Genomic DNA, 55,665 nt, shown 5'->3' on the forward strand with positions numbered 1-55,665 from the left:
GCCTCAGCGGCGATAACCACGCCGACGTCAAGATGGTGCTGCTCGACCGGGCGCTGGCCATCGGCCGGGCGCCGGGCACGCCCTTCCTCGCCGACGAGGTGACGATGGCGGGCAAGATGAAGGATGCCCGCCGGCTGTGGCTGCAGGCCGAGCTGCTGAAAGCCTATCTGGTGACCGGCCGGCGCCGGGACGCCGGGGCGCTGGCGACGGCCATCGCCGACGACTATCTCACGCCGAGCGACGACGGCCCCTGGCGCGACTGCTTCGATCTTGCCGGCCGCTTCAACGCGCCGTCGGTGCCGGGCAGCTCGATCTATCATCTGTGGACGGCGGTGGCAGAAATCGCCGCGCCGCGCTGACGGCCTCAGCCGGCGAAGACGTGGCAAGCCTCGGCTGGAAAGCGGCAGGTCACCGGCTCGCCGGCGTGGATGTCCGCGAGATCGCGCGGCTGGCGCATGACCAGCGTGTTGCCGGCAACGTCGATGTGCAACAGCGTGTCGCAGCCGAGGCGCTCGACGACCTGAACGGTGCCGGTGACGCGGTTGTCGGCCGCCATGCCGTCGCCGAACTCGACATGCTCCGGCCGGATGCCGAGCGTGACGCGGCCCCCGGCGACCGAGGTGACGGCCCGGCGTGAGACGATGTCGCCGCCGCCGGCGAGGCGCAGCAGCAGTTCGCCGTTGGCTCGGCCACGCACCTCGGCGTCGAAGAAGTTCATCGACGGCGAGCCGATGAAGCCGGCGACGAAGCGGTTGGCGGGGTTGTGGTAGAGGTCCATCGGCGCGCCGATCTGCTCGATGCGGCCCTTGTTCATCACCACGATGCGGTCGGCCAGCGTCATCGCCTCCACCTGATCGTGCGTCACGTAGATCATGGTGGCGTCAAGGCTCTGGCGCAGGCGGGCGATCTCGACGCGCATGCCGCCGCGCAGCGCCGCGTCGAGATTGCTGAGCGGCTCGTCGAGCAGGAAGATCCTGGGGTCGCGGGTGATCGCCCGGCCGATGGCGACGCGCTGCCGCTGGCCGCCGGAGAGTTCGCGTGGCATGCGCGACAGCAGCGCGTCGAGCCGCAGCTTGTCGGCAGCGGCATCCACCTTCTGCCTGATCTCCTCGGCAGCGCGGCGGGCGATCTTCAGCCCGAAGCCGATGTTCGAGGCGACATTCATGTGCGGGTAGAGGGCATATGACTGGAAGACCATGGCGACGCCGCGCTCGGGCGGCTCGGCGCCGGTGACGTCCTCGCCGTCGACCAGCACCCGGCCGGACGTTGCCGGTTCGAGGCCAGCGATGATCCTGAGCAGCGTCGACTTGCCGCATCCCGAGGGACCGACCAGGGCACAGAACTCGCCGTGCTCGATGGTGAGATCGAGCGGCGGGATGATTTCGAGGGCACCAAACGACTTGGAGACGGCGTCGAGCGCGAGCTTGGACATGCTTCAGCCCTTCCGGTGGCAATGGCCGCCCGCCAGCGCGGCCTCGCGGGCGCGGCGCCAGTCGTCGCGAAGGACGAGCGATCGGGCGCGGGGAACCTCCGCCGTACCGAGGCAGAGGCGGTTGGCCGGTTGGAGGTGATCGAGCGCGGCGAGCGCCGCGCCGACGGCGCTGGCCTCGGCGGCCTCGACCAGGCGGCAGTCGGCCGGCAGGAAGGCGGCGAGCGTGGCGACGAGGCCGGGAAGGCGGGTGGCGCCGCCGGACAGCAGGATCGTTTCGGTCGGGGCGCCGATCGCCGCCGCCTCGCCGGCGATCGCCGCCAGTTCCTGCGCCAGACCATCGTAGACGGCCCGGGCGATTTCGGCGGGGCCGCTGTCGACGGTGAGGCCGGCGAGGAGGCCGGACAGACCGTGATCGGGATGCGGTGCGCCGGCGCCGGCCAGATAGGGCACGAACAGCGCCCGGCCCTCGCCGATCGGTTGATTGGCGGCGGCGGCGTCCAGCTCGGCCGCCGAGCGGCCGGTGAGGGTCTGGAGCCAGCGCAGCGTGGCGCCGAAGGCCGGTACCGTGCCGATCACCTGGTAATTGGTGTCGAAACCGGTCGGGAACAGGTGGAAGGCGCCGTCCCAGCTCGCCGGCAGCGCCGTCTTCGGCAGCGGAATCGACAGCACGCCGGATGTGCCGAGCGACAGCGAGGCGACGCCGGGGCTGAGGGCGCCGATGGCGCGGGCCGCCGCTGCCTGGTCGCCGACGCCGACCACCAGCGGGATGCCGCGCCAGTGTCCAGCCGCTTCGCTGGCCGCCACCGGTTTCGGCAGGGCCGCCGCCGGCAGGCCGGCCTGAGCGAGGATGTCCTGATGCCAGCGATCGGCGAAGGGATCGAACACCTGCAGGCCGGTCGCCTCGTTGCGATCGATGACGAAGGGTGCCGACGGATCGAGCGCGGCGCGGACATAGTCCTTGGCACAATAGAGGCGGGCCGTTCGCGACGCGAGACCCGGATCAAGCCGCCGCGCCCACAGCCACTTGGCCAGCGTGAAATCGGGCAGCGGGATATTGCCGCTGTCCGCGGCGAAGCGGCCGGGATAGGCGGCGACGAAGGCGTCGAGGTCGGGCGCGCCGTCCATGTCGAGCCAGAGCCGGACGGGAGCGGCCAGGGCACCGTCGGCGGCGACGGCGACCAGCGCGTGCATCTGCCCGGTGAAGCCGATGGCGGCGATGGTCTCGCCCTCTGCGAGTTCGGCGAGCGCGTCCTCGGCGAGTCGCGCCCACAGCTTGGGATCGCGGGTCGGTGCCCCGTCCCCGGCATAGGGCTTCGAGACCGCCGCCTCGACCGCGACGCTCTGGTCCGCCCGCAGGCGCACCGCCTTCACCGAGGATGTTCCGATGTCGATGCCGATCAGTTTCATCGCGGGGCTCATCCTTTCACGGCGCCGGCCAGCAGGCCGCGGACGAAGGCGCGCTGCACCACCACGTAGAGCAGGATCAGCGGCAGGGCGATCAGGGTCAGCACCGCGAACAGGGCGCCGGGGTTGGCCATGTAGAGGCCGGAATACTGCATCGGTACGATGGTCAGCGTCTTCACCTCGTCGCGGGTCAGGATGATCAGCGCCAGGAAGAACTCATTCCAGGTGGTGATGAACTGCCAGATGCCGACGAACACCAGCGCCGGGCGGACCAGCGGTAGGGCGACGTGCCAGTAGGTCTGCCAGGCGTTGCAGCCGTCGACCCGCGCCGCCTCGAACAGTTCCTTGGGCGAATCCTCCATGAAGGCCTTCAGCACGACCACCGCGAACGGCACCCCGAGCGCCGCGTAAGGGAAGATCAGGCCGGCGTAGGTGTTCACCCAGCCGAAGGTCTTGAGCAGGATGGCGAGCGGCAGCACCAGCGAGGCGAGCGGTACCATCAGCGTGGTGAGCAGCGTTGCGTAGAGCGTCAGCGAGCCGCGCAGGTTCAGCACGGCGCAGGCGAAGGCGAACAGCGAGGAGAAGGCGACCACCAGCGCCACCGTCGACAGCGTGACGATCAGGCTGTTGAGGAAGAAACTGGTCAGCGGGTTGTCGCGGATGACGGTGACGAAGTTGTCGAAGGTCAGCGGCCAGACGAACAGCGTGGCGTCGAAGGCCTGGGCGGGCGTCCGGAGGCCGATCGACAGCATGTAGACCTCGGGGATCATCCAGATGGCCAGCAGCAGGAACAGCGCGGCGTGGATGACGATGCGGCTGACGGCGGGACGGCGGCGCATCAGGCGTCCTCCCTCTTGCGCCCCGATGGGGAGAGGTCGGCGCCGAGATAGATGATCTGGACGATCGACAGGACCAGCGCCAGCAGCAGCACGATCACCGAGATGGTGGCGCCGCGACCGGTGTCGCCGAGTACGAAGGAGGTGCGGAACACATAGGTGCCGAACACTTCCGAGGCGTGGTTGGGGCCGCCGCCGGTCATCAGCTGGACGATCGGGAAGGTCTGCAGGGTGCCGATGATGCCGAGCATCAGCAGGGATTTGGTCACCGGCGTCAGCATCGGCACGATGACGCTCCAGGCGAGGCGCAGGCCGCGCGCGCCGTCGACGCGCGCGGCGTCGAGAACCTCGGTCGGCAGGTTGGCGATGCCGGCGACGTACATCAGCATGGAGAAGCCGGTCCATTGCCAGATGTTGACGATGATCAGCGCGTAGATTGCCGTCGACGGATCGCCGATCGGCGACGACGCCATCTCGATGCCGAACAGCCCGAGATATTCCTGGGCGATGCCGTAGTAGGGCGCATAGATCTGCACCCAGACCAGGCTGATGACCGACACCGAGGTCACCACGGGCAGGAAGAACATGGTGCGGAAGAAGCCGCGCCAGGCATCGGTGTGGCGCTCGATGAAATAGGCGACGGTGCCGCCGATGATCATCTGCACGGGAATGGTGATCAGCGCCCAGACGGTCATGTTGCGAACGACGATCCAGAACACCGGATCGGCCAGCACCGAGAGATAGGTGTCGAGCCCGACAAAGGTGTTGGCGCCGCCGCGGTCCTCGCTGAACAGGCTTTCGCCCAGCACCCAGACGATCGGGTAGGCGATGAAGACGACGAACAGCGCGACGGCCGGCAGCAGGAACAGGTAGGTCGAGGGGCCGGCGAAGCGGCGGTAGTGCCGCGCCGCCGGTCCTGACGATCCCGAAACGCTCCCCGATGCGGTCACTGACATGGCTTCCCCCAACAGGGCTCGATATCCGGGGCGGGCAGGCGGACTGCGAAAGAAGATACTATGCCGGCCAAGGATTGTCCGCGCCGGCACGGATGGCTTTCGATCGGCCGGGTGCGGCTCCCGATTCCGAGGCACCCGCTTTGGCCGGGCCTGAACGCCCGGCCGCGGCAAGCGCCCCGGAGCGGGGAGGAGGCCCGTTACTTGCCGAGCGCCTTGTCGGTCGCCGCCTGGACGGCCTGCAACGCCGCCTCCGGCTCGACGCTGCCGGCGGCAACGCCGGCCAGCGCGTTGTCGAGCGCCTCGGCGATGGCCGGGATGGCGAAGCGCTGGTTCTCGGCCTTGGGCAGATCTTCCATGAAGCGCTTGTAGAGGTCCTTGACGTGATCGGACACGTCGCCCTGCGGTTCATGGCCGGCGAAGGCCGGCAGATCGTTGAGGTCGTTCAGCGCTTCCTGCAGCGCCTCGCCGTTGGTGAGCGAGGCGAGGAAGGTCCAGGCTTCCGGGTTCTTGGCGCCGTTCTTGGTCAGGCCGTAGCCGATGTCGACGCCGCCGACCGGCGGACTGGCCGTCTTGGCGCCGGGAACCGGCGGCAGGTAGAAGAAGTCGAAGCCGTCCATGTTCTGGACATACTCCGACAGCGGCGGCGGGAACTTGCTTTCCTGCATCCACCAGGAGCCGAGCGCCATCATGCCGACCTTGCCTTGCGCGAACAACTGGGCGCCGGTCGGATAGGCGTGGGCGCCAAGCGCGCCCTTCTGGAAGATGCCGTCGTCGAACAGCGCCTTCCAGGCCTTCATCGCCGAGACGAGTTCGGGCGAGGTCCACGGCGCCTCGCCGGCCTGGGCCTTGTCGGTGAGGCCGGGCGCGAACTGGCCGGCCAGCATCAGGAAGACATTCTCGTTCTGCCAGCCGTCGGCGGCGCCCTGGAACAGCGGCAGGTAGCCTTCGTCGCTGAGCTTCTTGGCTGCGGCCTTCAGTTCGTCATAGGTCTTGGGCGCGGCGATGCCCAGTTTCTCGAAGGCCTTGCGGTTGTACCAGATGCAGAGGACCTGCGATTCCTGGGGGATGATGTAGTAGTTGGTGTCGCCCGCCGGGTTGCCCATCAGCATCTGCCGGCGGTTGACGGGAAACACCTTCTCGGCCCAGTCGGCGCCCCACTCCTTGGCCGCCAGTTCGTTGACCGGCGTCAGATCGTTGCGATACTGCTGGGTCAGCGAGCCGGGTTGCAGGCCGATGACGTCCGGCAGGCTGTCGGAGGCGGCGGCGGCCTTCAGCGCGGTAATGTATTCCGGCGAGTAGTTGTAATAGGTGTAGGTCACCTTGACGCCGGGATGCGCCTTCTCGAAGGCGGCGATCGACTTCTGCATGGTGCTCTGGATGAACCAGGACCAGACCGTCACCTGTTTGTCGGCGGCCAGCGTGGCAGTCGACAGGATGCTGGCGCTCAAAAGCGTCGCGCCCAATACCAGCACTTTTTTCATGGTCTTGCTCCTCCCAAGATGCGCGGAATCGTCGGCCGCGCGCCGGTTTCTTCATCAGGCGATGTGACGTCTCTCCTCTGACGTGGAACAGGCCGGCCTCGGGGTGCTCCTCTCACCCCCTGGCGGCGGCCCTCAGCCTTTCCCGAAGCGGTGCACCGGCGAGGCCGAAGGCTTCGAGCAGGGCGTCGGGGTGACCGGACTCGCCGAAGCGGTCGGGAACGCCGATGCGTTCGATGCGATGGGCGATGCCGGCGCCGTCGAGCAGGGCCGACAGGCCGTCCGCAAGACCGCCGTGGATCGAGTGCTCCTCGACGACGGCGATCGGCTTGCCGGCGAGCTTCCTCGCCTCGTCGGCGATTTCCGCGCCGAGCGGCTTCAGCCGGGTGATGCCGAGGAGGCGGATGCCGATGCCCTCATCCTTCAGGGCGGCGGCGGCCTCGACCACCTTGGCGGCCAGCGTCGAGGTGGTGAGGACCAGGAGGTCATCGCCCTCGGCGAGCACCCGGCAGGCGGCGGCGCGCTCGGTTGCCGAGGCGACCGGCGGCGTCAGCAGCGGCGAGGGGAAGCGCGACAGGCGGACGTAGGTCGGGCCCTCGATGTCGGCCACCTCGTTCATGACGCGGGCAAGGTCGTTGCCGTCGATCGGCGCGTAGCAGCGGATGCCGGGGATCGCCTGCATGATGCCGAGATCCTCGACCGCCTGCTGTGTCGCCCCGTCCTCGCCGAGGTTGATGCCGCCGTGGAAGCCGAAGAACTTGACGTTGAGCTGCGGGTAGGCGACCGAGATGGCGATCTGGTCGCAGGCCCGGCGCGTCAGGAAGGACGCGAAGGTGTTGACGAACGGGATGTAGCCGGCGATCGCGAAGCCGGCGGCGGCGCCGACCATGTTCTGCTCGGCGATGCCGAAGTTGTAGTGGCGATCCGGATAGGTCTTGCCGAACTTCATCGTCCGGGTGGAGCTGGCGAGATCGGCGTCCAGCATGACGATGCGGGGATCGCGGGCGCCGAGCGCCATGATGGCATCGCCGAAGACGTCGCGCAGCGAGACGTACCCTTCGGGAGCGCTGGTAGGGGTCGCAGCCATCAGCCCATAACCTCCTCAAGACCGGCCTTCAGTTGCTCGTTGCTGATCGTGTGGCTGTGCCAGTCCGCCCGATCAGCCATGAAGGAGACGCCCGCGCCCTTGGTGGTGCGGGCGATCAGGAAGCGCGGCCGGTCGCCCGGCGCCTCCGACGATGCCCAGTCGACGGCGTCGACCACTTCGGCCATGCTCTGGCCGTCGAACTCGCGGACCGCCCAGCCGAAGGCCTCGAGCTTCGGCGCATAGGGGCGAAGCTCCAGCACCTCCTCGATGCGGCCGTCGTTCTGAATGCCGTTGGCGTCGAGGACGGCCACCAGCCGGTCGACCTTGTGGGCGCCGGCATAGGCGATGGCTTCCCAGATCTGGCCGGAGTTGAGTTCGCCGTCGCCGAGGATGGCGTAGGAATAGAAGGGCTCGCTGCGGAGCTTCAGGGCAAGCGCGATGCCGAGGCTGACCGAGAGGCCCTGCCCGAGCGAGCCGGTGGACATCTCGACCTCCGGCAGCCGGGTGCGGTCCGGATGGCCCTGCAAACGGCTGCCGAGCTGGCGCAGCGTGCGAAGCTCGGCCTCGGGGATCATGCCGACTTCGGCGAAGGTGGCGTAGAGGGCGGGGGCGGCATGGCCCTTGGACAGGATCACGTGGTCGCGGGCATTGCGGCCGAACCAGCCGGCGCCGGCGCCGGCGCGGTGGGCGAACAGCGCCGCCAGGATCTCGACGCAGGACAGACTACCGCCGGGATGGCCGGAACCGGCCGCGTTGATCTCGGTCAGGATATGCGCCCTTATGCGTCGCGCCGACGCTTCAAGTTTCTCGATGTCCTTCGGATCGATCACGATCGTCGCTCCCTGCTGGCCGGCGACGGAAATCGCCGGCTCCGATTTTCTCGCTGTTGAGCACTGCGTCGATGCGCCTGACGTTTTCGAGCAGGCCGACATCCTTCACCGCCAGGCAGTGAAAGAGCACTTCGTTGAGCATCATCTGCAGGATGCGCGTCATCGACGCATCCGTGCCGAACAGCCCGACGCCGGGCGGCGTCAGTACCTTGAGGTCGGCGATGTCGCCGAGCGGCGACTGCGACCGGGCGAGGATCGCCGCCACGCGGGCGCCGCGCGCCCGAGCGGTCGCGGCGGCTTCCACCGTGGTGCGGGTCATGCCGGAGAAGGATATGGCGACGGCGAGATCGCCATCCCCCATCAGCGCCGCCTGGGCGATCTGGGTGTGGGCGTCCTGCGCCATGCCGATCCTGAGACCGAGCCGGACCAGGCGCTGGTGCATGTCGAGGGCGACCACCGCCGAGGCGCCGGCGCCGAACAGCTGGATGGAGCGCGCGTCGTGCATCGCCGCGACGAGGCGCGGCAGCACGTCGGTCTGGGCCAGGAGTTCGGCGAACTTCAGCGCCCTCACCGAAGCGTTGTTGAACACCTTGTAGGCAATTTCCAGCGGCCCGTCGCCGAGCGCGATCTGTGGCGACGGGGTCATCACCTCATCGACGCCGGCCCGCATCGCCCGGCTCTCCCGGAGGAGGGCGTGCCGCATCTCCTTCTGCCCGGCGTAACCGAACCGGCGGGCCAGGCGGTCGACCGTCGCCCGCGAGGCGCCGGCCCGCTCGGCCAGCGCCGCCGAGGTCAGCGTGGCAAGCTCGTAGTCGGCGAGCGAGAACAGCGTCTCGATCAGCCGCTTCTCGGCCGAGCTGAGATCCGCTTGCGACAGCCTGGTCATCAGGGATGCGGAATCGTCCGCCCCCGTCACGACGTCGGTCATCACGCCATCCTCCCGTCGAGGCGCCTTCGACGTGTTCGTCGCGGCGGCTTCCGTGGTCTTTCTTCGGGTCATAATACCTCACATTTTGCTAGTTGCAATAGTTTTTGAGACATTTTGTCGCGTAAGCGTTGGCGCCCCGCTGCAGGTATATCCTGCGGCCGCCGCCCGTGCTGAGAGCCATGAGGATGAAGCGTCGGGGGGGGCGGCGTATTTGCCGCGTGTCTTCGGCCGGGATCAAATCCCTCCCGCCGCGCCGATCGGCGGCTTGACGCGCCGTCCATCTCATATTATTCGTATCAGTAATACGTATAATAAAACAACGCGACAAAACACGACGGGCGGAAACCAACCAATGAAGCGTCCAACGCAGAAGGACGTCGCCAAGCTGGCGGGCGTCTCGCAGGCGGCCGTGTCCATGGTGCTGAGCGGCGCCGGCGTGCCCACGGTGTCGACCGACACCTGGACGCGCATCACCGAGGCGGCCAAGACGCTCGGCTACGCGCCCAACCGCTTCGCCCAGGCGCTGAAGACGCAGCGGACGATGACCATCGCCTGCATCGTGCCGGACATCACCAACCCGTTCTACCCGGTGCTGATCCGCGGCGTGCAGAAGGTGGCGCAGGACGGCGCCTACGACGTCATCACCGTCAACACCGACGGCGATCCGGCCCGCGAGCGGCATTTCCTCGACTGGGCGCACCAGGGCCGGGTCGACGGCGTCGTCGGCGTATTCTTCACGCTGCGGGCCGCCGACTTCCGCTCGCTGGTCGAGGCCGGCGTGCCGGTGGTGCGCATCGAATCGGCGCGCAAGAAGGGCGGCGGCATCGCCATCGACGACATCTTCGTCGACAGCCGCGCCGCCGCCCGCGCCGTCGTCGACTATCTCGTCGGACGCGGCCACCGGAAGATCGCCATGCTGGCCGGCAGCGGCGGGCCGCAATGCGTGCGCGTCGACGGCTACCGCGAGGCGATGGCCGCCGCCGGCGCCGAGCCGTCCGTCACCATCACCGATGCCTTCAGCGAGGAGGCGGGCTTTGCCGCCGCCCAGACCATTCTGTCGAACGGCTACGCGCCGACCGCCGTCTTCGCCGCCAACGACCTGATGGCGATCGGCGTCATGCGCGCCCTGCGCGAACGGCAATTGCGGATTCCCGACGATGTCGCCGTGGTCGGCTTCGACGACATCTCGCCGGCCAGCCTGGTGTCGCCGCCGCTCACCACCGTCAGCCAGTTCCAGGCGCGGATGGGCGAGCGGGCGGCCGAGGTGCTGCTCGAACGGCTGCGCGGCCAGAGGCCGCCGCACGGCACCACCGAGGAAATGCGCTTCCAACTGGTCGAGCGCGTCTCGACCTGAGGAGAGGTCCGCCGCCGGCAGGAGAACCGGCGGCCGGCCGGGAGAAGATCCGGATCGCGCGATCGACGAGATCGAGCCAGCAAGCGGCGAGCCGGAAACAACCAAACGTGGAGGAAACCATGGACAGACGGACATTTCTCGTCGGGGGGCTCGGCGCCTCCCTCGTTCCCCTGATGAACCGCTTCGCCTTCGCCGCCGGCCAGCCGGTGAGCTGGTGGTATGAAAGCGCCGCGCCGGCCCAGCAGGCGGCCATCGCCGACGTGCTGGTCGGCGGCTTCAACGCCGCCCATCCCGAGTACAGCCTCGCGGTCGACTACCGCGGCTCCGAACTCGACAAGCAGATGCGCGTGGCGCTGCTGTCCGGCAACGGCCCCGACGTCGTCTACACGGCCGGCCCCAGTTACGTGGCGCCGATGGCCCGCGCCGGCCAGTTGCTCGCCCTCGACGACTACGCCAAGAAATACGGCTGGAACGAGCGCATCCTGCCGGTGTTCCTGGAGATGGGCCGATACGACGGCAAGCTCTATGCCGTGCCGAAGACCTATGAGACGCTCGGCCTGTTCTACAACAAGGCGGTGCTCGCCAAGAACGGCTGGAAGGTGCCCGCCACCCTCGCCGAGCTGGAGGCGCTGGCCGACGAGGCGCTGAAGGCCAAGCTGGTGCCGTTTGCCTCCGGCAACGCCGGCTGGCGCGGCAACAACGAGCACTATGTCACCATCGTCTTCAACTCGATCGCCGGACCGGACAACGTCTACAAAGCGCTGAAGGGCGAGCTGCCGTGGACGGCCGAGCCCTTCGTCACGGCCATCGACAGGCTGAACAGCTGGTGGCAGAAGGGCTATTTCGGCCCCGACTACTTCTCGCTGGAGACCGAGCAGTTCTTCGCCCAGATGGCGGCCGGCCGGTCGCCGATGCTGCCGAGCGGCACCTGGCATTTCCAGTACATCCAGTCCTATTTCAAGGACAACGCCGACGATTGCGGCTTCGTCGGCTTCCCGAGCGCCGACGGCCTCGGCGATCCGGTCTACGCGCTCGGCGTCGGCTCGACCCTGTCGATCGCCGCCGCCTCGCAGAACCCGGACGGCGCCGCCGCCGCCATCGACTACGTCTTCTCGCCGGAGTTCTACAGCAAGATGAACTCGGTCTGGCAGGGCGAGTGGAACACGCCGCTCGAAGACCTCAGCATGGTCAAGATCAGCAGCGAGGTGCCGGCCCTCTATGCCGAGAGCATGAAGGCGCTGGCCGACGCGGTGGGCGACAACAAGTACGGCTACACCTCCTGGACCTTCCTGCCGCCGGCCACCAACACCCAGCTCATCAACGGCATCGAGGAAGTCTGGCTCGGCCGGGCGACGGTGGCCGACTATCTCGGCCAGATCGACGCCGCCTTCCGCGAGGAACTCGCCGACGGCAAGGTGCCGGCCGTGCCGAACCGCTGACGCCCGCAACAGGGAGGCGGCTCTGCCGCCTCCGCCTGCCGGAGACCCGCGCATGCACCGCCTCTATCTGGTGCCGACGCTGCTGATCAACGTCGTCATCATCTTCATCCCCGCCATGCTGACCATCGCGCTGGCCTTCTGCCGCTGGGACGGCATCGGCGTGCCGACCTACGTCGGCCTCGCCAATTTCCGGGCGCTGGCCACCGACCGCGTCTTCTGGATGGCGCTCGGCAACAACGTCATCTGGACGGCCATCTTCCTGACCATCCCCATCGCCATGGGGCTGCTCGCCGCCACCATGATGCTGGTCGCCCGCCGCGGCAGTGCCTTCTTCCAGGTGGTCTATTTCCTGCCGGTGGTCATCGCCACGGCAATCACCGCCCGCGTCTGGCAGGGCATGATCTATTCGCCGCTGACCGGCGTCGCCGGTCTGATCACCCGCGCCGGCTTTCCCGTTCCCAACCCGCTGACGCTGCCCTCGACCGCTCTCTACGGCATCGCCGCCGTCGACCTCTGGCACTGGTGGGGCTTCCTCTGCGTCATCTTCTTCGCCGCGTTGCGCCAGGTGCCGCAGGAGCAGATCGAGGCGGCCCGCATCGAGGGTGCGAGCTTCTGGCAGATGCTGCGCTACGTGCTGATTCCCGGCATCCGGCCGACCATCACGCTGATGATGATCATGACCATCATCTGGTCGTTCCTGGTTTTCGACTTCGTCTACATCCTGACCCAGGGCGGGCCGGCCTTCTCCAGCGAGGTGTTGTCGACGCTCGCCTACCGCAGTGCCTTCTACGACCTCGCGGTCGGCAAGGCAGCGGCCGTCGCCGTGGTGATCAGCCTGTTCGGCCTCGCCACCACCGCCGTCTACATCCGCCTGCAGGCGAAGGAGCTTGATCAATGAGGCTCGTCGAAAGCCGGACCACCTTCGTCCTCACCTACGCGGCGCTCGGCATCCTGCTGCTGATCACCCTGTTCCCGATCGCCCTCCTGGTGCTCAACTCGCTGAAGCCGGCCACCCAGATCGTCCAGAATCCGCTTGCCTGGCCGGAGATCTACCGCTGGGACAATTTTACGCGCGCCTGGAATGATGCCCGCTTCGGCACCACCATGCTCAACTCGGCGCTGCTCGCCGCGCTGACCATCGTCCTGGTCTGCTCCACCGGCTCGCTCACCGCCTACGTGCTGGCGCGCCGCAAGATCAAGAGCTGGAAGATCGTCACCTTCTACCTGCTCGCCACCACCACGGCGCCGATCCAGCTGTTCCTGTTCCCGCTGTATTTCGGCTTCGCCAAGCTCGGGCTGATCAACAACGTGTTCGCCGTGTCGCTGATCTACACGGCGATCTACTCGCCCTTCGCGGTGATGCTGCTGCGCACCTATTTCCTCGCCGTGCCCAAGGAGCTGGAGGAAGCGGCGCTGATCGACGGCGCCACGCCGTGGCAGGTGTTTTCCAAGGTGATGCTGCCGATCGTCTCGCCGGGCATCCTCACCGTGGCGCTGATCATCGGCCTCTATTCGTGGAACGAGTTCCTGATCGCCACCACCTTCCTGCAACGCACCGACCGGCTGACCGCCGTCGTCTCCTTCTTCCTGCTGTCCGGCCAGTACACCTCCGACTGGGGGGAGATCATGGCCGCCGCCCTCATCATTGTGCTGCCGGTGATCGTGCTGTTCGTCGCGCTGCAACGCCGCTTCATCGAAGGCATGGCCGGCGGCTCGGTCAAGGGCTGAGCCCGCCCCCCTTTTTCCCCGGAGAGTTCCGATGTCCCTTCCCGCAGACTATCTCGACCGCGTCTACGCCGGCGTTCTCGGCAAGCTGATCGGCGTCTATCTCGGCCGCCCCTTCGAGGGCTGGACGCACGCCCGGATCATGGAGAAGCTTGGTCCGATCGACTATTACGTCCATGAGCGGCTCGGCCAGCAGCTGGTGGTCACCGACGACGACGTCGCCGGCACCTTCACCTTCCTGCGCGCGCTGGAAGACTACGGCGTCACGCCCGACCTCTCCGCCGAGGACATCGGCAAGGCCTGGCTCAACTACCTGATCGAGCACCGCTCGATCCTCTGGTGGGGCGGCAACGGCAATTCCACCGAGCACACCGCCTGGCTCAACCTGAAGCGCGGCATCCCGGCGCCGGCCTCCGGCTCGATCGCCGTCAACGGTACGACGGTGGCCGAACAGATCGGCGCCCAGATCTTCATCGACGGCTGGGCCATGGTGGCGCCCGGCCGGCCGGAGCTGGCCGCCCGCCTCGCCCGCGCCGCCGGCCGGGTCAGCCACGACGGCGAGGCGGTGCATGCCGCCGCCCTCTGGGCCGCCATGGAGGCGGAGGCCTTCGTCAGCTCCGACATCGATCATCTGATCGACACCGGCCTGTCGGTCATCCCTGGGGACTGCCTGATCGCCCGGCTGATCGCCGACGTCCGCCGCTGGCACACTGAGAACTCCGACTGGCTGGCGACGCGGCAACTGATCCAGGACCATTACGGCTACGACAAGTTTCCCGGCAACTGCCACGTGGTGCCCAACCATGCGCTGATGATCATGGCCGTCCTCTATGCCCCGCACGACTTCCAGGCGGCGCAGCGCATCGTCAACACCTCCGGCTGGGACACCGACTGCAACGCCGGCAACGTCGGCTGCCTCTCCGGCCTGATGCTCGGCCTCGACGGGCTGGAGGCCGGCCCCGACTGGCGCGGCCCGATCGCCGACCGGCTGCTGATCTCGGCGGCCGAAGGCGGCAACAGCATCAACGACGCGGTGAGCATCGCTTACTATGTCGCCAACCTCGGCCGGCGGCTGGCCGGCGAGGCGCCGCTGGCGCCGCCCAAGGACGGCGCCCGCTTCCACTTCTCGCTGCCCGGCAGCGTGCAGGGCTTCCGACCCGACCGCCGCGTCACCGCCAATCCGTCGGTGCGCGTCGGCAATGCGGCGCTCGGCGGCGGCCGCGCCCTCGAAATCGCCTATGCCGCGCTGGCGCCCGGCCAGACCGCCGCCGCGACGACGCCGACCTTCGCGCCGCCCGCCGTCACCGAGATGCGCACCTACGAATTGATGGCGACGCCGACCGTTTATCCCGGCCAGACGGTGCGCGCCCGCCTCGTGGCGCCGCCGGACAACGTCGGCGCCGTCGAGGTGCGGCTGACGCTGAAGGTGTTCGGCGACAAGGACCGGCTCCACGACGTCGACGGCGCGCCGGCGACGCTGGCGCCGGGCGCCGAGACCGTGCTCGAATGGCGCCTGCCGGACTTCGACGGCCAGCCGATCGGCGAGATCGGCTTCGTCGTCGCCACCGCGGCGCAGCGGGCCGACGGCCGGCTGCTGGTCGACTGGCTGCGCTGGGACGGCGCGCCGGAGGTGACGCTGCGCCGGCCCAAGGCGGACGGCGACTTCTGGCGCATGGCCTGGGTCAACGGCGTCAGCTTCTTCTCCCGGCTGTTCCCGCCGAGCTTCCGCATTTCCCAGGCGGTCGGCGAGGGCATGGTGAGCCATGGCACGCGCGAGTGGACCGACTATGCGGTGAAAAGCGACGTCACCATCCACCTCGGCAGCTACGGCGGCCTGGCCGTGCGCGTGCAGGGCCTCCGCCGCTACTACGGCATCCGCCTTGTGCGCGACGGCCGCTTGCAGATCGTCAAGCAGCGCGACGCGGAGATGACGGTGCTGGCCGAGGCGCCGTTCGCCTTCGCCTTCGAGACGGCGGTGCCGATGCGCGTCAGCGTCAAGGGCGATACCATTTCCGCCGTGGCCGGCGACGTCGCGCTGACGGCGCGCGATTCCGGCGACGCGGCCTATCGCGACGGCGGCATCGGCCTCGTCATCCACGAGGGCGCGCTGTCGACCGACAGCGTCGCCGTGTCGGCCGCCTGAGGCCGGGGAGGGAGGACGACATGGCTTCGGTTTCGATCCGCGACGTCGGCAAGACCTTCGGCGCGATGCGGGTGATCCACGGCATCTCCGTCGACATCGCCGACGGCGAGTTCGTGGTGCTGGTCGGCCCGTCCGGCTGCGGCAAGTCGACGCTGCTCAGGATGATCGCCGGCCTCGAGGACATCTCGGACGGCGAGATCGCCATCGGCGGCACGGTGGTCAACCACCTGCCGCCCAAGGCGCGCGACATCTCCATGGTGTTCCAGAACTACGCGCTCTATCCGCACATGACGGTGGCCGAGAACATGGCCTTCTCGCTGACGCTGGCCAAGGCGCCGGCCGCCGAGAAGGCGGCCAAGGTGGCGGCCGCCGCCGACATCCTCGGCCTCACCCCGCTGCTTGACCGCTATCCGCGCCAGCTGTCCGGCGGCCAGCGCCAGCGGGTGGCCATGGGCCGGTCGATCGTCCGCAATCCGCAGGTGTTCCTGTTCGACGAGCCGCTCTCCAACCTCGACGCCAAGCTGCGCGTCTCCATGCGCGCCGAGATCAAGGCGCTGCACCGGCGGCTCGGCACCACCATCGTCTACGTGACGCACGACCAGGTGGAGGCGATGACGCTGGCCGACCGCATCGTCGTCATGCAGGCCGGCCGCGTCGAGCAGGTCGGCTCGCCGCTCGACCTCTACGACCGGCCGGACAACACCTTCGTCGCCGGCTTCATCGGCTCGCCGTCGATGAACCTTCTGCCGGGCCGGCGGCAGGGCGACGGCATCGTGCTCGATAACGGCGGCACGATCGTTGCCGCCCTGCCTGTCGGGATCGACGAGGGCCGGCCCGTCCTCATCGGCAAGCGGCCGGAGAACATCCGCATCACCGGGACGGGCGGCGTCGCCGCCACGGTCAAGGTGGTCGAGCCGACGGGATCGGAGACCTACGCGCTGTTCGAGGCCGGCGGCGGCGAGGTGGTCGGCCTGTTCCGCGAGCGCGTCGAGTTGCGCGAAGGCGAGGCGGTACATCTGTCGCTCGACGATGGGCCGCTGCACCTGTTCGACGCCGAGACCCGGCGCCGCCTCGGGTGACGGGCTGCGCGGCTAGAGCATTTCCGGTGAAATCCGGTTCACCGGAAAGGCTCTATCTCATTGTTGAGACGCAATTCCGGACGCAAGACCGGGTCCCACGTTTGCTGGAATTGCTCTAGTCGATCTCGCCGACCGGCGACGGTCGACCGCGCAGCATGCGCGTCAGCGTGCCCTCGCGCCAGACGTAGGTGTGGGTCAGTGCCATGGCGGTGTGGCCGAGGATCAGCAGCAGCAGCGTCCAGCCGAAGAGGCCGTGCAGCATGTTGGCCGGCGCCATCAGCGCCGGGATGCGCTCGCCGCCGCCGGCGAACACCTCGATGCCGAACACCTCAAGGCCGCGACCGCTGCCGTAGGCACGCAGCACGGCCAGCGTCGGCACCGCCAGCATCAGCAGATAGAGCACGAGATGACCGATACGGGCGGCGGTGCCGAGCAGACCCGCGGCGTAGACCGGACGGTTGCGGAGATTGATCAGCGCCCAGGCGCCGCGCAGGAAGATCGCCAGGAACAGCAGGAAGCCGACCGAGAAGTGCCAGGACCAGAAGAAGCGCGCCACCGGCATGTCGCGGTCGACGGCGTGCAGGATGGCCGACGTGAACTGCCAGGCGAACAGCGCGGCCATCAGCCAGTGCAGGGTGCGACTGACGAGGCCGTAGCCATCGGGGTGGTCGAACAGCGTCGAATGATCCTTGGTCAAGGGAACCTCCTGTCGCCCGGCAAGGGAATAGCCGGAGTTTACGCAATTATGCGTGCGGAAGGCGGAAAAGCCAGCCGGAATTGACCGGCTGCCGGCTGTCACCGGCAGGCGGCGGCTCAAAATCGCGTGAAACGGCCGGGCGGCGCGGCGCCCGGATCGGGGCAGGTCCCAAGGTTGCCTCGCCGGGAGGCTTCCTCTAGAGTTTTGGGGAAAGTAACGGAAACGGGCGCCGGCCCGGGTGCCGGTCGTCATCGGGAAGGCCGGCGGAGGAGGACGGATGAAGCGCGTATCCGACATCGGCCATCCCTTCTATCGCCCGCTGTGGCGGCGCGTGGTGCTGGTCGGCGTCACCGGGCTCTGGGCATCGTACGAGAATTTCGTGGTCAAGGACCCGATGTGGATGGTGCTGACGGCCGGCGTGTTCGTCTATGCCGCCTGGGTGTTCCTGATCAAGTGGACCGATCCGGAGGACAAGCCGGCGGAGATCATCGATGCCGCCGATCGCCAGCCGCTGGACGCGCCTTCCGAGACGGAGGCGAACGACGAGGCCGAGCGGCGCTGACTTGCCATCGCAGCGAGGGATTCCCACGTAACAGACGGCATTCCAGCCGACACCGTTTCCGGGAGCCCGCCATGACCGCCGAGACTTTCCCGATCACCCGCAGCGACGAGGAATGGCGCCGGCTGCTGACGCCCGAGCAATATCGTGTCATGCGCGGCCACGGCACCGAGCCGCCGGGCAGTTGCGCGCTGCTTCAGGAGAAGCGGCCCGGCGTGTTCCATTGCGCCGGCTGCGACGCGCCGCTGTTCGGCGCGCGCGACAAGTTCGAGAGCGGCACCGGCTGGCCGAGCTTCAACGAGCCGGAGCCGGGCGCCGTCGAGACCTCGACCGACCGCAGTCATTTCATGGTGCGCACCGAGGTGCATTGCGCCCGCTGCGGCTCGCACCTCGGCCATGTGTTCGACGACGGCCCGCCGCCAAGCGGCCTGCGCTACTGCATCAACGGCGTGGCGCTGGTGTTCCGGCCGGCGGCCTGAGCCGCCGGACGTGCTGGCGAATTCAGGCGCCGTCGGTCTTGCCGGCGGCGATCGCCGCGACGATCAGTTCCGCCGCTTCCTCGACGCCGCCCCAGCCGATCACCTTCACCCACTTGCCGGGCTCGAGATCCTTGTAGTGCTCGAAGAAGTGCTCGATCTGGTGGACGGTGATCTCCGGCAGATCGTCGATGGTCTTGATCTTGGAATAGCGGGTGGTCAGCTTGTTGGAGGGAACGGCGATGATCTTCTCGTCGTGGCCGCTCTCGTCCTGCATCTTCAGCACGCCGATCGGCCGGCAGTTCATGATGGCGCCCGGCACGATGGCGCGGGTGTTGACCACCATGACGTCGATCGGGTCGCCGTCGTCGGACAGCGTGTGCGGCACGAAGCCGTAGTTTCCGGGGTAGTGCATCGCCGTGTAGAGGAAGCGGTCGACGTACATGGCGCCGGCCGCCTTGTCCATCTCGTACTTGATGGGCTCGCCGCCGAGCGGCACCTCGATGATGACGTTGATGTCCTCGGGCGGGTTGTTGCCGATGGGAACGGCGTCGATGCGCATGATTGATCCTTGAAAAGCGAGAAGCTCGCGGGCACGTGTTTATCCGTAAGCGTGCGGCGAAAGCAAGGCGCCGCAAGGGCCAATCGCTCAGCCGCGCCCGACCGGCGGCCAGGCGTAGACGGTGACCGGTACCAGGCGGCCGGCGATCTCCTCGCTGGAGCCGACCACCTCCTGGCCGCCCAGCCGCCGATAGAAGCCGACACCGACATCGTTGGCGGAGAGCACGCGCACGACGAGGCCGTCGAGGTGCATGTCGGCCAGCGCCGCCCGCGCCTCCTCGAACAGCCGCCGGCCGAGGCCGACGCCGTGCATGTCGGGATTGAGATAGAGTTCGTAGATCTCGCCGCGAAAGGGCAGGGCGCGCATGCGACTGGGGCCGAGCGTCGCATAGCCGGCGACGCGGCCCTCGACCTTGACCACCAGCACGGCGACGTTGCGGGCGATGGCCTTCGCCCACCAGCGCGGCCCCCGCCGCTCGATCATCCGTTCGAGTTCGATGCCGTCGAGAATCCCCCGGTAGGCGTAGCGCCAGGCGGCGTCGTGGACGGCCGCGATCGCCGCGGCATCCTCGACGATGGCGCGCTGGACGTCGATCGAGAGGGTACTCATGGCGGCAAGCTTAACCCGGACCCTCAAGGAGCGGAAGACAAAAACGCCGGCCGCGAGCGGCCGGCGATCTCCGCTCAGAACCAGCTGCCGATCCGGTCGAGGATGCTCTTGTCCTTGGCGCTCGCCTGGGCGTTCTCGGGTGCCGGTGCCACGACGGGCGGACAGGGCGGCGTGCCGGGCGGTACCACCACGCCGGGCGCGGCGCAGGCGGCGGCCGGCTGCGCAACAGCGGCGGTGGCGGGCATCGCCGGGTTGGGCAGCGGGATCGGCGCGGCGGCCGGGATCACCGGCGCGGCGACCGTCGCGGCCGGCAGCGCCAATGCGGCGGCAACCGGGGCCGACGCGGCCGCCGGAACTGCCGTAGCCGTCGGGACCGAGGCGGCAACGGCAACCGGCGCGGGCGTCTCGGGGCGGTCGCCGCCGGTCATGAAGGAGAACAGCCGGGAGATGGCGCCGGCCCGCTCCTGCTCGACCGGTTCGGCCATGGCGACGGCGTGGATCGCGGCCCCACGCGGATCGGCGACCGGCACCGGCGCGCCGGTCGGCGGCACGATCACCGGTCCCACGGTGATGCCGGCATCCGGATTGGGCTCGGCGCCGAACAGGCGGGCGATGGCGCCCGGATTGCGCTCGGCCTCGATGCGGGCCAGCTCGGCGTCGGCCTTGGCCTTCTCCGCATCGGCCTTGCGGCGCTCGGTGGCCAGTGCGATCTGAATGCGCTTGTCTTCCTCGGCCTTGCGGTTCTCCTCCAGCTTGGCGAACAGCACCTCGGCCTGGGCGTAGTCGGTCTTGGCCCTGGTCTGGAGCGAGGCGAGCAGTTCGCGCGGCTGGCCGAGATCGGTCGGGCAGGCCTCGGCCGCGTTGAGCGGCTGGGCGGGATTGGCGTTGAACACGTATTTGCGGCCGCAGACGTCCACCTTCGGCTCGAGCTTGGTCATCTCGAAGGTGTCGTAGCCCTCCTTCAGCATCTTCCAGAAGGCCATGTTGGGATCGTTCCAGTGCTTGGCCATGTTCTTGCCGTCGAGGCGGAACGGGTAGGCCTGGAGCTGGAAAGCCCTCTGGCCGCCACGGAACGCCTCGCGGGCCAGCGCGTAGATCTCCTGGATCTGCGAGTCGCTCATGGCGTAGCAGCCGCGCGACGAGCAGGAGCCGTGCACCATCAGCGCCGAACCGCTGCGGCCGTTGGCGCGGTCATAGGCATTGGGGAAGCCGGTGTTGAAGGCGAGATACCAATCGGACTTGGGATTCATCAGGCCGGGGGTGATGGCGTAGAAGCCCTCCGGCGCCTGCCGGTCGCCCTCCTTGACCTTGGGGCCGAGATTGCCCGACCAGCGACAGATGTCGTAGCTCTTCAGCAGCGCGTAGCGGCCGCTGGCCGTCATCTTCCAGACCTCGAACTTGTTCTCCTCCTTGAAGATGCGCATCAGCACCGGCGAGGACAGCTTCATGTCGAGCTTCTGCATCAGCGCCAGCGTCTTCGGCGACACCGGCCGCTGATCCTTGGGGCCGTAGCCGTAGCCGATCTCGTCGGCCTGACAGGCGGCGAGCAGCGCCGCGACGCCGAGGGCGCCGACAAGACGCGCGAGGCGGCCGGCGGTCGGAGCGGCGAAGAGGGGCGGATTCGGACGGGTCATGCTCTCCGTTTCACTGCTGGGCGCCATTTCCGGGCGCTGGCGGGGCCGGCCAGCGGCCCCCCGGCGCCGGACAGCATATCACGAAGCAATCCTCGGCGGCGATGGTTAGCGAACCGTTACCGCCGGCACACGTATGCTACACCTTCAGGTCGCGACCGATGGCCAGGAACTTGCGGCGGCGGTCGTCGCGGATGTCGTCGCGGCTCTTGCCGTCGAAGGTGGAGAGCGCCGCCTCGATGACGCCGCCCACCGCCTCGATCACCTGGTCGGGCGCCCGGTGGGCGCCGCCGACCGGCTCGTCGATGATGCCGTCGATGATGCCGTAACGGGTGAGGTCCTGGGCGGTGATGCGCATGTTCATCGCCGCGTCCTGCGCCTTGGCCGAATCCTTCCACAGGATGGAGGCGGCGCCTTCGGGCGAGATCACCGAATAGATGGAATGCTCCAGCATGAAGACGCGGTTGGCGGTGGCGATGGCGATGGCGCCGCCGGAGCCGCCCTCGCCGATCACCACCGAGACGATCGGCACGCCGAGGCGCAGGCAGGCCTGCGTCGAGCGGGCGATGGCCTCGGCCTGGCCGCGCTCCTCGGCGCCGATGCCGGGATAGGCGCCGGCCGTGTCGACCAGCGAGATCAGCGGCAGGTCGAAGCGATCGGCCAGCTCCATGATGCGGATGGCCTTGCGGTAGCCTTCCGGCCGGGCCATGCCGAAGTTGTGGCGGATGCGGGTCTGGGTGTCGTGGCCCTTCTCCTGGCCGATCACCGCCACCGGACGGCCGCGGAAGCTGCCGAGGCCGGCGATGATCGCCGCGTCCTCGCCGAAGTTGCGATCGCCGGCCAGCGGCGTCCAGTCGGCGATCAGGCGCTCGATGTAGTGGACGGCGTGCGGCCGGTCGGGATGGCGGGCGACCTGCGCCTTCTGCCAGGGGGTGAGGCGGGTGTAGATGTCGGCAAGCGCCTGGGCGGCACTCGTCTCGAGCTTGGCGATGTCATCGTCGATGGCGAGGGTGTTGCCGCCCTCGGCGAGGGCCTTCAGCTCCTGAACCTTGCCCTCAAGGTCGGCGATGGGTTTCTCAAAGTCGAGATAGCTTCTCATCCGGCTCTCTTCATGGTGCCCCGGCCGCCGTCTCGTCCCTCGGTGTCTCCGAGAGAGCGGAGGCCGCGCACACTTGGCTTCCGAACCGCCGCCTTGTCAACGCCCATCGCCGCAAATGCCGGCAATTGTGTGGCCATCTCCGTGCCAATACCAAGGAAATCAACGCTCGGACAGCGGATGGTGGTCGGCGACCAGGGCGGCGAGGCGATGCTCGAGAACGTGGGTGTAGATCTCCGTCGTGCCGATGTCGGCGTGGCCGAGCAGCTCCTGAACGACGCGGAGATCGGCGCCGTTCTGGAGGAGATGGCTGGCAAAGGCATGGCGGAGCACGTGCGGCGACAGCTTGTCCGGCGCGATGCCGAGCCGGGCGGCGGCGTCCTTCAACTGGCGGGCAAAGCTCTGGCGGGTGACGTGGCCGGTCTCCGAGGCGGCGGGGAACAGGAAGGGGCTGCCGGCGTGGCGACCGCTCGCCTTGAGCAGCCGCCGATAGGCGAGGACGGCGGCGCGCGCCGTGTCGCCGACCGGCACCAGGCGGTCTTTTGCGCCCTTGCCGCGCACCGTGATGGCGGCCGTGCCCTCGCGGATGGCGCCGGCCGGCAGGGCGACCAGTTCGGAGACGCGCAGGCCGGAGGCATAGAGCGTCTCCAGCATGGCCGAGAAGCGGGCACGGCGCAGCGCCTCGGCCGCATCCTCGACGGGCTCGGCGGCCGCCGCGGCGACGGCGTCCATCAGCCGGCCGACCTCCTCCACCGACAGCACCTTGGGCAACGGCCGGCGGGTGCGCGGCCGGTCGACGCGGGCGGTGGGATCGTCGGGCCGGCGGCCCTCGGCGTAGAGGAACTTGTGGAGCTGGCGGACCGCCGACAGGCGGCGGGCCTGCGTCGCCGCCGCGAAGCCCTCGGCGGCGAGGCCGGCCAGGAAAGCCTCGACGTCGCCGGTCGCGGCGTCGAGCAGGCCGCGACCGCGGCCGGCCAGGAAGGAGAGATAGAGCGCGAGGTCGGCGCGGTAGGCGACAAGGGTGTTGTCGGCGGCTGCGTCCTCGATGCTCGCCGCCTCGAGATAGGCTTCGACGAGGGCGGCGTCGCTCATCGCTGGCCGCCCGCGGCTTCGTCCGGGGTCTCGTCGGGCGCCTCGTCGGACAGCGCGGCGTCGGCCGGCTCGACGGCGGCCGGCGGCGGCGTCAGCGGCCGGGCGCCGGCCAGCACCGACGGATCGATCGGCACGCTGAAGGTGCGCGTTTCCGGCTGCACAAGATGGGCGAGTGCCAGCACGGCCGCCATGGCGAGGGCGGCGAGGGCGAGCAGGAAACCGAGGAAACGGGTGATGGTGGGCATGGGTCCGCTTGGGGGTGTCCGCTCTGTCGCGACGGCGGCCGCTCGGCGGCGCTAACTGCTTGACAGACGCGCCTCCTCAACCCATGAGACTTCTCATGGCCGACGTCAAGACAAACCGCCGCCGCGATCCCGACGCCGCCGCCCGGCGCGGCGGAGCCGGCGCGCGCATCGTCGATCTGCTGGGCAGCCGCTCGGTGGTGCTGGTCGGCATGATGGGGGCGGGCAAGACGTCGGTGGGCAAGCGCCTGGCCGGCCGTCTCGGCCTGACCTTCGTCGATGCCGACACGGCGATCGAGGAGGCGGCCAAGAAGACGGTGACGGAGATCTTCGCCGAGCACGGCGAGGACTATTTCCGGCAGGGCGAGCGGCGGGTGATCGCCCGCCTGCTGCGCGAGCCGCGCCAGATCATCGCCACCGGCGGCGGCGCCTTCATGAACGCCGAGACGCGGGCGGCGATCCGCGCCGCCGGCCTGTCGATCTGGCTGAAGGCCGACTGGGAGCTGCTGTTCGAGCGGGTGCGGCGGCGGCCGACGCGGCCGCTGCTGCAGAACGCCGATCCCGAGGGCACGCTGAAGGCGCTCGTCGACCTGCGCTATCCGGTTTATGCCGAGGCCGATCTCACCGTGCAGTCGGTGGACGTGCCGCACGAGGCGATGGTCGACGCGGTGATGGCGGCGCTGGAAGCGTGGCTGATCGACGAGGCGGAACAACGGGCACGGATGCCGTGATGGCACGGGACGGGGGAAGACATGACGGCAGAAGATGAAACGGACGGCATCGTCAAGGTGCCGGTGTCGCTCGGCGACCGGTCCTACGACATCCTGATCGGCGAGGGGCTGGCCACCGACGCCGGCCGCTGGTTCCGCGCCGTGCTGCCCAAGGCGCGCGCCTGCATCATCACCGATTCCAACGTCTCCGGCCGCCATCTCGTCGCCTTCGAGAAGTCGCTGCGGCGGGCCGGCGTCACGGCCAGCGCCGTGGTCATCCCGGCCGGCGAAGCGTCCAAGTGCTTCGACGTGTTCGAGCAGGTGGTCGACCAGGTGGTCGGCGGCCGCTACGAGCGCGGCGACGCGGTGGTGGCGCTGGGCGGCGGCGTGGTCGGCGACCTCTCCGGCTTCGTCGCCGGCGTGGTGCGGCGCGGCATGCGCTTCGTGCAGGTGCCGACGACGCTGCTCAGCCAGGTGGATTCCTCGGTCGGCGGCAAGACCGGCATCAACAGCCGCCACGGCAAGAATCTGGTCGGCGTGTTCCACCAGCCCGATCTGGTGCTGATCGACACCAAGGTGCTCGACACGCTGTCCGAGCGCGAGTTCCGCGCCGGCTATGCCGAGGTGGTCAAATACGGCCTGATCGACAATGCCGGCTTCTTCGCCTGGCTCGAAGGCAACTGGCGCGATGTGTTCGCCGGCGGCCCGGCCCGCACCGAGGCGATCGCCGTCTCCTGCCGCTCCAAGGCGGCCATCGTCAGCCGCGACGAGCGCGAAACCGGCGACCGCGCGCTCCTCAACCTCGGCCACACCTTCGGCCATGCCATCGAGACGGCGGCCGGCTACGACGGTTCGGTGGTGCACGGCGAGGCGGTGGCGCTCGGCATGGTGCTCGCCCACGATTTCTCGGTGCGGCTCAACCAGATGTCGCAGGACGACGCTGACCGCATTCGCGCCCATCTTCAGGCCGTCGGCCTGCCGACCCGGCTTGCCGAGCTGCCCGGCGGCGCGCCGAGCGTCGCCACCTTCATGGAGCTGATCGGTCAGGACAAGAAGGTGCAGAACGGCGCGCTGACCTTCATCCTCAGCCGCGGCATCGGCGAGGCGTTCATCGCCCGCGACGTGCCGGCCGAGGCGGTGCGCGCCTTCCTCACCGACAAGCTCAGCGAGGGGCAGGCCTGATGGACGACGGGGGCGGAGCGGTCGTCGATCTCTTCGCCGCCGGCGTGCCGGTCGCCCTGTTCGTCGTCGTCACGGTGGTCCTGTCGGCGGCCGGCTCGGCGCTGCTCGCCTGCAACCGCACCAAGCTGCATCACATGGAGCGGCTTGGCGACCGCCGCATCAGCCGCCTCGTCGAGCTGACCGCCGACCGGGCGCGGGCGGTGTCGGCCATCCGCCTCGCCCGGCAGGTGTCGACGGTGGCGCTGACCATCTTCGCGACGCGCGCCGTGCTGGCCTTCGAGCCCGACCCCTGGCGGCGCGCCGGCTGGGCGGTCGGCGGCATGCTGATCGCCATCCTGCTCGACGCGGTGCCGCGCGTCCTGGTGTCGCTGCGGCCCGAGCGGTCGGCGCTGGCGCTGTTGCCGGCCATCGAGGCGCCGGCGCGGCTCTTGGAGCCGCTGATCGCCGGCATCGAGAAGGCGGTGATCGCCCCGCTCCGCCTCGCCGCCAAGGCGCCGCGCGACAGCGCCTGGACGGCGCACGAGGAGATCCGCGAGGCGGTCGACCTGATGCACCGCGAGGGCGACGTGGTGAAGGACGACCGCGACATGGTCGGCGGCGTGCTCGACCTCAGCGAGCTGCCGCTCTCCGACATCATGGTCCACCGCACCAAGATGCGCACCTTCGACGTGGACATGCCGGTCGGCGACCTCCTGAAGGCGGTGATCGCCAGCCCGTTCACCCGCCATCCGCTCTGGCGCGAGGAGGCCGACGACATCGTCGGCGTGCTGCATTCCAAGGAGCTGCTGCGGGCCGTCGACCGGGCCGGCGGCGACGCCGGCAAGGTGTGCGTCGAGACGCTGATGACGCCGCCCTGGTTCGTGCCGGACACCACGCTGGCCGCCGACCAGCTCAGGGCCTTCCTGAAGCGCAAGATCCACCTGGCGCTGGTGGTCGACGAATACGGCGAGGTGCAGGGCCTCGTCACGCTCGAGGACATCCTGGAGGAGATCGTCGGCGACATCGCCGACGAGCAGGACGTGGTGGTGGAGGGCGTCCGCCCCTATCCCGACGGTTCGGCCTCTGTGGACGGCGCCGTGCCGATCCGCGACCTCAACCGCATGATGGACTGGCGCCTGCCCGACGACGAGGCGACCACCATCGCCGGCCTGGTCATCCACGAGGCGCGGATGATCCCCGATCCCGGCCAGTCCTTCACCTTCCACGGCTTCCGCTTCCGCGTGCTCAGGCGCCAGAGGAACCGCATCACCGCGCTGAAGGTCGGCCCGGTGGAGCCGCCGGGCGCCCCCGTCATTCCCCCGGCGCGCGGGCGGTGACGGAGAGGGCGTGCAGGCCGCTCTCGAACTCGGCCTTCAGCGCGTCCATCACCAGCCGCTGGCGGGCGAGGCGGCTCTTGCCCTCGAAGGCCGCCGACACCATTTCAACGGCGTAATGGGTCTCCCCTCCCTCGCGCCAGCCGGCATGGCCGCGGTGGCGTTCGCTGAGGTCGGTCACCGTGAGCAGGGTGGGCGACAGCGCGGCGAGCGCCGCCTCGATGCGGCTCTTGCGGTCGGGGGCGGGCGGGATCATCGAAGCCATCGGACATCCTTCTCGGCTCGAGCAACAGGCATCCTGACGGATGCGCTCTGTTGCTCAATCTATCGACTGACGCATCGGGCCGAAAAGTGCCGGCACCTTTCGGCCCGATGCGACCCAACGAAGCAACCCGGCATCTGGCGACCGCGCGAGCCGATTGTCAACGCCTTGCGGGCGCGCGTCCCAATGCCCATAATCGGCGAACCATGGACTCCACTTCCAAGCTCTTCGAGAAAATCCGGATCAAGCCGGACAAGGAAAGCGTCGCCCGCGACCAGTTCCCGCCCTGCGAGTGGGAGGGTTGCAGCGGCGCCGGCGCCTATCGCGCCCCGAAGGGCCGCGGCCGCGAGGGGCAGTATCACCACTTCTGCCTCGAGCACGTGCAGCTCTACAACAAGTCCTACAACTACTTCTCGGGCATGGGCGACGATGCCGTCATCGCCTTCCAGAAGGACGCCATCACCGGCCACCGGCCGACCTGGACGGTGTCGGTCAACCGCTGGGGCCAGACCGATCCCAATGCCGGCCGTCGCGGCCGGCCGGCCGAGCCGACCTACAACGACCCGTTCGGCGTGTTCCACGGCTCGCGGGCCGGCGGCATGCGGGCCGAGCCGGAAGAGCCGCGCCGCCACCTGTCGCCGATGACCCAGCGGGCCTTCGAGACGCTGCATCTCGAAGCCGGCGTCTCCCGCGAGGAGATCAAGGCGCAGTACAAGACGATGGTCAAACGCCATCACCCGGACGCCAACGGCGGCGATCGTTCCTCAGAGGAACGGTTGCGGGAGATCATCCAAGCCTATAATTACCTGAAGACCGCCGGTTTCTGTTGACCGGCCGCATATTCCCGTTTTGACGGAGCGACTTCCTCCCTCCGCTTGGTCGCTCCAGGAGGTCTCATGGTTCAGCAGACGTATGCCGCGCCGCTGCCCGATATCCGGGTCTCGGTCCGCGAGGTGTTCGGTATCGACACCGACATCGAGGTTCCCGCCTATTCCCAAGCCGACGAGCACGTGCCCGATCTCGACCCGGACTACCTGTTCGACCGGGCGACGACGCTGGCCATCCTGGCCGGCTTCTCGCACAACCGCCGCGTCATGGTGTCCGGCTATCACGGCACCGGCAAGTCGACGCATATCGAGCAGGTGGCCGCCCGCCTCAACTGGCCGCTCGTCCGCGTCAACCTCGACAGCCACATCAGCCGCATCGACCTGATCGGCAAGGACGCCATCGTGCTGCGCGACGGCAAGCAGGTCACCGAGTTCCGCGACGGCATCCTGCCCTGGGCCTTGCAGAACAACGTGGCGCTGGTGTTCGACGAATACGACGCCGGCCGTCCCGACGTGATGTTCGTCATCCAGCGCGTGCTGGAAGTGGCCGGCAAGCTGACGCTGCTCGACCAGAACCGGGTCATCCGGCCGCATCCGGCCTTCCGCCTGTTCGCCACCGCCAACACCGTCGGCCTCGGCGACACCTCGGGCCTCTACCACGGCACGCAGCAGATCAACCAGGGTCAGATGGACCGCTGGTCGATCGTCACCACGCTCAACTACCTGCCGCACGACCACGAGGTGGGCATCATCCTGGCCAAGGCCAAGAGCTTCACCGGGCCGGAGGGTCGCGACGCCATCTCCAAGATGGTGCGCGTCGCCGACATGACGCGCTCGGCCTTCGTCAACGGCGACATCTCCACGGTGATGAGCCCGCGCACGGTGCTGACCTGGGCCGAGAACGCCGCGATCTTCGGCGACGTCGGCTTCGCCTTCCGCCTGACCTTCCTCAACAAGTGCGACGAGACCGAGCGGATGCAGGTGGCCGAGTTCTACCAGCGCTGCTTCGGCAGGGAACTGCCGGAGAGCGCCGCCAACATCCTGCTCGGCTGACCGGCGCGGAGACGGCGACATGGCGCATCCCGACACGCAGAAGGGCGGCCCGCCGGCCGTCGAGCCGTTCAGAAAAGCGGTGACGACGGCGATGCGGGCGATTTCCGGCGACGGCGAACTGGAGGTGGTGTTCGCCGCCGACCGGCCGTCGCTCAACGGCCACAAGGCGCGCGTGCCCGATCCGCCGCGCCGGCCCACCGCCTTCGACGTCGCCGTGACGCGCGGCGCCGGCGACGCGCTGGCGCTCAGGCTCGCCTGCCATAACGAGGCGGTGCACCGCACCTACCTGCCGGAGGGGGCGAAGGCCAAGGCGGTGTTCGACGCCGTCGAGCAGGCCCGCTGCGAGGCGCTCGGCGCCCGTGCCATGCCCGGCGTCGCCGGCAATCTCGCCGCCATGCTGGAGGAGCGCTATCTCCGGCCCAATCTGCAGCACATCGAGAGCCGCGACGACGCGCCGCTATCGGAGGCGGTGGCGCTCTTGGTGCGCGAGAAGCTGACCGGCGCGCCGCCGCCGAAAAGCGCCCAAGGGGTGGTGGAGGCCTGGCGCGAGTTCATCGAGGCGCGGGCCGGCTCCGATCTCGACGGCCTCGCCGACGCCATCTCCAGCCAGCAAGCCTTCGCCCGCGCCACGCGCAACCTGCTCGCCAGCCTGGAGATGGGCGACGAACTCGGCGGCGACCCCGACGAGGACCAGAACCAGGAGGGCGAGCGGCAGGAGGCCGAGGACGCCGAAGCCTCGGCCGAGCCGAGCGAGGACGCCGAGGCCGACCAGACGGCGGCCCGCGAGCGCGAGGTGGCCGGCGACGACGAGGAGTCCACCGACGGCGACGCCGAATCGGAGATGTCGGACGATCCCGGCGACTTCGACGAGGAGGACGATTCGCGCGATCCCGGCGAGGCCAAGCGGCCGGAGCTGCCGTTTTCCAACCAGCCGCCCGCCAGCGACTACAAGGTGTTCACCCAGAAGTTCGACGAGGTGACGCGGCCGGAGGACGTCTGCGACGGCGCCGAACTCGACCGGCTGCGCGGCCTTCTCGACAAGCAGCTCGCCAATCTGGCCGGCGTGGTGGCGCGGCTCGCCAACCGCCTGCAGCGCCGCCTGATGGCCCAGCAGAACCGCGCCTGGGATTTCGATATCGAGGAAGGCATCCTCGATACCGCCCGCATCACCCGCGTCGTCACCGATCCCCTGGCGCCGCTGGCCTTCAAGATGGAGCGCGACACCGATTTCCGCGACACGGTGGTGACGCTGTTGATCGACAATTCCGGCTCGATGCGCGGCCGGCCGATCACCGTCGCCGCCGCCTGCGCCGACATCCTCGCCCGTACGCTCGAACGCTGCGGCGTCAAGGTGGAGATCCTCGGCTTCACCACCAAGGCCTGGAAGGGCGGGCAGTCGCGCGAGACCTGGCTCGCCGCCGGCAAGCCGGCCGGCCCCGGCCGGCTCAACGACCTGCGCCACATCGTCTACAAGCCGGCCGACGCGCCCTGGCGGCGGGCGCGGCGCAATCTCGGCCTGATGATGCGCGAGGGGCTCCTGAAAGAGAACATCGACGGCGAGGCGCTCGACTGGGCGCATCAGCGCCTGCTCGCCCGGCCGGAGAACCGCCGCATCCTGATGATGATCTCCGACGGCGCGCCGGTCGACGATTCGACGCTGTCGGTCAATCCCGGCAACTATCTCGAACGCCACCTGCGCTACGTCATCGAGGAGATCGAGGAGCGCTCGCCGGTGGAACTGATCGCCATCGGCATCGGCCACGACGTGACGCGCTTCTACAAGCGCGCCGTCACCATCGTCGACGTCGAGGAACTGGCCGGCGCCATGACCGACCAGCTCGCTTCGCTGTTCGAGGAGCAGCCGACGCAGAAGGCGATCCGCGCCGGCGGCAAGCCGAAGCGCCGCCGCGTCTCGTCGCTGGGCCTTGCATGAGGGGCGGCCGGGCGCTTCTCGCCGCCCTTCTCCTCCTCGCCCCGGCGGCGGCCGCCGCCGCCGATCTTGCCGCGAAGATCATTGCCCGGCCGCTGGCCGGCTTCTCGGTGACCGAGCCGGGCCGAACGCGCTTCGGCCGCCTCGACTTCGTCGGCGGCTTCGAGGTCCGCTCCGACCGGCGCGAGGTCGGCGGCCTCTCCGGCCTGGTGGTGTCGGAGGCCGGCCGGCGCCTCCTGTCGCTCAGCGACGACGGCCTGATGCTGGTGGCCGCCATCGACCGCGACGCGGCCGGCCGGCCGGTCGGGCTGTCGGAGGCGCGCATTCGCCGCCTCGCCACCACAAAGGGGCCGCTGCCGCGCAGCAAGGTCCAGTCCGACACCGAGGGGTTGGATCTCTACGTCGGTCCGGACGGCCGGCCGTCCGGCGTCGTCTCGTTCGAGCAGCGGCCGGCGGTGATGGTCGGGCCGGTTGACGCCGACGGCTTCATCGGCGCCGTCTCGGCGATCGACCTGCCGAGGGAGGTCCGCCTCCTCCAGCCCAACCGCGGCCTCGAATCGGTGGCGGCGCTGCCGGCCGGCAGCGGCCTTGCCGGCCGCTTCGTCATCCTCGGCGAGGAGGCGGAACGGGGAGCGGGCACCGAAAACCCGCCCGGCTGGGTGATCGGCGGCAAGGCGCCGCTGGCCTTCCGCGTCCGCCGCACCGGCGGCTACGACCTCACCGACGCCAAGGTCGGGCCGGATGGCCGGCTCTACGTGCTCGAACGCAAGTTCTCGTTCGTCGGTGGCTTCGGGGCGCGCATCCGCGTCTTCCGCCTCGCCGACATCCGGCAGGGTGCCGTCATCGACGGTGAGGTCGTCATGGAGGCCAGCATGACCGAACAGATCGACAACATGGAGGGGCTGTCGATCTGGCGGACCGACAGCGGCGAGACGCGGCTGTCGCTGATCTCCGACGACAACCGGCTGTTTCTGCAGCGGACGCTCTACCTCGAATTCCGCCTCAGGGCGCCATGAGCGATCGCCGCCTGCCCCCGGCGCTGGCCGCCGCGGTGGCCGAGCGGGCGCAGCCGTCCGACCTCGGAGCCGCGGCCGCCCTGTTGTCGGCCGGCTATCGCGCCAACCGGCCGTCGCGACAGGCGGTGCCCGACGCCGCCGGCGTTGCCGCCTATGCGGCGAGCCGCATGCCGGCCACCTATGCGGCGGTGACCGCCGCCCTCGATCGTCTCGATGCGGCACGGCCGGATTTCGCGCCGCAAAGCCTGCTCGACCTCGGCGCCGGACCGGGCACGGCGAGCTGGGCGGCGGCAAGCCGGTGGCCATCGGTCGCCGCGGTGACCATGGTGGAAGGCAGCGCCGACTTCCGGGCTCTCGCCGTCGAACTTGCCAGCGCCGGGCCGCCGGCCATCCGCGATGCCGATATCCGCTCCGGCGACATCAGCCGGTCTTCCGGCCTACCGGACGGGCGGTTCGACCTGGCGGTCGTCGCCTATGCGCTGACCGAGCTGGATCTTGCGGCCGCTGAAAGCCTGGTGGCGGCGCTGGTCGGCCGGGCCGATCGCATCGTCATCGTCGAGCCGGGAACGCCGCGCGACCACGGCCGGCTGATGGCGGTGCGGCAGGCGGCACTCGCCAGGGGAGCCCGCATCCTGGCGCCCTGTCCGCACGCCGGTCCCTGTCCGCTCTCCGATGGCGACTGGTGCCACACCTCGGTGCGCGTCGAGCGGAGCCGCGTCCACAAGCGCCTCAAGGGTGGCACGGTGCCGTTCGAGGACGAGCGCTACGCCTATCTGGTGCTGGAATCGCCGGGAGCGGTGGTGGCCGGACATGGCGACGGCGGCCGCATCCTGCGGCCGCCGCGCGCCTTCAAGCACGAGATCGTCTTCGCCCTCTGCCGGCCCGATGGCTCGCTCGGCGAGGCGCGCGTGCCGAGCCGCGACCGGGCCGCCTTCAAGGCGGCCGGCAAGCTCGGCTGGGGTGATCTTTTACCGGAAGACCTCAGTTCCTGAGCGGCTGATAAGGCTTCACCCAGTTCATCAGGCTGGCGTAGGGCAACAGCGAGGCGATCGCCACGGCCATCTTCACCGAGAAGTCGCCGAGCGCCCAGGTGGTCCAGGGCAGGCCGGAGCCGGCGAAGGCAATCGAGAAGAAGATCGCCGTGTCGAGCGCCGAGCCGATCGACGAGGAGACGAGCGGCGCCCGCCACCAGGAGCCGGAGCGCAGCCGGTTGAAGACGGTGACGTCGAGCAGTTGCGCGCACAGGAAGGCGGTGCCGGAGGCCAGCGCGATGCGCGGCTCGGACAGCCAGACCGACAGCAGCACGGCGATGGCGAAGCCGACGTAGACGACGCGGCGGGTCTTCGCCGGTCCGAACCAGCGGTTGGTCAGGTCGGTCACCAGGAAGGCGAAGGGGTAGGTGAAGGCGCCCCAGGTGAGGAGGTCGCCGAGCCCGAAGGGCGTGAAGGGATACTGGACGAGGATGTTGGAGGCGACGACGGTGGCAACCATCGCCAGCACCGACGGGATGAGGCGTCTATCGAACATGTCCGAAAGTCTCCGGCAGAACAGACCAGGCTTTGGCATCAGGAAACGGAGGCAGGGCCGCGAGGCCGGGCTCCGCGCGAGGTGTACCATCATAGGCACACATAGACAAAGCCGCGATACCGTTCCCGGCATCGCGGCTCCGAATGGGCTGGCGTCGTCGGCCGATCAGGCAGCGGCGGCGGCTTCGGCGGCCTTCTTCTCGATCTGCTTCTTGATCAGGCGGGCGCGCGGCGACAGCTCGTCGTCGCCGGCCTTGGCCAGGAAGGCATCGAGGCCGCCGCGGTGCTCGACCGAGCGCAGGGCGTTGGCGGAGATGCGCAGGCGCACCGACTGGCCGAGCGTGTCGGACAGGAGCGTCACCGCCAGGAGGTTCGGCAGGAAGCGCCGCTTGGTCCTGTTGTTGGCGTGGCTGACGTTGTTGCCCGTCAGAACGGCCTTGCCGGTAAGTTCGCAGCGCCGGGCCATCATACCCTCTTTTTCTGTTGGCGCGGGATCAAGGCCTTCAGGCCGCTCCTCGCGACGAAATAAACCAAGGCACCGCTTGCATGCTGCCGGCGGCGCCGTTTCAAGTCGCGTTCCTATAGTCGCTCGCGGTCGGCTCCGTCAACCCCCGGAAGCGGCGCGGCGCCGGCAAAAATGCCGCCCGGCGGCGGGAGCGGGCGGCCGGAGCCGGTCACATTTCGCGCCTGGGGAACATCGAGGCTTCCGTCACGTTAACCATCCGGTTACCATGACGACCGATCATCGGCGACGAGGCGGCTGGCGGATCGGCCGCCGCTCTGCGAAAAGCGGGCGGGAGCGCCCGCCAGAAATGGTCTTCAGAAACGTCGTTCCGGCCGTCCGACGGCGGCCGAGGGGTGAGGACGGTGCGCCGTCCGCAAACGGAGGTTCCGTGGTGGCTCGTGTCGAAACTCTCCCGCGTCGCTCGAAAGGCGCCCTGGCAACGGCGGCCTTCGCCGCCGCGCTCACCGCCGCGGTGCCGTCCGGCTCGGCGTCGGCGCGCGACGGCGAGGTGCAGGCCCTCTACGCCGCCTCCTTCATGGGCATAGGCATTGCCAAGGGCTCGCTGTCGGTGAAGGTGGAGCGCGGCGCCTATGCCGCCAAGCTGCACATCTCGACCGCCGGCCTCGCCCGTATCGTCAGCTCCGAGGAGAGCTACATCGACGCCAAGGGCTATGTCGGCCGGTCCCTGGTGCCCGCCACCTACGAGCTGATGAGCCGCGGCGACAGCGTGACGCAGGTGTCGATGGCGCTCGGCGGCGGCAACGTCCGCAGCCTCCGGGCCATTCCCGAACTGATCGAGCGCGAGGACCGGGTTCCGGTGACCTCGGCGGCCAAGCGCCACGTCGTCGATCCGCTGTCGGCGGCCATCCTGCCGATCGTCCGCGACGACAAGGACGTCTGCGACCGCACGCTGCCGATCTTCGACGGCTGGACGCGCTACGACATCAAGCTCAGCTATACCGGCACCGAGCCGGTCAACGTTCCCGGCTACAAGGGCGACGCCATCCGCTGCTCGGCCCGCTGGGTGCCGGTGGCCGGCCACCGCGAGGGCACCAAGTCCACCGAATACATGCGCGACAACCGCGACCTCGACGTCTGGTTCGTGCCGATGGCCGAGGGCAAGGTGATGCTGCCCTCGAAGATCTCGGTGAAGACCATGCGCGGGCTGCTGCTAGTGGTGGCCACCCAGTTCGGCGATCCGGCCAAGCTCGACAAGCTGGAGCAGGCCGCCAACTGAACGCCGGCAACCGGCCGTGATGAAAGCGCCCTCCGGGGCGCTTTTTTTGTTGCTGCTTCTGCCGTCCTTGCCGCCGTCTGTGCCGATCCGGGACAGAAGCGTTAACGCTTCGGTGACCGTGGCAGGCGATAAGAACCGCGGCCGGCCGATATCTTGTGCCGGCCTCAGTGGCGTCCGGCATATCTCGTCGGGGCAAAGCGGGAACATTGCCGTGTCGGCGATTCGGACCGCCTTCGTTCCCGCTCCGTCGAAGGGGTTAACGGCCGTGTCGTTCTACTTCCACGGTATAGTATAATTGGTTAACCATGATTTCGCTTTCGAGTCTTGGTCCTGTTCGGGGCTTGACATCGATTCCGATGCCGAATCGATCGACTCCCGCGCCAGAGTCGCGCGATTCAAGATGGTGCATCGAAGACTCCGGTGGGCGCGATATCTTGTGGGGAACGAATGCGGAATCTCTTGAAAATTGCGATTCGCCCCGCATTCGTTCCTGTTTGATTCCTTTCCGGTTCGATCGCCATGCTTCCGCCGGTTTTTTCTGGCCTCTCGGCGGCGCTTTCGTATAGGGAAGACCACGCCCTCGCCGATCAACCGAACGGGACGCCATGAACATCGTCCGAGAGGCCCCTCTTTCCTCGCCCGCGCGCGCCCGGATGGTGACGGCGGTGCTGGGGCCGACCAACACCGGCAAGACCCATCTCGCCATCGAGAAGATGCTGTCGCACGGCTCGGGCGCCATCGGCCTGCCGCTGCGCCTCCTGGCGCGCGAGGTCTACGGCCGTGTCGTCGCGCGGGTCGGCGCCAATGCCGTGGCGCTGGTCACCGGCGAGGAGAAGATCGTGCCGCGCGGCGCCCGCTACTGGGTGGCGACGGTGGAGGCCATGCCGCGCGACCTCGACGTCGCCTTCGTCGCCATCGACGAGGTGCAACTGGCCGGCGACCTCGAACGCGGCCACGTGTTCACCGACCGCATCCTCAACGTGCGCGGCCGGCAGGAGACCATGCTGCTCGGTTCGGCCACCGCCCGGCCGCTGATCGAGCGCCTGCTGCCCGGCGTCGCCGTCACCTCGCGGCCGCGCCTCAGCCATCTCGCCTATAGCGGGCCGAAGAAGATCACCCGCCTGCCGGAGCGCTCGGCCATCGTCGCCTTCTCGTCCGACGAGGTCTATGCCGTCGCCGAACTGATCCGCCGCCAGCGCGGCGGCGCGGCGGTGGTGATGGGTGCCCTTTCGCCGCGCACCCGCAACGCCCAGGTGGCGCTGTTCCAGAACGGCGACGTCGATTTCCTGGTGGCCACCGACGCCATCGGCATGGGCCTCAACCTCGACGTCGGCCACGTCGCCTTCGCCCAGGCGCGCAAGTTCGACGGCTACCAGTATCGCGGCCTCACCGCCGCCGAACTCGGCCAGATCGCCGGCCGGGCCGGCCGCTATCTCAACGACGGCACCTTCGGCGTCACCGGCCAGGTGATGCCCTTCGACGAGGACATCGTCCGGGCGATCGAGGGGCACGACTTCGAGCCGGTGCGTATCTTCCAGTGGCGCAACGGCAACCTGGATTTCGCCTCCGTCGAGGCGCTCAGGGCGTCGCTCGAGGCGACGCCCGGCGTCGAGGGGCTGACGCGGGCGCTGCCGTCGGACGACCAGCGGGCGCTCGACTTCGCGCTGAGGTCCGAGGACGTGGCGGCGGCGGCCGTCGGCGCCACGCGGGTGGCGCTCTTGTGGGATGTCTGCCAGGTTCCCGACTTCCGGAAGATTTCGCCGGCCCAGCACGGTGATCTCATCGTCGCACTTTACCGATTCCTCATTGCAAAAGGCGTGATTCCGGATGATTGGTTTGCACGGCAGGTCGGGTTGTCTGACAGGACGGATGGCGATATCGATACGCTGTCGCGGCGTCTGGCGGACATCAGGACCTGGACCTTCGTCGCCAACCGGCCGGACTGGCTGTTCGCGCCCGGCCATTGGCGGGACAGGACGCGCGCCATCGAGGATCGGTTGTCGGATGCGCTGCATGACCGGTTGACCCAGCGTTTCGTGGATCGCCGGACGTCGGTATTGTTGAAGAGATTGAGAGAGAACACCATGCTCGAAGCTGAAATCACCGGTACCGGCGGCGTGCTCGTCGAGGGGCAGGCGGTCGGCGAACTGCACGGCTTCCGCTTCGTGCCCGATCCCGGGGTGGGCGGCGACGGTTCCGAGGCCAAGGCGCTGAAGGCCGCCGCCCAGCAGGCGCTCTCCGGCGAGTTCGACAAGCGCGCCGAGCGCATCTCCAAGGCACCCAACGAGGAAATCGTGCTGTCCACCGACGGCAGCTTGCGCTGGCTCGGCCAGCCGGTCGGCCGGATCGTCGCCGGCGACGACACGCTCAGCCCGAAGGTGATGCTGCTGGCCGACGATCTGCTGGCCGGCGCCGCCCGCGACAAGGCGCAGGACCGGCTCGACCTCTGGGTCGGCGCGCATATCCAGACGCTCTTGAAGCCGCTGTTCGACCTGCGCACCGCCGCCGATCTCGAAGGCATCGCCCGCGGCGTCGCCTTCCGGATGGTCGAGGCGCTCGGCACCGTCGAGCGGCACGACATCGCCGACGACGTCAAGGCGCTCGACCAGACGCAGCGCGCCGTGATGCGCAAATACGGCGTCCGCTTCGGCGCCTACCATATCTACGTGCCGGCCCTGCTGAAGCCGGCGCCGGCCGCCCTGGTCGCCCAGCTCTGGGCATTGAAGCACGGCGCGCTCGACATGCCGGGCCTTGCCGAGCTGCCGCAACTGTCGGCTTCCGGCCGCACGTCGATCAAGGTCGATCCGGCCTTCGACAAGACGCTCTACCGCCTGGTCGGCTTCCGCGTCGCCGGCGAGCGGGCGGTGCGGCTCGACATCCTCGAACGGCTGGCCGACATCATCCGGCCGCTGATCGCCTTCAAGTCGGTCGACGGAGCGCCGCCGCCGGACGGCGCGCTGCCGCAGGGCGGCGGCTTCATGGTGACGGTGGCGATGACCTCGCTGCTCGGCTGCTCGGGCGAGGACTTTGCCTCGATTCTGCGCGGGCTCGGCTACCGCTCGGAGAAGCGGACGATCAAGGTGCCGGTCAAGCCGCAGAAGGCCGAGACGCCTGCGGCCGCCGAGGAAGCTGCGACCGAGGCGCCTGCCGTGGAAGTGCCGGCCGAGGCTGCTGCCGTCGAGACGCCTGCCGCCGAGGAGACGCCGGCTGAGGCGCCGGCCGTCGAAGCGGCTCCGGTTGAGGTGCCGGCCGGCGATGCGCCGGTCGAGACACCCGTTGCCGAGATAGCGGCCGAGACGCCCGCCGCCGAGGCGCCTGCCGAGCCGGCCGCTGCCGACGAATCCGCCGTTGAGGCTCCTGCCGTCGAAGCCGCCGCCGAGCCGGCTGCCGATGCGCCGGCCGAGGCGGCCGAGGCCGCCGCTGTCGAGGAGCGCGAGGTTGACGTCTGGCGGCCCGGTCGCGGCGACCGTCCCCGGCATGGCGAGCACCGGAACGACCATCGCGGCGAGCGTCGCGGTCCGCCCCGTGGAGCGGCGCGTCCGGCCGAGGCCGGCGAGGCGCCGGCCGATGGGCGCGCGCCCCGTCCGCAGGACGATCGCCGGCAGGACCGCCGGCCGCAGGGCGACAAGCGGGAAGGCCGCGAGGAGCGCCGGTTCGGCGACCGCCGCGACGGCCGGCCGGCCGAACGGAGCCCGGACCGCAACGCAGCCGAGCGGCCGCAGCGCCGCGAGAAGGTGGCCGATCCCAATTCGCCCTTCGCGGCGCTGGCCGCGCTGAAGGCGTCGCTCGAGCAGCAGAAGAAGAAATAGGAGCTACGGGCGCCTCGTGTCGGATAGGCAGCGGATCGACAAGTGGCTGGTCTACGCGCGGGTGGTCAAGACGCGGACGCTCGGTCAGGCGCTCGCCGTCTCCGGACACGTGCGCCTCAACGGGCGCAAGATCGATGATCCCGCCCAGCCGGTGAAGGCCGGCGACGTGCTGACCATCGGCCTTCACGGCCGGGTCAGGGTGCTGAAGGTGCTGGACTTCGCCGAGCGGCGCGGCTCGGCGACCGTCGCCTCGGCGCTCTACGAGGATCTGACGCCGCCCGAGGCGCCGTCCGCCGCGGGCGCTCTGCCGGTCGTCGAGGCCGGCGAGGGGCGGCCGACCAAACGTGACCGCCGCCGCTTCGACAAGCTGACCGAACCGGACTGAAAGGCCGCCGATCGGCCTTGAATGGCGGGGGGAACTCCGCTACGCCAGCGTTCGACCGTGGAGATCAGGGTTTTCGCTCATGACCTATGTCGTCACCGACAATTGTATCGCCTGCAAATACACCGACTGCGTCGAAGTCTGTCCGGTCGACTGCTTCTACGAAGGCGAGAACATGCTCGTCATCAATCCCGACGAGTGCATCGATTGCGGCGTCTGCGAGCCCGAATGCCCGGCCGAGGCGATCAAGCCGGACACCGAGCCGGGCCTCGACAGCTGGCTGAAGCTGAACGCCGAATATTCCGTGGTCTGGCCGAACCTCTCGGCCCGCCGCGATCCGCTGCCGGAGGCCAAGGACTACGACGGCGTCGACGGCAAGCTCGCCACCCTGTTCTCGCCGAAGCCCGGCAAGGGCGGCTGACGCCGGGCCGCCAGTGCGGCGCTTCGCTGGGGCAAGGCCGGGTTCCGGCCGATCGCCGGCGGTGCCGCCGCCTTTTCCCGCTCGATGCTTTCCAAAGCGCATTGAACGGGAGAGGCCGCCCGGCGCGAAAAAGCCCCTGGCGGCGCGAGGCGATCGCCCTGATTCTCTCCGCCCCGAGCCCGCGAAACAGGCAATGCAGCCATGTGGGAGCGTGTTTTTACGCTATCCGGCGTCATATTGCTTTGTTTTTTGTGGTTTTTGTGCTACAGCTAACGTTGACAGTCGACGAATTCTTCCGGTCGCTCGCGGGGCCCTGCACGGGGTCTTTTTTATGATCCGCATAGGGGCACTCGCCCTGATGGGATCTTGGCATGTGTGCAGCAAGCACGCCGCGGTCGGAGGCGCAACCCCAGTTCGACTGGAAACAACGCGAAAGCGTGCCGGCGGAGCGGACCGAGCGGTCCGCGAGATCACGATTGCCCCCGAGTTCTTGCTGCCTCCCGGCAGGAGAGGGTGATTTTGTCGTCGCCGGCGCCAAGGAGTGGATGGACTGAATGGCCACTGCGAAGAAACCCGCCGTCCGTAATGGGTTCAAGACCAACGAGCACATCGTCTATCCGGCCCACGGGGTCGGCCAAATCGTTGCCGTCGAGGAACAGGAAATCGCCGGCATGAAGCTCGAGCTGTATGTCATCGTCTTCGAGAAGGACAAGATGACGCTGCGCGTGCCGATGGCCAAGGCCGAACAGGTGGGCATGCGCAAGCTGGCCGAGGATGACATCGTCGACAAGGCGCTGGAGATCATCAAGGGCCGCGCCCGCGTCAAGCGCACCATGTGGAGCCGCCGCGCCCAGGAATATGAGGCCAAGATCAACTCCGGCGATCTCGTGGCCATTTCCGAGGTGGTGCGCGATCTGCACCGCGCCTCCAGCCAGCCCGAGCAGTCCTATTCGGAGCGCCAGCTCTACGAGGCGGCGCTCGACCGTATGGCGCGCGAGATTTCGGCGGTGTCCCGCATCACCGAGACCGAGGCCATCCGCCGCATCGAGGACAGCCTGAACAAGTCACCGAAGCGCGTCGCCGCCCGTGGCGATGCTGCCGAAGACACGGCCGACGAAACCGAAGACGAGGCCGAAGCGGCCTGATCGTTAAACCGGTTGGTCGAGTTTCAAGGCCCGGCGGGGTGACCCGCCGGGCCTTCGTCATATGCGGGGGTGGCGACGCGGCAAACTCACGCCCACGACGAAACCGGCCGGTCGGGAGGGCGCCGCTGCCGCTTTGGCCGAGCCGTGACGGCGTGCGCCGCGGCGGCGGCAAGAATGCCCTCGGCCACTTCAGTCCGACGCTGAGCGGGCATGGCGCCGTCAGCGGGCCATGTCGAACAGCAGCACCTCGGCGTCGCCGCGCGCCGTGATGGTCAGCGCCGCCTGCCGCTCGATGGCGGCGCCGTCGCCCTCGTCGAGGTCCTGGCCGTTGAGCGTGATGCTGCCCTTCGCCACTTGCAGCCAGCCGAGCCGGCCGGGCGCGAAGGCGTGGCCGACCTCGGTGCCGTCCTTGAGGCGGCCGGCGTAGAGATCGACGTCGCGGTTGATGGTCAGCGCGCCGTCGCGGCCGTCGCGGCTGACGACGAGGCGCAGACGGTTCCCCAGTCCCTCGTCGCCAAACGTGGCCTGGTCGTAGGACGGCGCGAAGCCGCCGGCTTCCGGCAGGATCCAGATCTGCAGGAACCGCACCGGCTCGGTGTCCGAGGCGTTGAACTCGCTGTGACGGATGCCGGTGCCGGCACTCATTCTCTGCACGTCGCCGGGACGGATCACCGAGCCGGTGCCGAGGCTGTCGCGGTGCTGGAGGGCGCCGTCGAGCACATAGGAGACGATCTCCATGTCGGCGTGCGGATGGGGCGGGAAGCCGCCGCCGGCGGCCAGGCGGTCGTCATTGATCACCCGGAGCGGGCCAAAGCCCATGGCATCGGGATCGAAATAGTGGCTGAAGGAAAAGCTGTGGCGGCTGTCGAGCCAGCCGGCATCGGTGCGGCCACGGCTCTCGGCCTTGCGGATGGTGATCATCGCGGGTCTCCTGACGGGCGGCGACGCGCCACCCGCTTGCTGACCCGAACATGGGCACCGCCGCCCCGCCTGTCAGGAGAGACGACAGCGACTTACCGTTCTCGCAAGATGAACAATCCTACGGCTGTCAACGATCGACGATGATCTTGACGCGCGTGCCGGGGCGCGGCTCCTCGTTGGCGGCGAGGCCGTTGAGCGCCCGGAACAGGATGATGCCGCGATCCATCGGCACCATGCGGCGGGTCAGCGTCTCGGCGGTATCGCCGGCGCCGACGGTGACGACGCGGATGCGCAAGGGCGCGAGCGACGTCTTCTCCGCCTCGGACAGCGAGCGGAAGGAGGCGACGGTGGCGGTGAAGGTGCTGTCGAGGGTGGGAACGTCGCCGCGCGTCGCGAACAGGAAGCGGAAGGCCTGCTCGTTGAAGCGGATGACGGCGATGCGGTAGGTGAAGCCGCGTGCTGCCGCCGAGGCGACGGCGGCCGGCAGGCCGGCGATCGACACGGTGCGCACCGACGACGCGTCGAGGCCGTTGACCCAGCCGGAGTTGAGATAGCTGACGAGATCGCCGCCGGCCGGCACGTTGGCGCCGTCGAAGCGCATGGCGACGCCGTCGGCGTTGGTGGCCAGCACCGCCTTCGACGTGTTGTCGATCAGGAAGCCCTCCGGCACCTGGAAGGCGAAGCCGAGCTTGGCATGCAGGAACTGCCGGCCGCGCACGTAGCCCTCGACGGGGTCGTCGCCGTACATGATGCCGTCGATGCGCGTGAGGTAGCCGTCGCGGTCGACCTCGCCGTCGGTGACGCCGGTGGCTTTCGCCACCTCGCGCGCCTGGGCGAGGCGCTCGGGCGTCGAGGGATGCGACGACAGGAAATCGATCGAGCCGGTGTCGTCCTCGGGCAGGCCGTTCTTCCAGGCGGCGAGGCGCGACATCGAGGTGAGGAAGCGCGGCGAGCCGAAGGGGTCGAAGCCGGCCTTGGCCAGCGTGGCGATGCCGATGCGGTCGGCCTCCAGCTCCTGGATCTGCGAGAAGCGGGCGAGCGACACCTGCGTCGAGGCGAGCGCCACGCGCTGCACGGCCGGGTCCTGCACCACGTCCTGCACCGCCTGGCTGGCGACGGCCGCCGCCTCGGCTTTCTGGGCGCGCAGAAAGGCGTGGCGGGCGGTGACGTGGGCCATCTCGTGCGAGATGACGGCGGCCATCTCGGCGGTGTCGCTGGCCAGCGCCAGGAGGCCGCGCGTCACATAGACGTAGCCGCCCGGCAGGGCGAAGGCGTTGACGGCCGGCGAGTTCAGGATGGTGACGCGGTAGCTGCGCCAGGGCTCGGGGCTGGCCGCCACCAGGCGGCTGACCACGCCGGCGATCATCAGCTCGGCTTCACGGTCCTCGTAGGTGCCGCCGAAGGCGGCGACGATCTTGGGATGCTCGCGCTCGGCGACCGCCACCTCGGCCGGATCGACCTTGCCCTGCGGTGCGGCCATGGCAAGCTGTTCGGCGGCGGGGCCGTCCTCGCCGGAAAGGCCCATGCAGCCGGCAAGCAACAGGCCGAGCACCAGCGCGGCGGCCTGGAGCCCCCTCCGGCGAAAACTGCCCGTCACACCCAACCCTCCGGCCATGCTGCTTCCTAATCCGTTTTCCCGTCCGCCAGCCGCAAGGCCAGCGGTTCGTCGATCTTGAGGTCGAGGCCGTTGCGCGAAGTTGCCCAGCCGCGCACCTCGACCCTGCGGCCGGCGAAACTCTCCGGCGGCCGGCCGGCGGCGACGAGCGCCATAGCCACCTTGTCGCCGAGGCGCAGCGTGGCGTCCGTGCTGAAGTCGCGGCCGAAGTTGATATAGGTGGTGCGACCCGACCGGCCAACCGAGGCGACGCGGCCACGACCGAGCACGAAGTCGGGCAGGCCGGCGGCCGCCGCATTCAAATCCGTCCATATCCGGCTTTGGCGCCAAATGCCACGCTTTTCCGCGCGCGCCGTGGCCTCGGCGGCGAGAAAGCGGCTGGCACAGGGCGGGAACGACACATCGGCGAGGCCGGCGCCGGCGGCGAGCAGCCGCTCACCGAGGCTGTCGCCATCGGTGAGGCGGAGCACGCCATGGCGGCGGCCATGCCGGTCGGGCGCCTTGTCCGAGGCAACCAGCACGACGGCGGCGTCCTTGAGGCCGGCCATCGTTGTGGCCAAGGCGATGCGGGCGTCGTCGCCGGCTCTGGCGGGCACGACGATGCCGTCGAGGACGACGGTGAGGGTGCCGGCAGATCGGTTGTCCGCGACCGTCACCTCCGGTCGGCCAGTGCCGGCGGGAAGGTGGCCGGCACCGACATGGCCGGTGGCGGCCGCCGGTCCGTCGGCGCAGGCTTCGGCCGCCCGGCCGTCGGCGACGGCGAGCAGCAGCGAGGCGAGAAGCGCGGCAAGGGCGGGGGCGGCGCGGGGCATGGCGGTCTCCGGTCGTGCCGAGTCTAGCCGAGCGCGCGTCCTTCGCCTATCCGCCAGCTTGGCGGGGCAGCCTTTCCGGCGCGGCATGCGGTGCCGCGAAAGGGGCTGTCAAAGCCGTCGCCGATTTGCTAGATGAGCCGAAGCGGCCGGACACCATCGGCCACGCCCGCGTCCCGGTAGCTCAGCCGGATAGAGCAACGGTTTCCTAAACCGTAGGTCAGGGGTTCGAATCCCTTCCGGGACGCCAGTTTTCTTCCCTGCCGATGCAGTGATGCCGCGCCGGCACGACAAAGGCACCCCCGCGTCGGCGGGAGTGCCTTCGTCGGCAAGGCGGCGGCGGTTCAGCGCTGAACGGCGCGGACGCCACCGATCACGATGCAGGCGCCGATGACGCCGGCGATCAGGTAGCCGATCCAGCCGCCGAACGACACGCCGAGCATGCCGAACAGGAAGCTGGCGATGGCGGCGCCGATGATGCCGAGCACGATGTTCAGGAACAGGCCGGTGTTGGTCTTCATCAGCCCGGAGGCGATCCAGCCGGCGAGGCCGCCGATGATGATGGCTGCGATCCAGCCGATACTTGCGTCGTTCATCTTTCACCCCGATGGAGTTGTGCGAAACGGATGCCGTTGAGGCTCCGGCCCCGGTCGCCGCTCCATGCAGCCAACCTCCCGGGGACCGATGCAGACATAACGAAGCATCAGGCGGCCGGTTCCCGCACAGGATGTCGATCTATCGGCTATCGCGCCGCCGCCGGGGTGACCCGGACGACGACGGCGTTTCAGGGAAAGCGGGCGCGGAAGTCGGCCAGCGTGGCGTAGGACCGCTGGGTGCCGCGGCGGGTGATCGAATCGGCGGCGTATTTCGCCGCCTCGCCCAACGCTTCGAATACCGGCAACCCCTCGGTGTGGAAATGGGCGAAGGCGCCGATGAAGGCGTCGCCGGCGCCGGTGGTGTCGACCGGCTCGACCTTGACCGGGGCGATGTGGCGGGCGCCGCCGGCATCGACCAAGAGGGCGCCGCGGCCGCCCATGGTGACCACCACCGTGCCGATGCCGCGGGCGATCAGTGTGCGGGCGGCGGCTTCCGCCTCGGCTTCGGAGTTGACCGGCAGGCCGGTCAGCGTCGCCAGCTCGGTCTCGTTGGGCGTCAGGAAGGCGAGATCGGCCAGCCGGGCGACATCGAGGTCGGCGGCGGCGGGCGCCGGATTGAGCAGCGTCGGCACGCCGAGCGTCTTGGCGGCGCGGACGGTGTGGTAGACCGTTTCGACCGGCACCTCCATCTGCATCAGGATCAGCTGGCAGCCGGCGAGCTGCGGCGCGGCGGCGTCGACGTCGGCCGGCGTGAGGTCGGCGTTGGCGCCCTTGACGATCAGGATGGAATTCTCGCCCGACGGCTCGACGAAGATCGGTGCCACACCCGACGAGCGGCCCGGCGTGCGCAGCACGTGGGTAGTGTCGATGCCGTTTCTCTCAAAATTGGCGATGGTGGCGTCGGCGAAGGCGTCCTCGCCCACCCGCGTCACCATGGCGACCTCCGACCCGAGCCGGGCGGCGGCGATCGCCTGGTTGGCGCCCTTGCCGCCGTGGCCCATCTCGAAGGTCGGCGCCTCGATGGTCTCGCCGCGCAGCGGCATGCGGTTCACGTAGGTGATCAGGTCCATCATGTTGGAGCCGACGACGGCGATCTTCGACATCTGTTCCTCCGGTTGTCCGGTGTGCTGGGGCGGTCAGCCCGCGATGCGTTCGGCTTCGCGCCGGCATTCCCCGGCGTCGAGATGGCCAAGCTCGACGGTGAAGCGGGCGGTGTCGCCGGCGGCAAGGCTCCGGACGTTGCCCTTCGCCTTCTCGGCCGTGTAGCCCTCCGGCTCGCAGGTCGAGGGCAGGGCGAAGGCGGCGACCTGCTGGTCGTGGCCGGCCAGAATCCAGCGCACCGTCTTCGGGAAGTCGGTGGTGTTGTAGCGGGCGAGGAAGGCGTCGCCCTCAGGCCGGCGCAGCAGCAGGCGGGTGTCGCCGGCCGCATCGGTGCCGAGGCCGCGCAGATAGAACACCTGCTCGGGGTCGTAGCCGTCGGCGCGGCGGACGACGCGGCTCGACGCGGGATCGGCGGCCAGCGCTTCGATGCGGGCGAGATAGGCCGGATTGGGCCGGACGTGGGCCGGCACCGCCTGGCGCACCTCGGTGCGGTCGGGCGTGAACGGCGCCGGCTGGACGATCTCGGCGCCCTCGGCGAAGGCGTAGTTGACGTGGCACATGTACATGAGGTCCATCGGGTCGCCGGCGGAGAGGTTGGTCACCGCCATCGCCATGTCGAAGCGGGCCGAGCCGGCGCGGAGCGTCACCGACGGTCGCGCTTCGTAGTGCGAGCCGAAGCCCATGGCATATTCATATGAACCGATGATGCGGAGATAATCGCCGCGCTCGTCGCTGCCCGCCTCAATGCCGGCCCAGTCCATGGCGGCGCAGGGCATTTCGCCGTGCGACGGATGATTGTCGGTCGGGCCGGGCACGCCGTTCCTGAGCAGGCCGGAGTGGAAGGCGAAGCAGCCGTAGGTCTCGCCGATGGTCGGCACGCGGCGCGGTGCCTTGAAGATGCTCTTCATGGTCAGGTCGACGCCGTCGAAGGCGGCCTGCCAGATCATCTGGCCGAGATAGGGCAGCACGACGAGCGCGCCGCGTTCGTTTTCGAGGCGGATCGCCTCGACGCCGGTCGGGTAGCGGAACAGGCCGGCCTTGAGCGCGCCGTGCTGGACGGCCGGGCGCTCGATCTCGCCGAAGGCGGCGCGGGTGAGGTGGAAGAGGGTCATTTGCCGCGATTCCTCAGAACGTTGATCACCATGACCAGCAGCAGGAAGCCGCCCCAGATGAAATCGATGAGGTGGTTGGAAAAGCGCATCATCTGGAAGCCGGAGGCGAGCAGCATCAGGGCGATGACGGCGATGGAGACGCCGAGCACCGTGCCCTTGCCGCCGGCCGGGTTGGTGCCGCCGAGCACCGAGATCAGCACCGCCTGGAGGAGGTAGGAGGTGCCGTAGTCGGACTTGGCGGCGTTGGTGCGGCCGGAGAGCACGATGCCGGCCAGCGCCGCCAGCGTGCCGCTCAGCATGTAGGAGTAGATCACCATGCGCTCGGTGCGCAGGCCGGCGAAGATGGCGGCGCGCGGGTTGGTGCCGATCAGGAACAGGTTGAGGCCGAAGGGCGTCTTGGTCAGCATGACGGCGATCAGCACCGCCACCACCAGGAACAGAATCAGCGGCACGGCGATGCCGAGGATCTTGCCGTTGCCGATGAAGCCCCACCAGGCCGGGAAGCCGACGATGGCCGGGCCGCCGGTCAGCACCATGCAGAAGCCGGTGAAGATCTGGCCGGTGCCGAGCGTGGCGAGGATGGGCGTGATCCGGCCCTTGGCGATCAACAGGCCGTTGAGCGTGCCGGCGAGGAGGCCGACGCCGAGCGCCAGCACCACGCCGGCGGCGACGCGCATCAGCTCGGCCGCCGCGCCGGCCTCGGGGCCGGCCGGATAGAGGCGGGTGAAGAACACGCCGGCCAGGATGCCGGCGAGGTTGGCGATGCCGATCACCGACAGGTCTATGCCGCCGGTCAGCATGGCCAGCATCATGGCGATGGCGACGATGCCCAGCTCGGGAAAGATGAAGCTGATCGACTCGAAGTTGTAGTAGCGCAGGAACTTGTGCGGCTCCAGCGCCGACATCAGCAGGAAGATCACCGCGGTGATGACCAAGAGCTGGACGATGTTGTTGTCGCGGTTGATGAAGCGTCTGAAGTCAGCGAGCTTGTTCATGGGATCTCTCTCACACCAGCGCCTTGCGGTCGCGCCAGGCGGTGAGGGCCGTGGCGATGACGATGACGCAGCCGACGACGACGCCCTGCCAGGTGTTGTCGACGCGCATGATGATCAGGCTGTTCTTGATCAGCGTCAGCATGAAGACGCCGAGGATGGTGCCGAACACCGATCCGCGGCCGCCGAAGATCGAGGCGCCGCCCAGCACCACGGCGGCGATGACGTCAAGCTCGTAGCCGACGAAGTCGCGCGGGTTGGCGAGCCAGATCATCGAGGCGTGCAGCAGGCCGGCAAAGCCGGCCAGCGCGCCGGCGAGGCCGTAGACGAGGTAGACGGTGCGGCGGGTGTTGAAGCCGACGCGCTTGGCCGATTCGGCGTCGTCGCCATAGGCGAACACGCCGCGGCCGGCCATGGTGCGGGTGAGGAACAGCCACATCAGCACGGCGATGCCGAGGTAGATGAAGATCATCAGCGACAGCTTGCTGCCGCCGACGTCGACGGTGCTTGAGCCGAAGGCGATCAGCGAGGGCGGCATGCGGTCGATGTTGATGATCGACGTGCCGACGAGGCCGAGCAGCAGGCCGCGCACCACCGAGGCCGAGCCGAGGGTGACGATCAGCGGGATCATCCGGAAGGTGTGGATGAACACCGCGTTGGCGAGGCCGCAGACGAGGCCGATCAGCGTCGCGCCGATGAACGGCAGCACGACGCCCTGGTAGCCCCAGGCGTTCATGGCGATGACCGTCAGATACATGGCGGCGACGGCGAAGGCGGGGAAGGAGACGTCGATGCCGCCGGAGATCATCACCGTCAGCACGCTGAGCGCCATGATGCCGATGACGACGTTGGCCCGCAGGAGGTTGAACAGGTTGTCGGCCTGCCAGAAGGCCGGGTTGATGACGCCGATGACGATCATCACCACGATCAGGATGGCGAGCACCGCCGTTTCGGACCGGCGCAGAAGTTTGGCAAGAGCGGTCATCAGCGCAGACCCTTCAGGCGGCCATGGATGTCGTCTTCCTCGACGCTCGCGGCGTCGAGACGGTCGATGATCTCGCCCCGGTGCATCAGCAGGATGCGGTTGCAGTTCTGGATCAGCTCGGGCACGTCGTCGGAGATCATCAGCACGGCGAGGCCGGTGCCGGCGGCGAGGTCGCGGATGCGGCGGTGGATCTCCGCCTTGGAGCCGACGTCGACGCCGACGGTGGGGCCGTTGAGGATCAGCACCTTGGGGCCGGTGAGCAGCCAGCGGCCGATCACCACGCGCTGCTGGTTGCCGCCGGACAGCTGGCCGGCCAGCTTGTCGACGTCGGGCGTGGCGATGCGCATGTCGGAGACGATGTCCCTGGCCAGCTGCATCAGCCGGCCCTGGTCGAGGAACGGCCCGCGCGTCGCCCTGCCGATGGCGCTGGCGATGACGTTGCGGGCGATCGACTGCTGCATGAACAGTCCCTCGGACAGCCGGTCCTCGGGCACGTAGGCGATGCCGGCGGCGACGGCGTCCTGCACGCTCGACAGGCGTAGCGGCATGCCGTCGAGGCGGATGTCGCCGTCATGCGGCTCCATGCCGAACAGCGCCATGGCAAGCTCGGTGCGGCCGGAGCCGAGCAGGCCGCTGAGGCCGACGATCTCGCCGCGATGAAGGTCGAGATCGATGTTGCGCACGCTGTCGCCGACGTTGAGGCCGCGCACCGACAGGCGGGGCGTCGCGTCGTCGTCGCCGGCCCAGACGTGGCGCTCGTGGCCGATGTCATGGCCGGTCATGGCGCGGGTGATACGCGCCTCGTTGAACTCGGCCGTCGGGCCTTCCTCGACCTTGCGGCCGTTGCGGAAGACGGTGATGCGCTCGGAGATCTCCAGCATCTCGCGCATCTTGTGGCTGACGAACAGCACGGCGATGCCCTTGGCCTGGATCTCGCGGACGATGGCGAACAGCCGGTCGACCTCGCGGCCGGTCAGGGCGGTGGTCGGCTCGTCCATGATCAAGAGGCGGGTGTCGCTCATCAGGGCGCGGGCGATGGCGACGATCTGGCGGTCGGCGGTCGACAGGCGGCCGACGGTGGCGTCGAGGTCGATCTCGACGTCGAGCCTGGCCAGCGCCTCGGCGCCGAGGCGGCGGCGATGCTCGGGATCGACGAAGGTCCGGCTCTCGCTGAGCAGGCGGTTGAGGGCGAGGTTCTCGGCCACCGTCAGGCTGGGGAACAGCGAGAAGTCCTGGTAGATCACCTGGATGCCCGAGGCGATGGCGTCGCGTGGCCCGAAGGCGGTTACCGGCTTGCCGTCGATGAGGAGTTCGCCCTCGTCGAAGTCGTAGATGCCGGAGACGATCTTGATCAGGGTGGACTTGCCGGAGCCGTTCTCGCCGGCCAGGCAGACGATCTCTTCAGGGAATATGCGGAAGTCGACGCCGTCGAGCGCCTTCATGCCAGGAAAGCGCTTGGTGACGGCGCGGAGTTCGATCAGGGGTTCGGCCATGATGTGCGCTTCGATTTCGGGACGGGACGACCTGCGGGAGAGACGCGCGAGCGGCACGGAACGGGCGGAGAAGCCCGCCGTGCCGGTTGGCGGGGCGAACCCGCGCGAAAGGTGGAACGGCGGGCGCGCCGCCGTTCCCCCCGGAGCATTGCCGCGTTTCAAGGAAACACGGCAATGCTCCATCTTGTTTGGTTGACGCATTTTCTTCACGCGAACCGGTATCCGCTTCGCTCGAAAATGCGTCAGTCTTCCGTCAGAAGTTGTAGTCGGCCATGTTGTCCTTGGTGACGCCGACCCAGCCCTGGCCATAGAGCAGGTTGGGCGAGGCGCCGGCCGGCGTCGTCAGGCTCTCGTAGCCCTTGAGGCCGAGGTTGAGACCGGCCTTGATCTCGTCCTTCTTGTCGGTGAGCGCCATCACGGCGAGCGTGTTCATGGCATAGGCGGCGACGGCCGGGTCCCAGAACTGGATGTACTGGATGTTGCCGTCCTCGAGATACTTGCCGGCCACCGAGGGCAGGCCGGTGCCGGAGAAGAACACCTTGTCCTTGAGGCCGCGCTCGGCGATCAGCCGGCCGGCGCCGGCCGAGGTCGGCATCGGGCCGCCGACGATGCCGGTGACATCCGGATAGGTGGTCAGGGCTTCCGACAGGCGGTTGTAGTCAGTGTTGGCGTCGTCATAGGTCTCGAGCCGCTCGGTGGCCAGCGCCATGTCCGGGAAGTGCTCCTTCTGGTAGGCGATGGCGCCGTCGATCCACTCGTTCTGCGACTGCGACGTCAGGCTGCCGACGGTGGCGAGATACTTGCCCTTGCCGCCCATGTAGCCGCCGAGCACTTCCATCAGCTTGGCGCCGTAGGCCTTGTTGTCGAAGGCTTCCAGCACATAGTCGGCGTTCTTGAGGTTGGACGCCTCGTGGGCGATCACCACGATGCCGCGGTCGCGCGCCTTCTGCAGCACCGGCTCGACGGCCTCGACCGAGAAGGGCACGACGCAGATGGCGTCGACGCCCTGGGCGATCAGGTTCTCGATCAGCTGGACCTGGGCGGCGGCGTCGGCCTGGCTCGGGCCGACCTGCCAGACGTCGTGGCCGGTGTCTTCGCCGAACTGCTTGACGCCGTCGCGCATGCGGTCGAACCAGGCGATGCCGTCGACCTTGACCACGGTGGCGATCGAGAAGGTCTTGCCGGTGGCCTCGGCGGTGATGTCCTTGCTGGCCTGGCTGACGTCGACGACGCCGGCGGCGAAGGCCGGAAGCGCCAGCAGCGACAGGCCGGCGGCGAGCGAAATCAAAGTCTTCTTCATTGTCATGTCTCCTCCCAAGAGAACTGCTTTTTGAACCCCGTCAGTAGCCGGCGGGGCCCTCCTTGGCCGCGCCGCCCACGATGGTGACGCCGGCGCTGGCGCCTATGCGCGTGGCGCCGGCTTTCACCATGGCCCACGCCGTCTCGGCGGTGCGGACACCGCCGGAAGCCTTCACTCCCATGTCCGGACCGACCACCCGACGCATCAGCGCGACGTCCTCAACCGTCGCGCCGCCGGTCGAGAAGCCGGTGGACGTCTTGACGAAATCGGCGCCAAGCTCCTTGGCGACGCGGCAGGCCGTCTCCTTCTGGGCGTCGTCGATGAGGCAGGTCTCGATGATCACCTTCAGGAGCTTGCCGGCCGTCGCCCGCCGCACGGCGGCGATGTCGGCGCGGAAACGGTCGAGGTCGCCCTCGCGCAGGGCGCCGATGTCGATCACCATGTCGATCTCGTCGGCGCCGTCGGCGACGGCGCGCGCCGCCTCGTCGGCCTTGGCGGCAGCGCCGCAGGCGCCGAGCGGGAAGCCGACGACGACGCAGGTCGCGACCTTGCTGCCATCGAGGCGCTCGGCGACGAAGGCGGCGTGCACGGCGTTGACGCAGACGGAGGCGAAGCCGTAGGCGATCGCTTCGTCGCAGAGGCGCGCCACTTCGGCTCGGGTCGCTTCCGGCTTCAGGATCGTGTGATCGATCATGCCGGCCAGGACGTCAGGATTCCCAATGGAATTTTGTTTTGATTCTTCCACTTCCCGGCCTCCATCCGGATTGTCTTGTCATGATCATAACAAGATTTGTCACGAAGGTTTCATACGGGCCTTGACGAGTCAAGGGGAAAAGGTGGATGGAAAAAGCCGTGGCCTTGGCGCGGTCGCCGGCCGGGTGGACCGATCCGGCCGCCAGGCGGAAGCTCCGGGTTTTTTGCTTGAGCAACCGCCTTGCGATCGGCTACCTGATCGGCGGCTGCTCCCGGGGGTGCTTTCCGTGAAGAAGGCAGAACGCATAGACCGCCTCGCCGATCGTCTCAAGGAGGCGGGCGTGCTGCATCTGAGCGATGCGGCCGGCCATCTCGGCGTGTCCGAAATGACCGTGCGCCGGGACCTCGCCGCGGCGCCGCACCTGTTCAGCTATCTCGGCGGCTACATTCTGCCGGCCGGGGCGGAACGGCACTCCACCTACCGCCTCGACGCCGAGGCCGACACCCATGCCGAGGCCAAGGAACTGGCCTGCCGCAAGGCGGCGCTGCTCATCGAGCCGGACGACACGATCTTCATCGATTGCGGCACCACCACGCCGCGGATGACCGAATACCTGCCGACATCGGGCAACCTCACGGTCATCACCTACGCGATGAACGTCGCCGTGGAGGCCATGAAGCGGCCGAATACCAACCTGATCCTGCTGGGCGGCCTGTTCCACGCCTCGTCGCAGACCTTTTCCGGCGACGAGGCGTTGAGGACGCTGGAGCGGCTGGGGATCAGCAAGGCCTTCCTGTCGGCCGGCGGCGTGCATCCGCTGCACGGCGCCACCTGTTCCAACTTCCACGAGGTGCCGATCAAGCAGGCGGTGCTGGCCCGTGCCGGGCGGCGCTATCTGGTGATCGATTCGAGCAAGCTGGAAAAGATCAAGCCGGCCTTCTTCGCGCCGATCAGCCAGTTCAACGACATCATCACCGAGTGACATCAACCCGCGAAGATGCCGGCGCATCCGCTCACCGCGGCCATTGCCGCCTGCTCATCCGCGTCGGTGGCGTGAGAACCCGGCAAGCGGAATGCCAGAGATCGTCTTCAGTGCTTTCCGAGATGGGTGCCGGCGGGCGCAACGATAAGCGGCGCGCCTCCGGGCAGCCGGAAACCGGCAGCCGAAGACACGCGTCCAAAACGTTGCGGCGGACGGCGGCGCGGCTCAGCCGATGGCGGCGATGGCGACCTTGACCTCTTCGCGGACGGCGATGGCCCGATAGCGGGCTTCCTCGGTCCGCGCCTCGACGACGATGGTTTCGACCACCGCCAGCTCGGCGGCGGCGACGGCCGGGCCGAAGTCCAGCTCGGGAACCGCCTTCTCGGCCAGCACGGTGAGGCCGGAGGCGTTGACGTCGGCGAAGCCGCCGCGGACATAGATGCGGCTGACGGCGCCACCGGCCTTGACGGTGATGATGCCGGTCTTCAGCGTGGTGAGGAACGGCGCGTGGCCGGCGAGCACGCCGAAGTCGCCCTCGCTGCCGGGCAGGTCCACCTGTTCGGCGTCCACCGACAGAATGAGGCGCTCGGGGCTGACGAGTTCGAACTTGAAGGTTGCCATCCGGCGCTCCCTGGGGCCAACGGCCCGGTCACTGTCTCAACTGCCGGCCGGGCCGGCGGCGGGTCGGGCGGCGTGCCGCCCGGCCCCCCTGGGGATCAGGCCGCCTCGGCGGCCAGGCGCTGCGCCTTCTCGACGGCGTCGTCGATGGTGCCGACCATGTAGAAGGCCGCTTCCGGCAGATGGTCGTAGAGCCCCTCGCAGAGGCCCTTGAAGCCCTTGATGGTGTCTTCGAGGGCCACCAGCTTGCCGGGCGAACCGGTGAACACTTCGGCGACGTGGAACGGCTGGCTCAGGAAGCGCTCGATCTTGCGGGCGCGCGCCACGGTCAGCTTGTCCTCCTCGGAGAGTTCGTCCATGCCGAGGATGGCGATGATGTCCTGCAGGCCCTTGTACTTCTGGAGGATCTGCTGCACCTGGCGGGCGACGGCATAGTGCTCTTCACCGATCACCTGCGGGTCGAGCAGGCGCGAGGTGGAATCGAGCGGGTCGACGGCCGGGTAGATGCCCTTCTCGGAGATGGCGCGGTTGAGCACCGTCGTGGCGTCGAGGTGGGCGAAGGAGGTGGCCGGCGCCGGGTCGGTCAGGTCGTCGGCCGGCACGTAGATCGCCTGCACCGAAGTGATCGAGCCCTTGTTGGTGGTGGTGATGCGCTCCTGCATGGCGCCCATGTCGGTGGCCAGCGTCGGCTGATAGCCCACCGCCGAGGGGATGCGGCCCAAGAGCGCCGACACTTCCGAGCCGGCCTGGGTGAAGCGGAAGATGTTGTCGACGAAGAACAGCACGTCCTGGCCCTTGTCGCGGAAGTGCTCGGCGACGGTGAGGCCGGCCAGCGCCACGCGGGCGCGGGCACCCGGCGGCTCGTTCATCTGGCCGTAGACCAGCGCGCACTTGGAGCCCTCGGTCGAGCCGCCGTGCTCGCGCGGGTCCTTGTTGACGCCCGATTCGATCATCTCGTGATAGAGGTCGTTGCCCTCGCGGGTGCGCTCGCCGACGCCGGCGAACACCGAGTAGCCGCCGTGCGCCTTGGCGACGTTGTTGATCAGCTCCTGGATCAGCACGGTCTTGCCGACGCCGGCGCCGCCGAACAGGCCGATCTTGCCGCCGCGGGCGTAGGGGGCGAGCAGGTCGACCACCTTGATGCCGGTGACCAGGATCTCGGCTTCCGTCGACTGGTCGGTGTAGTCGGGCGCTTCCTGGTGGATGGCGCGCTTGGTCTCGCCGACGATCGGGCCGACCTCGTCCACCGGCTCGCCGATGACGTTCATGATGCGGCCGAGGCAGGCGTCGCCGACCGGCACCGAGATCGGCTTGCCGGTGTCGACCACCTCGTGGCCGCGCACCAGACCCTCGGTGGTGTCCATGGCGATGGTGCGGACGGTGTTCTCGCCGAGGTGCTGGGCGACTTCCAGGACGAGACGGTGGTCGCCGTTCTTCGTCTCCAGCGCGTTCAGGATGGCCGGCAGGTGTTCGT

General features: G+C 68.9%; 53 protein-coding genes, 1 tRNA gene and 1 pseudogene (1 of these 55 only partly in view). 24 read left to right on the top strand and 31 right to left on the bottom strand.

Annotated elements, in window-relative coordinates; genetic code table 11:
* Positions 1-359, top strand: a pseudogene (locus H512_RS23280) (hypothetical protein); the annotation flags it as partial.
* Positions 360-364: 5 nt separating this feature from the next.
* Here H512_RS23280 and H512_RS0109250 read toward each other — a convergent pair.
* The 8 genes from H512_RS0109250 to H512_RS0109285 all read right to left on the bottom strand — a co-directional run bounded on the left by H512_RS0109250 (position 365) and on the right by H512_RS0109285 (position 8,951).
* Positions 365-1,432 (bottom strand): ABC transporter ATP-binding protein, encoded by a 1,068-nt coding sequence (locus H512_RS0109250; protein WP_026783217.1) that lies wholly within the window; start codon positions 1,430-1,432, stop codon positions 365-367.
* 3 nt (positions 1,433-1,435) lie between these two features.
* Positions 1,436-2,839: an FGGY-family carbohydrate kinase gene (locus H512_RS0109255; RefSeq protein ID WP_026783218.1), complete on the bottom strand. Its 1,404-nt coding sequence runs from the start codon at positions 2,837-2,839 to the stop codon at positions 1,436-1,438.
* Between the two features lie 8 nt (positions 2,840-2,847).
* On the bottom strand, positions 2,848-3,675 hold the full coding sequence (locus H512_RS0109260; protein WP_036790926.1) for a carbohydrate ABC transporter permease: 828 nt from the start codon (positions 3,673-3,675) through the stop codon (positions 2,848-2,850).
* A complete protein-coding gene (locus H512_RS0109265; protein ID WP_084798395.1) occupies positions 3,675-4,628 on the bottom strand; it encodes a carbohydrate ABC transporter permease in 954 nt (317 codons plus the stop codon). The genes H512_RS0109260 and H512_RS0109265 overlap by 1 nt, the downstream gene beginning before the upstream one ends.
* Before the next feature lie 197 nt (positions 4,629-4,825).
* Positions 4,826-6,109: an ABC transporter substrate-binding protein gene (locus tag H512_RS0109270; protein WP_026783221.1), complete on the bottom strand. Its 1,284-nt coding sequence runs from the start codon at positions 6,107-6,109 to the stop codon at positions 4,826-4,828.
* Positions 6,110-6,221: 112 nt separating this feature from the next.
* Positions 6,222-7,193: a transketolase family protein gene (locus H512_RS0109275; protein WP_053239714.1), complete on the bottom strand. Its 972-nt coding sequence runs from the start codon at positions 7,191-7,193 to the stop codon at positions 6,222-6,224.
* Positions 7,193-8,023 (bottom strand): transketolase, encoded by an 831-nt coding sequence (locus H512_RS0109280; protein WP_053239715.1) that lies wholly within the window; start codon positions 8,021-8,023, stop codon positions 7,193-7,195. The genes H512_RS0109275 and H512_RS0109280 overlap by 1 nt, the downstream gene beginning before the upstream one ends.
* Positions 7,992-8,951, bottom strand: coding sequence for a MurR/RpiR family transcriptional regulator (locus H512_RS0109285; protein ID WP_026783224.1), 960 nt, complete (start codon positions 8,949-8,951; stop codon positions 7,992-7,994). The genes H512_RS0109280 and H512_RS0109285 overlap by 32 nt, the downstream gene beginning before the upstream one ends.
* Before the next feature lie 352 nt (positions 8,952-9,303).
* Between H512_RS0109285 and H512_RS0109290 the strand changes: the two genes are divergently transcribed.
* The 6 genes from H512_RS0109290 to H512_RS0109315 all read left to right on the top strand — a co-directional run bounded on the left by H512_RS0109290 (position 9,304) and on the right by H512_RS0109315 (position 16,691).
* Entirely contained in the window at positions 9,304-10,305 is a 1,002-nt protein-coding gene (locus H512_RS0109290; RefSeq protein WP_026783225.1) for a LacI family DNA-binding transcriptional regulator, read from the top strand.
* Between the two features lie 119 nt (positions 10,306-10,424).
* On the top strand, positions 10,425-11,744 hold the full coding sequence (locus tag H512_RS0109295) for an ABC transporter substrate-binding protein (RefSeq protein WP_026783226.1): 1,320 nt from the start codon (positions 10,425-10,427) through the stop codon (positions 11,742-11,744).
* A 52-nt stretch (positions 11,745-11,796) separates the two neighbouring features.
* On the top strand, positions 11,797-12,642 hold the full coding sequence (locus tag H512_RS0109300; protein ID WP_026783227.1) for a carbohydrate ABC transporter permease: 846 nt from the start codon (positions 11,797-11,799) through the stop codon (positions 12,640-12,642).
* Positions 12,639-13,472: a carbohydrate ABC transporter permease gene (locus H512_RS0109305; protein ID WP_026783228.1), complete on the top strand. Its 834-nt coding sequence runs from the start codon at positions 12,639-12,641 to the stop codon at positions 13,470-13,472. Before H512_RS0109300 ends, H512_RS0109305 begins: the two co-directional genes overlap by 4 nt.
* Positions 13,473-13,503: 31 nt before the next feature.
* A complete protein-coding gene (locus H512_RS0109310; protein ID WP_026783229.1) occupies positions 13,504-15,612 on the top strand; it encodes an ADP-ribosylglycohydrolase family protein in 2,109 nt (702 codons plus the stop codon).
* Positions 15,613-15,632: 20 nt separating this feature from the next.
* Positions 15,633-16,691: an ABC transporter ATP-binding protein gene (locus H512_RS0109315; RefSeq protein WP_026783230.1), complete on the top strand. Its 1,059-nt coding sequence runs from the start codon at positions 15,633-15,635 to the stop codon at positions 16,689-16,691.
* A gap of 115 nt (positions 16,692-16,806) precedes the next feature.
* On the opposite strand, the gene H512_RS0109320 is transcribed toward H512_RS0109315, so the two are convergent.
* Positions 16,807-17,388 carry a cytochrome b gene (locus tag H512_RS0109320; RefSeq protein WP_026783231.1) on the bottom strand — a complete coding sequence of 194 codons (582 nt, stop codon included), beginning with the start codon at positions 17,386-17,388 and terminating at the stop codon, positions 16,807-16,809.
* 277 nt (positions 17,389-17,665) lie between these two features.
* Here H512_RS0109320 and H512_RS25740 point away from each other — a divergent pair, with 277 nt between their 5' ends.
* Together H512_RS25740 and msrB are read left to right on the top strand one after the other, a co-directional pair.
* Positions 17,666-17,950: a hypothetical protein gene (locus H512_RS25740; protein ID WP_053239716.1), complete on the top strand. Its 285-nt coding sequence runs from the start codon at positions 17,666-17,668 to the stop codon at positions 17,948-17,950.
* Between the two features lie 71 nt (positions 17,951-18,021).
* Positions 18,022-18,426 (top strand): peptide-methionine (R)-S-oxide reductase MsrB, encoded by a 405-nt coding sequence (msrB, locus tag H512_RS0109330; protein WP_026783232.1) that lies wholly within the window; start codon positions 18,022-18,024, stop codon positions 18,424-18,426.
* A gap of 22 nt (positions 18,427-18,448) precedes the next feature.
* Here msrB and ppa read toward each other — a convergent pair whose 3' ends face one another.
* From ppa to H512_RS0109360, 6 genes are all read right to left on the bottom strand, one after another.
* Positions 18,449-18,985 (bottom strand): inorganic diphosphatase, encoded by a 537-nt coding sequence (gene ppa / locus H512_RS0109335; protein WP_026783233.1) that lies wholly within the window; start codon positions 18,983-18,985, stop codon positions 18,449-18,451.
* Positions 18,986-19,072: 87 nt separating this feature from the next.
* Complete coding sequence (locus H512_RS0109340) at positions 19,073-19,594, bottom strand: GNAT family N-acetyltransferase (protein WP_036790934.1); 522 nt, start codon at positions 19,592-19,594, stop codon at positions 19,073-19,075.
* Between the two features lie 74 nt (positions 19,595-19,668).
* Complete coding sequence (locus tag H512_RS25745; protein WP_053239717.1) at positions 19,669-21,228, bottom strand: L,D-transpeptidase family protein; 1,560 nt, start codon at positions 21,226-21,228, stop codon at positions 19,669-19,671.
* Between the two features lie 136 nt (positions 21,229-21,364).
* Positions 21,365-22,324, bottom strand: a complete 960-nt coding sequence (locus tag H512_RS0109350) for an acetyl-CoA carboxylase carboxyltransferase subunit alpha (protein WP_026783235.1) — start codon at positions 22,322-22,324, stop codon at positions 21,365-21,367.
* A gap of 159 nt (positions 22,325-22,483) precedes the next feature.
* Positions 22,484-23,413 carry a site-specific tyrosine recombinase XerD gene (locus tag H512_RS0109355; protein WP_026783236.1) on the bottom strand — a complete coding sequence of 310 codons (930 nt, stop codon included), beginning with the start codon at positions 23,411-23,413 and terminating at the stop codon, positions 22,484-22,486.
* A complete protein-coding gene (locus tag H512_RS0109360) occupies positions 23,410-23,658 on the bottom strand; it encodes a hypothetical protein (RefSeq protein ID WP_026783237.1) in 249 nt (82 codons plus the stop codon). The genes H512_RS0109355 and H512_RS0109360 overlap by 4 nt, the downstream gene beginning before the upstream one ends.
* A gap of 95 nt (positions 23,659-23,753) precedes the next feature.
* On the opposite strand from H512_RS0109360, the gene H512_RS23295 reads away from it, so the two are divergent.
* Genes H512_RS23295 through H512_RS23300 form a run of 3 tightly spaced genes read left to right on the top strand, consistent with a single transcriptional unit; the run spans position 23,754 to position 26,863 of the window.
* Positions 23,754-24,386, top strand: coding sequence for a shikimate kinase (locus H512_RS23295; protein WP_053239718.1), 633 nt, complete (start codon positions 23,754-23,756; stop codon positions 24,384-24,386).
* Between the two features lie 21 nt (positions 24,387-24,407).
* A complete protein-coding gene (gene aroB, locus H512_RS0109370) occupies positions 24,408-25,547 on the top strand; it encodes a 3-dehydroquinate synthase (RefSeq protein ID WP_026783238.1) in 1,140 nt (379 codons plus the stop codon).
* Entirely contained in the window at positions 25,547-26,863 is a 1,317-nt protein-coding gene (locus H512_RS23300; RefSeq protein ID WP_036790937.1) for an HlyC/CorC family transporter, read from the top strand. Before aroB ends, H512_RS23300 begins: the two co-directional genes overlap by 1 nt.
* On the opposite strand, the gene H512_RS0109380 is transcribed toward H512_RS23300, so the two are convergent.
* Positions 26,838-27,125 carry a BolA family protein gene (locus H512_RS0109380; protein WP_156899437.1) on the bottom strand — a complete coding sequence of 96 codons (288 nt, stop codon included), beginning with the start codon at positions 27,123-27,125 and terminating at the stop codon, positions 26,838-26,840. The two genes, H512_RS23300 and H512_RS0109380, sit on opposite strands and share 26 nt — an antisense overlap.
* Before the next feature lie 203 nt (positions 27,126-27,328).
* Between H512_RS0109380 and H512_RS0109385 the strand changes: the two genes are divergently transcribed.
* From H512_RS0109385 to H512_RS0109405, 5 genes are all read left to right on the top strand, one after another.
* The gene (locus tag H512_RS0109385; protein ID WP_026783240.1) at positions 27,329-27,952 is read left to right on the top strand and encodes a J domain-containing protein; all 624 of its coding nucleotides are present in this window, start codon (positions 27,329-27,331) and stop codon (positions 27,950-27,952) included.
* A 66-nt stretch (positions 27,953-28,018) separates the two neighbouring features.
* Positions 28,019-29,002, top strand: coding sequence for a cobaltochelatase subunit CobS (gene cobS / locus H512_RS0109390; protein ID WP_026783241.1), 984 nt, complete (start codon positions 28,019-28,021; stop codon positions 29,000-29,002).
* 19 nt (positions 29,003-29,021) lie between these two features.
* A complete protein-coding gene (gene cobT, locus H512_RS23305) occupies positions 29,022-30,935 on the top strand; it encodes a cobaltochelatase subunit CobT (RefSeq protein ID WP_036790940.1) in 1,914 nt (637 codons plus the stop codon).
* A complete protein-coding gene (locus H512_RS0109400; protein WP_026783242.1) occupies positions 30,932-31,948 on the top strand; it encodes an esterase-like activity of phytase family protein in 1,017 nt (338 codons plus the stop codon). The genes cobT and H512_RS0109400 overlap by 4 nt, the downstream gene beginning before the upstream one ends.
* Positions 31,945-32,940, top strand: coding sequence for a small ribosomal subunit Rsm22 family protein (locus H512_RS0109405; RefSeq protein WP_026783243.1), 996 nt, complete (start codon positions 31,945-31,947; stop codon positions 32,938-32,940). Before H512_RS0109400 ends, H512_RS0109405 begins: the two co-directional genes overlap by 4 nt.
* On the opposite strand, the gene H512_RS0109410 is transcribed toward H512_RS0109405, so the two are convergent.
* Positions 32,930-33,475, bottom strand: a complete 546-nt coding sequence (locus tag H512_RS0109410) for a queuosine precursor transporter (protein WP_026783244.1) — start codon at positions 33,473-33,475, stop codon at positions 32,930-32,932. The genes H512_RS0109405 and H512_RS0109410 overlap by 11 nt on opposite strands.
* Before the next feature lie 165 nt (positions 33,476-33,640).
* Positions 33,641-33,940, bottom strand: coding sequence for a 50S ribosomal protein L28 (gene rpmB / locus H512_RS0109415; protein WP_026783245.1), 300 nt, complete (start codon positions 33,938-33,940; stop codon positions 33,641-33,643).
* Positions 33,941-34,370: 430 nt separating this feature from the next.
* Here rpmB and H512_RS25750 point away from each other — a divergent pair, with 430 nt between their 5' ends.
* The 5 genes from H512_RS25750 to H512_RS0109440 all read left to right on the top strand — a co-directional run bounded on the left by H512_RS25750 (position 34,371) and on the right by H512_RS0109440 (position 40,973).
* The gene (locus H512_RS25750; RefSeq protein WP_053239719.1) at positions 34,371-35,216 is read left to right on the top strand and encodes a DUF3108 domain-containing protein; all 846 of its coding nucleotides are present in this window, start codon (positions 34,371-34,373) and stop codon (positions 35,214-35,216) included.
* A gap of 605 nt (positions 35,217-35,821) precedes the next feature.
* On the top strand, positions 35,822-39,025 hold the full coding sequence (locus H512_RS0109425) for a helicase-related protein (protein ID WP_026783246.1): 3,204 nt from the start codon (positions 35,822-35,824) through the stop codon (positions 39,023-39,025).
* Between the two features lie 16 nt (positions 39,026-39,041).
* Entirely contained in the window at positions 39,042-39,410 is a 369-nt protein-coding gene (locus H512_RS0109430; protein WP_026783247.1) for an RNA-binding S4 domain-containing protein, read from the top strand.
* Positions 39,411-39,489: 79 nt separating this feature from the next.
* Positions 39,490-39,828 carry a ferredoxin FdxA gene (fdxA, locus tag H512_RS0109435; protein WP_026783248.1) on the top strand — a complete coding sequence of 113 codons (339 nt, stop codon included), beginning with the start codon at positions 39,490-39,492 and terminating at the stop codon, positions 39,826-39,828.
* Between the two features lie 554 nt (positions 39,829-40,382).
* Positions 40,383-40,973: a CarD family transcriptional regulator gene (locus tag H512_RS0109440; RefSeq protein ID WP_026783249.1), complete on the top strand. Its 591-nt coding sequence runs from the start codon at positions 40,383-40,385 to the stop codon at positions 40,971-40,973.
* A gap of 219 nt (positions 40,974-41,192) precedes the next feature.
* Here H512_RS0109440 and H512_RS0109445 read toward each other — a convergent pair whose 3' ends face one another.
* From H512_RS0109445 to H512_RS25755, 3 genes are all read right to left on the bottom strand, one after another.
* Complete coding sequence (locus tag H512_RS0109445; protein ID WP_026783250.1) at positions 41,193-41,894, bottom strand: pirin family protein; 702 nt, start codon at positions 41,892-41,894, stop codon at positions 41,193-41,195.
* Between the two features lie 127 nt (positions 41,895-42,021).
* Positions 42,022-43,491, bottom strand: coding sequence for a M48 family metalloprotease (locus tag H512_RS0109450; protein WP_026783251.1), 1,470 nt, complete (start codon positions 43,489-43,491; stop codon positions 42,022-42,024).
* A 26-nt stretch (positions 43,492-43,517) separates the two neighbouring features.
* On the bottom strand, positions 43,518-44,321 hold the full coding sequence (locus H512_RS25755; protein WP_053239720.1) for a thermonuclease family protein: 804 nt from the start codon (positions 44,319-44,321) through the stop codon (positions 43,518-43,520).
* Positions 44,322-44,491: 170 nt separating this feature from the next.
* Between H512_RS25755 and H512_RS0109465 the strand changes: the two genes are divergently transcribed.
* A tRNA-Arg gene (locus H512_RS0109465) sits at positions 44,492-44,568 on the top strand.
* A 94-nt stretch (positions 44,569-44,662) separates the two neighbouring features.
* On the opposite strand, the gene H512_RS0109470 is transcribed toward H512_RS0109465, so the two are convergent.
* The 8 genes from H512_RS0109470 to deoC all read right to left on the bottom strand — a co-directional run bounded on the left by H512_RS0109470 (position 44,663) and on the right by deoC (position 52,591).
* Positions 44,663-44,914: a GlsB/YeaQ/YmgE family stress response membrane protein gene (locus tag H512_RS0109470; protein ID WP_026783252.1), complete on the bottom strand. Its 252-nt coding sequence runs from the start codon at positions 44,912-44,914 to the stop codon at positions 44,663-44,665.
* Between the two features lie 188 nt (positions 44,915-45,102).
* The gene (rbsK, locus tag H512_RS0109475; protein WP_026783253.1) at positions 45,103-46,017 is read right to left on the bottom strand and encodes a ribokinase; all 915 of its coding nucleotides are present in this window, start codon (positions 46,015-46,017) and stop codon (positions 45,103-45,105) included.
* Between the two features lie 33 nt (positions 46,018-46,050).
* Positions 46,051-47,127: an aldose 1-epimerase family protein gene (locus tag H512_RS0109480; protein ID WP_026783254.1), complete on the bottom strand. Its 1,077-nt coding sequence runs from the start codon at positions 47,125-47,127 to the stop codon at positions 46,051-46,053.
* Entirely contained in the window at positions 47,124-48,122 is a 999-nt protein-coding gene (locus H512_RS0109485) for an ABC transporter permease (protein ID WP_026783255.1), read from the bottom strand. Before H512_RS0109485 ends, H512_RS0109480 begins: the two co-directional genes overlap by 4 nt.
* 10 nt (positions 48,123-48,132) lie before the next feature.
* Positions 48,133-49,104: an ABC transporter permease gene (locus tag H512_RS0109490; protein ID WP_026783256.1), complete on the bottom strand. Its 972-nt coding sequence runs from the start codon at positions 49,102-49,104 to the stop codon at positions 48,133-48,135.
* Positions 49,104-50,597, bottom strand: coding sequence for a sugar ABC transporter ATP-binding protein (locus H512_RS0109495; protein WP_026783257.1), 1,494 nt, complete (start codon positions 50,595-50,597; stop codon positions 49,104-49,106). Before H512_RS0109495 ends, H512_RS0109490 begins: the two co-directional genes overlap by 1 nt.
* A gap of 253 nt (positions 50,598-50,850) precedes the next feature.
* Positions 50,851-51,897, bottom strand: coding sequence for an autoinducer 2 ABC transporter substrate-binding protein (locus H512_RS0109500; RefSeq protein ID WP_026783258.1), 1,047 nt, complete (start codon positions 51,895-51,897; stop codon positions 50,851-50,853).
* Between the two features lie 40 nt (positions 51,898-51,937).
* Positions 51,938-52,591, bottom strand: coding sequence for a deoxyribose-phosphate aldolase (deoC, locus tag H512_RS0109505; RefSeq protein ID WP_036790947.1), 654 nt, complete (start codon positions 52,589-52,591; stop codon positions 51,938-51,940).
* Positions 52,592-52,877: 286 nt separating this feature from the next.
* On the opposite strand from deoC, the gene H512_RS0109515 reads away from it, so the two are divergent.
* The gene (locus H512_RS0109515; RefSeq protein ID WP_245585380.1) at positions 52,878-53,573 is read left to right on the top strand and encodes a DeoR/GlpR family DNA-binding transcription regulator; all 696 of its coding nucleotides are present in this window, start codon (positions 52,878-52,880) and stop codon (positions 53,571-53,573) included.
* 225 nt (positions 53,574-53,798) lie between these two features.
* On the opposite strand, the gene H512_RS0109520 is transcribed toward H512_RS0109515, so the two are convergent.
* Positions 53,799-54,194 carry an ATP synthase F1 subunit epsilon gene (locus H512_RS0109520; RefSeq protein ID WP_026783261.1) on the bottom strand — a complete coding sequence of 132 codons (396 nt, stop codon included), beginning with the start codon at positions 54,192-54,194 and terminating at the stop codon, positions 53,799-53,801.
* Between the two features lie 95 nt (positions 54,195-54,289).
* Positions 54,290-55,665, bottom strand: the 3' portion of a protein-coding gene (atpD, locus tag H512_RS0109525) for a F0F1 ATP synthase subunit beta (RefSeq protein ID WP_026783262.1). Its footprint extends 64 nt past the window's final position; 1,376 of the gene's 1,440 nt are visible here — the last part of the coding sequence; its start codon lies beyond the right edge, outside the window; the stop codon is at positions 54,290-54,292.

The organism is Pleomorphomonas koreensis DSM 23070 (genome assembly GCF_000425185.1).
In the GTDB taxonomy this organism is placed as follows: Bacteria; Pseudomonadota; Alphaproteobacteria; order Rhizobiales; family Pleomorphomonadaceae; genus Pleomorphomonas; species Pleomorphomonas koreensis.

Bases quoted from the DNA above. Each gene is read 5' to 3' on its own strand.
- H512_RS25745 (WP_053239717.1), bottom strand. From the start codon at position 21,228: ATGACCCGTCCGAATCCGCCCCTCTTCGCCGCTCCGACCGCCGGCCGC.
- H512_RS0109360 (WP_026783237.1), bottom strand. From the start codon at position 23,658: ATGCCCACCATCACCCGTTTCCTCGGTTTCCTGCTCGCCCTCGCCGCC.
- H512_RS23300 (WP_036790937.1), top strand. From the start codon at position 25,547: ATGGACGACGGGGGCGGAGCGGTCGTCGATCTCTTCGCCGCCGGCGTG.
- H512_RS0109445 (WP_026783250.1), bottom strand. From the start codon at position 41,894: ATGATCACCATCCGCAAGGCCGAGAGCCGTGGCCGCACCGATGCCGGC.
- aroB (WP_026783238.1), top strand. From the start codon at position 24,408: ATGACGGCAGAAGATGAAACGGACGGCATCGTCAAGGTGCCGGTGTCG.
- H512_RS0109255 (WP_026783218.1), bottom strand. From the start codon at position 2,839: ATGAAACTGATCGGCATCGACATCGGAACATCCTCGGTGAAGGCGGTG.
- H512_RS23295 (WP_053239718.1), top strand. From the start codon at position 23,754: ATGGCCGACGTCAAGACAAACCGCCGCCGCGATCCCGACGCCGCCGCC.
- H512_RS0109410 (WP_026783244.1), bottom strand. From the start codon at position 33,475: ATGTTCGATAGACGCCTCATCCCGTCGGTGCTGGCGATGGTTGCCACC.
- H512_RS0109315 (WP_026783230.1), top strand. From the start codon at position 15,633: ATGGCTTCGGTTTCGATCCGCGACGTCGGCAAGACCTTCGGCGCGATG.
- rpmB (WP_026783245.1), bottom strand. From the start codon at position 33,940: ATGGCCCGGCGCTGCGAACTTACCGGCAAGGCCGTTCTGACGGGCAAC.
- H512_RS0109405 (WP_026783243.1), top strand. From the start codon at position 31,945: ATGAGCGATCGCCGCCTGCCCCCGGCGCTGGCCGCCGCGGTGGCCGAG.
- H512_RS0109440 (WP_026783249.1), top strand. From the start codon at position 40,383: ATGGCCACTGCGAAGAAACCCGCCGTCCGTAATGGGTTCAAGACCAAC.
- H512_RS0109520 (WP_026783261.1), bottom strand. From the start codon at position 54,194: ATGGCAACCTTCAAGTTCGAACTCGTCAGCCCCGAGCGCCTCATTCTG.
- rbsK (WP_026783253.1), bottom strand. From the start codon at position 46,017: ATGTCGAAGATCGCCGTCGTCGGCTCCAACATGATGGACCTGATCACC.
- H512_RS0109425 (WP_026783246.1), top strand. From the start codon at position 35,822: ATGAACATCGTCCGAGAGGCCCCTCTTTCCTCGCCCGCGCGCGCCCGG.
- H512_RS0109285 (WP_026783224.1), bottom strand. From the start codon at position 8,951: ATGACCGACGTCGTGACGGGGGCGGACGATTCCGCATCCCTGATGACC.
- H512_RS0109260 (WP_036790926.1), bottom strand. From the start codon at position 3,675: ATGCGCCGCCGTCCCGCCGTCAGCCGCATCGTCATCCACGCCGCGCTG.
- H512_RS0109265 (WP_084798395.1), bottom strand. From the start codon at position 4,628: ATGTCAGTGACCGCATCGGGGAGCGTTTCGGGATCGTCAGGACCGGCG.
- H512_RS0109355 (WP_026783236.1), bottom strand. From the start codon at position 23,413: ATGAGCGACGCCGCCCTCGTCGAAGCCTATCTCGAGGCGGCGAGCATC.
- H512_RS0109495 (WP_026783257.1), bottom strand. From the start codon at position 50,597: ATGGCCGAACCCCTGATCGAACTCCGCGCCGTCACCAAGCGCTTTCCT.
- H512_RS0109380 (WP_156899437.1), bottom strand. From the start codon at position 27,125: ATGGCTTCGATGATCCCGCCCGCCCCCGACCGCAAGAGCCGCATCGAG.
- msrB (WP_026783232.1), top strand. From the start codon at position 18,022: ATGACCGCCGAGACTTTCCCGATCACCCGCAGCGACGAGGAATGGCGC.
- H512_RS0109470 (WP_026783252.1), bottom strand. From the start codon at position 44,914: ATGAACGACGCAAGTATCGGCTGGATCGCAGCCATCATCATCGGCGGC.
- H512_RS0109310 (WP_026783229.1), top strand. From the start codon at position 13,504: ATGTCCCTTCCCGCAGACTATCTCGACCGCGTCTACGCCGGCGTTCTC.
- cobS (WP_026783241.1), top strand. From the start codon at position 28,019: ATGGTTCAGCAGACGTATGCCGCGCCGCTGCCCGATATCCGGGTCTCG.
- H512_RS25755 (WP_053239720.1), bottom strand. From the start codon at position 44,321: ATGCCCCGCGCCGCCCCCGCCCTTGCCGCGCTTCTCGCCTCGCTGCTG.
- H512_RS0109350 (WP_026783235.1), bottom strand. From the start codon at position 22,324: ATGAGAAGCTATCTCGACTTTGAGAAACCCATCGCCGACCTTGAGGGC.
- H512_RS0109400 (WP_026783242.1), top strand. From the start codon at position 30,932: ATGAGGGGCGGCCGGGCGCTTCTCGCCGCCCTTCTCCTCCTCGCCCCG.
- H512_RS0109295 (WP_026783226.1), top strand. From the start codon at position 10,425: ATGGACAGACGGACATTTCTCGTCGGGGGGCTCGGCGCCTCCCTCGTT.
- H512_RS0109270 (WP_026783221.1), bottom strand. From the start codon at position 6,109: ATGAAAAAAGTGCTGGTATTGGGCGCGACGCTTTTGAGCGCCAGCATC.
- H512_RS0109340 (WP_036790934.1), bottom strand. From the start codon at position 19,594: ATGAGTACCCTCTCGATCGACGTCCAGCGCGCCATCGTCGAGGATGCC.
- H512_RS0109385 (WP_026783240.1), top strand. From the start codon at position 27,329: ATGGACTCCACTTCCAAGCTCTTCGAGAAAATCCGGATCAAGCCGGAC.
- H512_RS0109480 (WP_026783254.1), bottom strand. From the start codon at position 47,127: ATGACCCTCTTCCACCTCACCCGCGCCGCCTTCGGCGAGATCGAGCGC.
- deoC (WP_036790947.1), bottom strand. From the start codon at position 52,591: ATGATCGATCACACGATCCTGAAGCCGGAAGCGACCCGAGCCGAAGTG.
- H512_RS0109305 (WP_026783228.1), top strand. From the start codon at position 12,639: ATGAGGCTCGTCGAAAGCCGGACCACCTTCGTCCTCACCTACGCGGCG.
- H512_RS25740 (WP_053239716.1), top strand. From the start codon at position 17,666: ATGAAGCGCGTATCCGACATCGGCCATCCCTTCTATCGCCCGCTGTGG.
- cobT (WP_036790940.1), top strand. From the start codon at position 29,022: ATGGCGCATCCCGACACGCAGAAGGGCGGCCCGCCGGCCGTCGAGCCG.
- H512_RS0109500 (WP_026783258.1), bottom strand. From the start codon at position 51,897: ATGAAGAAGACTTTGATTTCGCTCGCCGCCGGCCTGTCGCTGCTGGCG.
- H512_RS0109250 (WP_026783217.1), bottom strand. From the start codon at position 1,432: ATGTCCAAGCTCGCGCTCGACGCCGTCTCCAAGTCGTTTGGTGCCCTC.
- H512_RS0109490 (WP_026783256.1), bottom strand. From the start codon at position 49,104: ATGACCGCTCTTGCCAAACTTCTGCGCCGGTCCGAAACGGCGGTGCTC.
- H512_RS0109290 (WP_026783225.1), top strand. From the start codon at position 9,304: ATGAAGCGTCCAACGCAGAAGGACGTCGCCAAGCTGGCGGGCGTCTCG.
- ppa (WP_026783233.1), bottom strand. From the start codon at position 18,985: ATGCGCATCGACGCCGTTCCCATCGGCAACAACCCGCCCGAGGACATC.
- fdxA (WP_026783248.1), top strand. From the start codon at position 39,490: ATGACCTATGTCGTCACCGACAATTGTATCGCCTGCAAATACACCGAC.
- H512_RS0109485 (WP_026783255.1), bottom strand. From the start codon at position 48,122: ATGAACAAGCTCGCTGACTTCAGACGCTTCATCAACCGCGACAACAAC.
- H512_RS0109275 (WP_053239714.1), bottom strand. From the start codon at position 7,193: ATGGCTGCGACCCCTACCAGCGCTCCCGAAGGGTACGTCTCGCTGCGC.
- H512_RS0109300 (WP_026783227.1), top strand. From the start codon at position 11,797: ATGCACCGCCTCTATCTGGTGCCGACGCTGCTGATCAACGTCGTCATC.